Annotated in this window: 57 protein-coding genes (2 of these 57 cut by a window edge); 21 read left to right on the top strand and 36 right to left on the bottom strand. The window is 75.1% G+C overall.

What is annotated here, in order from left to right:
- The 6 genes from AB0J00_RS08720 to AB0J00_RS08695 form a co-directional block, all read left to right on the top strand.
- Positions 1-604, top strand: partial view of a family 1 glycosylhydrolase gene (locus AB0J00_RS08720; RefSeq protein ID WP_357743109.1) — the 3' portion only. It extends 584 nt beyond the left edge of the window; the window shows 604 of its 1,188 coding nt (coding positions 585-1,188); its start codon lies off the left edge, out of view; its stop codon occupies positions 602-604.
- Between the two features lie 45 nt (positions 605-649).
- Complete coding sequence (locus AB0J00_RS08715) at positions 650-1,216, top strand: quercetin 2,3-dioxygenase (protein ID WP_357743106.1); 567 nt, start codon at positions 650-652, stop codon at positions 1,214-1,216.
- Between the two features lie 105 nt (positions 1,217-1,321).
- Entirely contained in the window at positions 1,322-2,248 is a 927-nt protein-coding gene (locus tag AB0J00_RS08710; protein ID WP_357743103.1) for an alpha/beta hydrolase, read from the top strand.
- Positions 2,245-3,093, top strand: coding sequence for a fumarylacetoacetate hydrolase family protein (locus AB0J00_RS08705; protein ID WP_357743100.1), 849 nt, complete (start codon positions 2,245-2,247; stop codon positions 3,091-3,093). Before AB0J00_RS08710 ends, AB0J00_RS08705 begins: the two co-directional genes overlap by 4 nt.
- Positions 3,083-4,330, top strand: coding sequence for a DUF3500 domain-containing protein (locus tag AB0J00_RS08700; RefSeq protein ID WP_357743097.1), 1,248 nt, complete (start codon positions 3,083-3,085; stop codon positions 4,328-4,330). Before AB0J00_RS08705 ends, AB0J00_RS08700 begins: the two co-directional genes overlap by 11 nt.
- On the top strand, positions 4,327-5,964 hold the full coding sequence (locus AB0J00_RS08695; protein ID WP_357743094.1) for an FAD-dependent monooxygenase: 1,638 nt from the start codon (positions 4,327-4,329) through the stop codon (positions 5,962-5,964). Before AB0J00_RS08700 ends, AB0J00_RS08695 begins: the two co-directional genes overlap by 4 nt.
- Here the strand turns inward: AB0J00_RS08695 and AB0J00_RS08690 are convergent.
- Entirely contained in the window at positions 5,957-7,438 is a 1,482-nt protein-coding gene (locus AB0J00_RS08690; RefSeq protein ID WP_357743091.1) for an MFS transporter, read from the bottom strand. The genes AB0J00_RS08695 and AB0J00_RS08690 overlap by 8 nt on opposite strands.
- Before the next feature lie 73 nt (positions 7,439-7,511).
- A complete protein-coding gene (locus AB0J00_RS08685) occupies positions 7,512-8,480 on the bottom strand; it encodes an LppW family protein (protein ID WP_357743088.1) in 969 nt (322 codons plus the stop codon).
- Positions 8,481-8,629: 149 nt separating this feature from the next.
- On the opposite strand from AB0J00_RS08685, the gene AB0J00_RS08680 reads away from it, so the two are divergent.
- Together AB0J00_RS08680 and AB0J00_RS08675 are read left to right on the top strand one after the other, a co-directional pair.
- On the top strand, positions 8,630-9,292 hold the full coding sequence (locus AB0J00_RS08680; protein WP_357743086.1) for a response regulator transcription factor: 663 nt from the start codon (positions 8,630-8,632) through the stop codon (positions 9,290-9,292).
- A gap of 4 nt (positions 9,293-9,296) precedes the next feature.
- Positions 9,297-10,364, top strand: a complete 1,068-nt coding sequence (locus AB0J00_RS08675; protein WP_357743083.1) for a HAMP domain-containing sensor histidine kinase — start codon at positions 9,297-9,299, stop codon at positions 10,362-10,364.
- Between the two features lie 23 nt (positions 10,365-10,387).
- Here AB0J00_RS08675 and AB0J00_RS08670 read toward each other — a convergent pair whose 3' ends face one another.
- The 16 genes from AB0J00_RS08670 to AB0J00_RS08595 all read right to left on the bottom strand — a co-directional run bounded on the left by AB0J00_RS08670 (position 10,388) and on the right by AB0J00_RS08595 (position 23,294).
- The gene (locus AB0J00_RS08670) at positions 10,388-11,146 is read right to left on the bottom strand and encodes a nitrilase-related carbon-nitrogen hydrolase (protein WP_357743081.1); all 759 of its coding nucleotides are present in this window, start codon (positions 11,144-11,146) and stop codon (positions 10,388-10,390) included.
- On the bottom strand, positions 11,143-12,330 hold the full coding sequence (locus AB0J00_RS08665) for a pyridoxal phosphate-dependent aminotransferase (RefSeq protein WP_357743078.1): 1,188 nt from the start codon (positions 12,328-12,330) through the stop codon (positions 11,143-11,145). Before AB0J00_RS08665 ends, AB0J00_RS08670 begins: the two co-directional genes overlap by 4 nt.
- Before the next feature lie 28 nt (positions 12,331-12,358).
- A complete protein-coding gene (locus AB0J00_RS08660; protein WP_357743076.1) occupies positions 12,359-13,216 on the bottom strand; it encodes a class III extradiol dioxygenase family protein in 858 nt (285 codons plus the stop codon).
- Positions 13,216-13,593, bottom strand: coding sequence for a protocatechuate 3,4-dioxygenase (locus AB0J00_RS08655; protein WP_357743073.1), 378 nt, complete (start codon positions 13,591-13,593; stop codon positions 13,216-13,218). Before AB0J00_RS08655 ends, AB0J00_RS08660 begins: the two co-directional genes overlap by 1 nt.
- A 47-nt stretch (positions 13,594-13,640) precedes the next feature.
- A complete protein-coding gene (locus AB0J00_RS08650) occupies positions 13,641-13,919 on the bottom strand; it encodes a muconolactone Delta-isomerase family protein (RefSeq protein ID WP_357743070.1) in 279 nt (92 codons plus the stop codon).
- A 17-nt stretch (positions 13,920-13,936) separates the two neighbouring features.
- Positions 13,937-14,638, bottom strand: coding sequence for an alpha/beta fold hydrolase (locus AB0J00_RS08645; protein ID WP_357743067.1), 702 nt, complete (start codon positions 14,636-14,638; stop codon positions 13,937-13,939).
- The gene (locus tag AB0J00_RS08640; RefSeq protein WP_357743064.1) at positions 14,635-15,333 is read right to left on the bottom strand and encodes a 4-carboxy-4-hydroxy-2-oxoadipate aldolase/oxaloacetate decarboxylase; all 699 of its coding nucleotides are present in this window, start codon (positions 15,331-15,333) and stop codon (positions 14,635-14,637) included. The genes AB0J00_RS08645 and AB0J00_RS08640 overlap by 4 nt, the downstream gene beginning before the upstream one ends.
- 172 nt (positions 15,334-15,505) lie before the next feature.
- Complete coding sequence (locus tag AB0J00_RS08635) at positions 15,506-16,231, bottom strand: response regulator transcription factor (protein ID WP_357743061.1); 726 nt, start codon at positions 16,229-16,231, stop codon at positions 15,506-15,508.
- Positions 16,228-17,775: a histidine kinase gene (locus AB0J00_RS08630; protein WP_357743058.1), complete on the bottom strand. Its 1,548-nt coding sequence runs from the start codon at positions 17,773-17,775 to the stop codon at positions 16,228-16,230. Before AB0J00_RS08630 ends, AB0J00_RS08635 begins: the two co-directional genes overlap by 4 nt.
- A gap of 109 nt (positions 17,776-17,884) precedes the next feature.
- Positions 17,885-18,754, bottom strand: coding sequence for an IclR family transcriptional regulator C-terminal domain-containing protein (locus AB0J00_RS08625; protein WP_357743055.1), 870 nt, complete (start codon positions 18,752-18,754; stop codon positions 17,885-17,887).
- Positions 18,755-18,849: 95 nt separating this feature from the next.
- Positions 18,850-19,071: a hypothetical protein gene (locus AB0J00_RS08620; protein ID WP_357743052.1), complete on the bottom strand. Its 222-nt coding sequence runs from the start codon at positions 19,069-19,071 to the stop codon at positions 18,850-18,852.
- 21 nt (positions 19,072-19,092) lie between these two features.
- A complete protein-coding gene (locus tag AB0J00_RS08615) occupies positions 19,093-19,383 on the bottom strand; it encodes a hypothetical protein (protein WP_357743049.1) in 291 nt (96 codons plus the stop codon).
- Positions 19,384-19,412: 29 nt separating this feature from the next.
- Positions 19,413-20,579, bottom strand: coding sequence for a hypothetical protein (locus AB0J00_RS08610; protein ID WP_357743047.1), 1,167 nt, complete (start codon positions 20,577-20,579; stop codon positions 19,413-19,415).
- Positions 20,552-21,337 (bottom strand): ABC transporter permease, encoded by a 786-nt coding sequence (locus AB0J00_RS08605; protein ID WP_357743044.1) that lies wholly within the window; start codon positions 21,335-21,337, stop codon positions 20,552-20,554. Before AB0J00_RS08605 ends, AB0J00_RS08610 begins: the two co-directional genes overlap by 28 nt.
- A gap of 3 nt (positions 21,338-21,340) precedes the next feature.
- A complete protein-coding gene (locus AB0J00_RS08600; protein WP_357743041.1) occupies positions 21,341-22,195 on the bottom strand; it encodes an ABC transporter ATP-binding protein in 855 nt (284 codons plus the stop codon).
- Between the two features lie 7 nt (positions 22,196-22,202).
- Positions 22,203-23,294: an ABC transporter substrate-binding protein gene (locus AB0J00_RS08595; protein WP_357743038.1), complete on the bottom strand. Its 1,092-nt coding sequence runs from the start codon at positions 23,292-23,294 to the stop codon at positions 22,203-22,205.
- A 363-nt stretch (positions 23,295-23,657) separates the two neighbouring features.
- Here AB0J00_RS08595 and AB0J00_RS08590 point away from each other — a divergent pair, with 363 nt between their 5' ends.
- Positions 23,658-24,776: an NDMA-dependent alcohol dehydrogenase gene (locus tag AB0J00_RS08590; protein WP_357743035.1), complete on the top strand. Its 1,119-nt coding sequence runs from the start codon at positions 23,658-23,660 to the stop codon at positions 24,774-24,776.
- Positions 24,773-26,269: an aldehyde dehydrogenase gene (locus AB0J00_RS08585; protein ID WP_357743032.1), complete on the top strand. Its 1,497-nt coding sequence runs from the start codon at positions 24,773-24,775 to the stop codon at positions 26,267-26,269. Before AB0J00_RS08590 ends, AB0J00_RS08585 begins: the two co-directional genes overlap by 4 nt.
- Positions 26,270-26,329: 60 nt before the next feature.
- Here the strand turns inward: AB0J00_RS08585 and AB0J00_RS08580 are convergent, their stop codons facing one another.
- Positions 26,330-27,658, bottom strand: a complete 1,329-nt coding sequence (locus AB0J00_RS08580) for an MFS transporter (RefSeq protein WP_357743029.1) — start codon at positions 27,656-27,658, stop codon at positions 26,330-26,332.
- 257 nt (positions 27,659-27,915) lie between these two features.
- Here AB0J00_RS08580 and AB0J00_RS08575 point away from each other — a divergent pair, with 257 nt between their 5' ends.
- The gene (locus AB0J00_RS08575) at positions 27,916-29,373 is read left to right on the top strand and encodes an aldehyde dehydrogenase family protein (protein ID WP_357743026.1); all 1,458 of its coding nucleotides are present in this window, start codon (positions 27,916-27,918) and stop codon (positions 29,371-29,373) included.
- Positions 29,374-29,395: 22 nt separating this feature from the next.
- Here AB0J00_RS08575 and AB0J00_RS08570 read toward each other — a convergent pair whose 3' ends face one another.
- The gene (locus AB0J00_RS08570; RefSeq protein WP_357743023.1) at positions 29,396-30,769 is read right to left on the bottom strand and encodes an FAD-dependent oxidoreductase; all 1,374 of its coding nucleotides are present in this window, start codon (positions 30,767-30,769) and stop codon (positions 29,396-29,398) included.
- A gap of 239 nt (positions 30,770-31,008) precedes the next feature.
- Here AB0J00_RS08570 and AB0J00_RS08565 point away from each other — a divergent pair, with 239 nt between their 5' ends.
- The gene (locus tag AB0J00_RS08565) at positions 31,009-33,153 is read left to right on the top strand and encodes an MMPL family transporter (protein ID WP_357743020.1); all 2,145 of its coding nucleotides are present in this window, start codon (positions 31,009-31,011) and stop codon (positions 33,151-33,153) included.
- Positions 33,154-33,190: 37 nt separating this feature from the next.
- Here AB0J00_RS08565 and AB0J00_RS08560 read toward each other — a convergent pair whose 3' ends face one another.
- The 6 genes from AB0J00_RS08560 to AB0J00_RS08535 all read right to left on the bottom strand — a co-directional run bounded on the left by AB0J00_RS08560 (position 33,191) and on the right by AB0J00_RS08535 (position 38,434).
- Complete coding sequence (locus AB0J00_RS08560) at positions 33,191-33,655, bottom strand: DUF126 domain-containing protein (RefSeq protein WP_357743018.1); 465 nt, start codon at positions 33,653-33,655, stop codon at positions 33,191-33,193.
- Positions 33,652-34,932 (bottom strand): aconitase X catalytic domain-containing protein, encoded by a 1,281-nt coding sequence (locus tag AB0J00_RS08555; protein ID WP_357743015.1) that lies wholly within the window; start codon positions 34,930-34,932, stop codon positions 33,652-33,654. Before AB0J00_RS08555 ends, AB0J00_RS08560 begins: the two co-directional genes overlap by 4 nt.
- Before the next feature lie 43 nt (positions 34,933-34,975).
- On the bottom strand, positions 34,976-36,283 hold the full coding sequence (locus AB0J00_RS08550) for an FAD-dependent oxidoreductase (RefSeq protein WP_357743012.1): 1,308 nt from the start codon (positions 36,281-36,283) through the stop codon (positions 34,976-34,978).
- A gap of 79 nt (positions 36,284-36,362) precedes the next feature.
- Positions 36,363-37,316 (bottom strand): LysR substrate-binding domain-containing protein, encoded by a 954-nt coding sequence (locus AB0J00_RS08545; RefSeq protein WP_357743009.1) that lies wholly within the window; start codon positions 37,314-37,316, stop codon positions 36,363-36,365.
- Positions 37,317-37,342: 26 nt separating this feature from the next.
- A complete protein-coding gene (locus AB0J00_RS08540) occupies positions 37,343-37,627 on the bottom strand; it encodes a DUF6295 family protein (RefSeq protein ID WP_357743006.1) in 285 nt (94 codons plus the stop codon).
- A gap of 12 nt (positions 37,628-37,639) precedes the next feature.
- Complete coding sequence (locus AB0J00_RS08535) at positions 37,640-38,434, bottom strand: dienelactone hydrolase family protein (protein WP_357743003.1); 795 nt, start codon at positions 38,432-38,434, stop codon at positions 37,640-37,642.
- A gap of 138 nt (positions 38,435-38,572) precedes the next feature.
- On the opposite strand from AB0J00_RS08535, the gene AB0J00_RS08530 reads away from it, so the two are divergent.
- Positions 38,573-39,880, top strand: a complete 1,308-nt coding sequence (locus AB0J00_RS08530) for an AI-2E family transporter (RefSeq protein ID WP_357743000.1) — start codon at positions 38,573-38,575, stop codon at positions 39,878-39,880.
- Positions 39,881-40,327: 447 nt separating this feature from the next.
- Complete coding sequence (locus AB0J00_RS08525; RefSeq protein ID WP_357742998.1) at positions 40,328-40,654, top strand: STAS domain-containing protein; 327 nt, start codon at positions 40,328-40,330, stop codon at positions 40,652-40,654.
- 39 nt (positions 40,655-40,693) lie between these two features.
- Here AB0J00_RS08525 and AB0J00_RS08520 read toward each other — a convergent pair whose 3' ends face one another.
- Positions 40,694-41,062, bottom strand: coding sequence for an STAS domain-containing protein (locus AB0J00_RS08520; RefSeq protein WP_357742995.1), 369 nt, complete (start codon positions 41,060-41,062; stop codon positions 40,694-40,696).
- A gap of 135 nt (positions 41,063-41,197) precedes the next feature.
- Here AB0J00_RS08520 and AB0J00_RS08515 point away from each other — a divergent pair, with 135 nt between their 5' ends.
- The 4 genes from AB0J00_RS08515 (at position 41,198) to AB0J00_RS08500 (ending at position 44,416) form a co-directional block, all read left to right on the top strand.
- Entirely contained in the window at positions 41,198-41,911 is a 714-nt protein-coding gene (locus tag AB0J00_RS08515) for a response regulator transcription factor (RefSeq protein WP_357743245.1), read from the top strand.
- A gap of 10 nt (positions 41,912-41,921) precedes the next feature.
- Positions 41,922-43,307 carry a HAMP domain-containing sensor histidine kinase gene (locus AB0J00_RS08510; protein WP_357742992.1) on the top strand — a complete coding sequence of 462 codons (1,386 nt, stop codon included), beginning with the start codon at positions 41,922-41,924 and terminating at the stop codon, positions 43,305-43,307.
- Entirely contained in the window at positions 43,304-43,912 is a 609-nt protein-coding gene (locus tag AB0J00_RS08505) for a GerMN domain-containing protein (protein ID WP_357742989.1), read from the top strand. Before AB0J00_RS08510 ends, AB0J00_RS08505 begins: the two co-directional genes overlap by 4 nt.
- A gap of 78 nt (positions 43,913-43,990) precedes the next feature.
- On the top strand, positions 43,991-44,416 hold the full coding sequence (locus AB0J00_RS08500; RefSeq protein WP_357742986.1) for a MarR family transcriptional regulator: 426 nt from the start codon (positions 43,991-43,993) through the stop codon (positions 44,414-44,416).
- Between the two features lie 8 nt (positions 44,417-44,424).
- Here the strand turns inward: AB0J00_RS08500 and AB0J00_RS08495 are convergent, their stop codons facing one another.
- From AB0J00_RS08495 to AB0J00_RS08470, 6 genes are all read right to left on the bottom strand, one after another.
- Complete coding sequence (locus AB0J00_RS08495) at positions 44,425-46,182, bottom strand: glycoside hydrolase family 15 protein (protein ID WP_357742983.1); 1,758 nt, start codon at positions 46,180-46,182, stop codon at positions 44,425-44,427.
- On the bottom strand, positions 46,179-46,535 hold the full coding sequence (locus AB0J00_RS08490) for a hypothetical protein (RefSeq protein WP_357742980.1): 357 nt from the start codon (positions 46,533-46,535) through the stop codon (positions 46,179-46,181). The genes AB0J00_RS08495 and AB0J00_RS08490 overlap by 4 nt, the downstream gene beginning before the upstream one ends.
- A complete protein-coding gene (locus AB0J00_RS08485; RefSeq protein ID WP_357742977.1) occupies positions 46,532-47,536 on the bottom strand; it encodes an SDR family oxidoreductase in 1,005 nt (334 codons plus the stop codon). The genes AB0J00_RS08490 and AB0J00_RS08485 overlap by 4 nt, the downstream gene beginning before the upstream one ends.
- A gap of 94 nt (positions 47,537-47,630) precedes the next feature.
- Positions 47,631-48,323, bottom strand: coding sequence for a DUF4396 domain-containing protein (locus AB0J00_RS08480; protein WP_357742974.1), 693 nt, complete (start codon positions 48,321-48,323; stop codon positions 47,631-47,633).
- Between the two features lie 69 nt (positions 48,324-48,392).
- Positions 48,393-50,189: a chloride channel protein gene (locus AB0J00_RS08475; RefSeq protein ID WP_357742972.1), complete on the bottom strand. Its 1,797-nt coding sequence runs from the start codon at positions 50,187-50,189 to the stop codon at positions 48,393-48,395.
- Between the two features lie 3 nt (positions 50,190-50,192).
- The gene (locus tag AB0J00_RS08470; protein ID WP_357742969.1) at positions 50,193-50,942 is read right to left on the bottom strand and encodes a ZIP family zinc transporter; all 750 of its coding nucleotides are present in this window, start codon (positions 50,940-50,942) and stop codon (positions 50,193-50,195) included.
- A 137-nt stretch (positions 50,943-51,079) separates the two neighbouring features.
- Between AB0J00_RS08470 and pdxY the strand changes: the two genes are divergently transcribed.
- From pdxY to AB0J00_RS08455, 3 genes are read left to right on the top strand one after another with little or no spacing between them, the layout of a single operon-like run.
- Positions 51,080-51,943, top strand: a complete 864-nt coding sequence (gene pdxY / locus AB0J00_RS08465) for a pyridoxal kinase PdxY (RefSeq protein ID WP_357742967.1) — start codon at positions 51,080-51,082, stop codon at positions 51,941-51,943.
- A gap of 24 nt (positions 51,944-51,967) precedes the next feature.
- Positions 51,968-52,465: a heme-degrading domain-containing protein gene (locus tag AB0J00_RS08460; RefSeq protein ID WP_357742964.1), complete on the top strand. Its 498-nt coding sequence runs from the start codon at positions 51,968-51,970 to the stop codon at positions 52,463-52,465.
- Between the two features lie 9 nt (positions 52,466-52,474).
- Positions 52,475-52,804, top strand: coding sequence for a putative quinol monooxygenase (locus AB0J00_RS08455; RefSeq protein WP_357742961.1), 330 nt, complete (start codon positions 52,475-52,477; stop codon positions 52,802-52,804).
- Between the two features lie 18 nt (positions 52,805-52,822).
- Here AB0J00_RS08455 and AB0J00_RS08450 read toward each other — a convergent pair whose 3' ends face one another.
- The 3 genes in view from AB0J00_RS08450 to AB0J00_RS08440 are tightly spaced (at most 19 nt apart) and all read right to left on the bottom strand, a layout consistent with a single transcriptional unit that may run on beyond the window.
- Positions 52,823-54,172 carry an NtaA/DmoA family FMN-dependent monooxygenase gene (locus tag AB0J00_RS08450; protein ID WP_357742958.1) on the bottom strand — a complete coding sequence of 450 codons (1,350 nt, stop codon included), beginning with the start codon at positions 54,170-54,172 and terminating at the stop codon, positions 52,823-52,825.
- 10 nt (positions 54,173-54,182) lie between these two features.
- A complete protein-coding gene (locus tag AB0J00_RS08445; protein WP_357742956.1) occupies positions 54,183-55,349 on the bottom strand; it encodes an LLM class flavin-dependent oxidoreductase in 1,167 nt (388 codons plus the stop codon).
- Between the two features lie 19 nt (positions 55,350-55,368).
- Positions 55,369-55,913, bottom strand: partial view of an FAD/NAD(P)-binding protein gene (locus tag AB0J00_RS08440; protein WP_357742953.1) — the 3' portion only. Its footprint extends 1,363 nt past the window's final position; only the last 545 of its 1,908 coding nucleotides appear in the window; the start codon falls outside the window, past its right edge; its stop codon occupies positions 55,369-55,371.

Raw genomic sequence — 55,913 nt, 5'->3', positions numbered from 1 at the left:
GATCGGGCTGCACGACCGGACCCTCGAGGTGCTCCGCGGCGCCGGAGCGCCCCCCGCCGGGCTGTCCATGGTGGGGCTGGAGTACATCGACGACGGCGGTGGGCAGGAGCCCCTGCAGGCCGCGCGGGCCGCGATGACGGACCAGTTCCTGCAGGCCGGGGCGACCGGCGACTTCATCGGGCTGCAAATCTACACCGCCCAGCGCTTCGGTCCCGACGGCCTGATCGCCCCGCCGGCCGACCAGCAGACGCTGGCGCACGGCATGGAACGCCGTCCGCAGGCCCTCGGCGCGGCGATCTCCTACGCCGCGCAGCAGCTGCCGGGCACCCCGCTCCTGGTGACCGAGAACGGCATCGCCACGGCCGACGACGCCGACCGGATCGCGTTCACCACCGACGCGCTGCGCAGCCTCGCCGAGGCGATCGCCGGCGGCGCGGACGTGCGCGGCTACGTGCACTGGAGCCTGCTGGACAACTTCGAGTGGATGCTCGGCTACCGGCCCACCTTCGGCCTGGTCGCCGTCGACCGGCAGACCTTCGCCCGCACCCCGAAGCCGAGCCTCGGCTGGCTCGGCGGCGTCGCCAAGGCCAACGGCCTGGTCTGAGCCACCCCCTTTCCTCGCACGTCAACGACGACCCGGGAGCACCAGATGAGCTTCGAGTACCTGATCGATCCCGCCACGGGCCCGCAGTGGCAGGGCGTCCTGCCCGGCAAGCCGCAGCCGTTCGTGCTGCGCCGCGGCGAGGGTGAGCACGCCAAGCTCTTCGGCGACGTGTTCACCGTGCTGCTTTCCGGCGACGAGACCGAGGGCCAGTTCGGCATCATCACCAGCGACTGCCCGGCCGGCGACGTCATCCCCACCCACTCGCACAACGCCACCCACGAGACGTTCTACGTGCTCGACGGCAAGGTCCGGCTGTTCTTCGAGGACGCCGAGGGCGCCAAGCAGTCGCAGCTGCTCACCCCCGGGGACTTCGGGTTCGTGCCGGCCGGCTTCGCGCACGCCTACCAGATCGTCGAGGACGCCCGGCTGATGGGCACCCTCACCGGCGGGTTCGAGCGGTTCTTCCAGCACATGGGCACCCCGACCGACGCGGCGACGCCGGACCAGCCGCCGTTCATCCCGGACTTCCCGCGCATGCAGGCCGCCGCGCAGCAGCACAACATGCGGTTCATGCCCGAGTACGGCTGGCCCGAGCCCGGCGCCGGCGCCTGACCGGCACTGCCCGAACCGCCCCTGCCCCAGCCCCCGCTGCCCACTTTCGGCGCCGAAACCGGTACCGCTTTCGGCGCCGAAGGCGTGTCCTGAGGAGCACCTCCCGTGACCAGCCCTGCCCTCCCCCTGCCCCCGCCCGCCCACGCGGCGCCGCTGCCCCGGGCGCAGCCCGGCCCCGGCGGCACCCGGGTGCACCGCGGCGTCCCCTACGCGGCGGTGCCCGGGATCCGCCCCCTCGAGCTGGACCTGTACCTGCCCGCGGACGCCGGTGCCCCGGTGCCGGCGGTCGTGTTCCTGCACGGCGGCGGCTGGCGGCTGGGCAGCCGGCACACCGCGGGCCCCGCCTACCGCGATGTGGCGCCCACGCCGTTCGAGCAGCTCGCGCTGGCCGGGATCGCCGTGGCCAGCGTCGACTACCGGCTCACCGGCGAGGCGGTCTGGCCGGTGCAGCTGCACGACGCGAAGGCCGCCGTCCGCTGGCTGCGCGACCGGGCCGGCGAGCTCGGCGTCGACCCCGACCGGATCGGCGCCTGGGGCGAGTCGGCCGGCGGTCACCTGGCCGAGCTGCTCGGACTCACCACGGACGACGTGGCGCTGGAGGGCGCGGTCGGGGTGACCGGGCCGTCGAGCCGGGTCGCCGCCGTCGCCGCCTGGTACGCGCCCAGCGACGTCGCCGCGGTCGCGACCGACACCGGCGCCGACCCGCACGACGCGACCACCCGGGAGGCGCACCTGCTGGGCGCTGCACCGGTCACCGTCCCGGACGTCGCCGCGCAGGCCAGCCCGCTGACTCACGTCGCCGCCGGCGCCCCGCCGTTCCTGCTGCTGCACGGTGCCGCCGACCGGTTCGTGCCCGCCGTGCAGAGCGTGCGGCTGCGCGACGCGCTGACCGCGGCCGGCGCCGACGTGGAGCTCCACCTGCTCGAGGACGCCGACCACATGTGGCTGGGCGCCCCCGACGCCGCGGACCTCGCGCTGGACCTGACCACCGGCTGGCTGGCCGAGCACCTGACGAAGGAGACCGGGCGATGAGGATCGTCGGCATCCGCTCCGGCGACGACGTGCGGGTCGCGGCGCTGTCGGACGACGGCACGCAGGTGACCGTGCTCGCCGGGCTGCGCGAGTTCTGGGCCGACGCCGCCGGGCACCTGTCCCAGGAGCCCGCCGGCGAGGTCCTCGCCGCCGCCGACGTCGAGCTCGTGCCGCCGGTGCTGCCCGAGGCCCGGGTGGTCTGCATCGGGCTGAACTACCTCAAGCACGTCGCCGAGGGCTCCTACGCCGGCGAGGGCGTGCCGGAGCACCCGACGCTGTTCGCCCGCTGGACGCAGTCGCTGACCGTCGACGGCGCCGAGGTGCCGGTGCCCTCCACCGAGGACGGCCTCGACTGGGAGGGCGAGGTGGTGGCCTGGGTCGGCGCGACGCTGGTCGACGCGTCCCCGGACGAGGCGCTGGCCGCCGTGGTCGGCTACTCCACGTTCAACGACCTCACCTCGCGGCGGGCGCAGAAGCTCACCAGCCAGTGGATCCTCGGCAAGAACGGCGACCGGTCCGGCCCGCTCGGCCCGCTGGTGCCGGCGGCGGAGGTCGGCGACCTGCGCGACGGGCTGCGGGTGCGGACCCGGGTCAACGGCGAGACCGTGCAGGACGCCACCACCGACCAGATGGTCTACACCGTCGGCGACACCCTCTCGCTGGTCTCGCACACCGCGACCCTGCGGCCGGGCGACCTGCTGGCCACCGGCACGCCGTCCGGGGTCGGCTACGCCCGCACGCCCCCGTGGCTGCTGCACCCGGGCGACGTCGTCGAGGTCGAGGTCGACCGGCTCGGCGTCCTGCGCAACCGCATCGTGGGGAACGGGACGCGCCATGGCCGGTGAGTTCCGCCGGTACCTCTTCCCGCACGACCACCCGCGGCTGGCCGAGGTCCGGGGCATGGACCCCTACGAGTACGGCGAGTTCGCCGAGCAGCCGGGCACCTTCACCGGCGGGCTGGTCGAGGGCTGGACGCCCCTGTACCTGGCCGGGTTCCGCGGCGTTACCGAGGACGGCGTCCTGCGCGAGGGCCTGTTCCCGCTGACCCCGGCCGAGCCCGGCGAGGAGGCACCCGTCGCGGCGATGGTCGAGGCGGCGCACGCGCTGCTCGCCGTCCTGGACGACGAGCAGCGGCAGCGGATCTCCTTCCCCGTCGACGCGCCCGAGTGGCAGACCTGGGCCAACCCGGAGTTCCTCCAGTTCGACACCGGCCTGCGGCTGGACCTGCAGCCGCCGGTCGTGCGGGAGCGCGCGCTGGACCTGGTGCGGGCGTCGCTGTCGCCGGAGGGGTTCCGGCTGGCGCACGCGATGATGCTGGTCAACGGCTTCCTCGGCGAGGTCGTCGACCTGGTGAGCGTGCTCAACGAGTGGAGCTACAACATCGCCCTCTACGGCACGCCGGACGAGCGGGCGCCGTGGGGCTGGCAGCTCTACGGCCACCACTGCGCGCTCAACTGCCTGGTCGTCGAGGGCCGGATGGTGCTCTCCCCGGTCTTCCTCGGCGCCGAGCCCGACGAGGTCGACGCCGGCCCGCACGCCGGGCTGCACGACCTGTTCGCCGACCGGGTCGCGCTCGGCCGGCAGCTCATGGCCGCGCTGGACGACGGGCAGCGCGCCCGGGCCACCGTGTTCGGGCACATGGTCGACCCGGCCATGCCCCCGGGCCGGGTGCACCCCGGCGACGAGCGGCACCTGGCCGGCGCGTTCCAGGACAACCGCGTCATCCCGGTCGAGGGCGTGCGGGTCGCCGAGCTCCCCGCGGCCGCGCAGCAGGCGGCGCTGGGCATCGCCGAGCGGTTCGCCGCGCTGCTCCCCGACGGGCCGCGCGCCGCCCGGCTCCGCGAGGTCCGGGAGCACCTGGACGAGACGTGGTTCAGCTGGATCGGCGGGCACGGGCCGGACGACGTCTTCTACTACCGCCTGCAGTCGCCGGTGCTCATCGCCGAGCTCGACCACCACTGCGGCGTCTTCCTCGACTACACCACCCCCCAGCCCTTCCACGTGCACACGGTGCTGCGCACCCCGCACGGCAACGACTACGGCCGGGCGCTCGTCCGGCAGTGGCAGGAGAACCGGTCATGACGCTCCCGTGCACCACCCCCGTGCTCGTCGCCGGCGGCGGCCCCAGCGGCCTGGCCGCGGCGATCGAGCTGGGCCGCCGCGGGATCGAGGTGCTGGTCGTCGAGCCGCGCACCACCCGGGACCCGCTCCGGCCGCGGGCCAAGACCACCAGCGTGCGCACGATGGAGCACCTGCGCCGGTGGGGCCTCGCCGATCGGCTGCGCGCCGCCAGCCCGCTGCCGGTCGGGCACGCCCAGGACGTCGTCTTCTGCACCGGCCTGTTCGGCCACGAGATCACCCGCTTCCCGGAGGCCTTCGGGCTGACCGTGGACCGCCGCGACGAGTACGCGGAGGCCGGTCAGCAGGCGCCGCAGCCGGTGGTCGAGGAGGTGCTCCGGGACGCCGCCGCGGCGCTGCCCGCGGTGCGGCTGATGGAGGGCTGGCAGGTCACCGCCGTCACCGACGGCCCGGCCGAGGTCCGCGCGACGCTGACCGGCCCGGACGGGGCCACGCACGAGGTCACCGCCCAGTGGCTGCTCGGCTGCGACGGCAGCGCCGGGGTCACCCGCCGGGCGATCGGCGCCCGCTACGAGGGCTCGTCGGGCAGCCTGCCGAACCTGTCGGTCACCTTCCGCTCGCGCGCGCTGGAGGAGCGGCCGCTGTGCGCGCTCGGCGTGCACTACTGGGCGATCGGCGCCGAGCGCGGCGGGCTGATGGGCCGGCTGGACCTCGACGGCACCTGGTGGGCGATCGTCCAGGGCCTCGACGTCGCCGCCGAGGACGCCGACCCGGTCGCGCTGGTGCGCACGCTCGTGGGCGCCCGGTCCGACGGCAGCGAGGTCGACGTGGAGGTGCTGGCCACCGACCCGTGGTCGGCGCGGATGCTGCTGGCCGACCGCTACCGCGGGCAGCGGGTGTTCCTGGTCGGCGACGCGGCGCACCTCAACCCGCCGTGGGGCGGGCACGGGTTCAACACCTGCGTCGGCGACGCGGTGAACATCGGCTGGAAGCTCGCCGCCGTGCTGCGGGGCTGGGCACCGGAGCAGCTGCTGGACAGCTACCAGGCGGAGCGGCGCCCGGTCGCGGAGCGGACCATCGCCGCCGCCGGCGGCCAGGAGGCGTTCCTCGCGCCCAGCTTCGCCTCGCCCCAGCTGGACGACGACGGCCCGGCGGGCGCGGCGCTGCGCGCGGCGCTGGTGCCGGCGCTGCAGGTCAAGGACCCGGAGTTCCACGCGCTGGGCCTGGTGCTGGGCTACGACTACCCGGACTCCCCCGTGGTCGTGCCCGACGGCCGCCCGCGGCCGGAGCCGTCGCTGACCACCTACCGGCCCTCCGCGCACCCGGGCGCGCGGCTGCCGCACGCCTGGCTGGCCGACGGCAGCTCGCTGTACGACCACCTCGGCGACGGGTTCACCCTGCTCCGGCTCGGGCCCGGCGAGGTCGACCCGGCCCTGGCGGCGGGCGGCGTCCCGGTGGCGCAGCTGGACCTGACCGGCCGGCCGGGGCTGCGCGCGCTGATGGGCGCGGACCTGGTGCTGGTGCGGCCCGACCAGCACGTCGCCTGGCGCGGCGACGCGCTGCCCGACGCCGGCGCCCTGCTGGCACGGGCGACCGGGGTGCCGGCCGCCGCCCGGATGGCCGGGGCGGTCAGCTGACCGGTGCGGCCGCGCGGCGCTCCCGGCGGTCGCGGCGCCAGTCGAGCACGCCGATGACCAGCGCGACGGCGGAGCCGCCGATCGCGACCGCCAGGGACGCCGCCGCGGCCTCCGGGTAGTCGTCCGTCGCGCCGAGCACGACGTAGAACAGGCCGGGCAGCGCGGCGGTCCCGATCGCGCCGCCGAAGCGCTGGAAGGTCTGCAGCCCGCCGCCGGCCGCGCCGGCCATCCGCACCGGCACCTCGCGCAGGGTCAGCGTGACGTTGGGCGAGATGACGAACCCGCCGCCGATGCCGGCCAGCAGCAGCGTCGGGGCGATCGCCCAGCCGGCGCTCTCCGGCGGCGCCTGCCAGACCACCAGCGCGGTGGCGGTGAGGCCGGTGATCACCGCGCACAGCCCCAGCACGGTGAGCAGCCGGCCGTACCGCTCGACCAGCCGGCCGGCGATGACCGCGGCCGACGCCGAGCCGATCGCGAACGGGGTCACCGACAGCCCCGACCGCAGCGGCGAGTAGCCCAGCCCGGTCTGGAAGAACAGCGCGAAGGTCAGCCAGACGCCGCTGAAGCCGAGGAAGTACACGGTCGCCAGCGCCACCCCGGTCGCGTAACCGGGGGTGCGGGTGACCAGCCGCGGGTCGAACACCGGCTCCCCGCCCGCGGCGACCACCCGGTGCTCCCACCACCCGAACGCGCCGACCAGCGCGACCCCGATCGGGAACAGCCACCAGAACGACCGCAGGCCACCCGACTCGGCCTGCACCAGCGGGAACAGCAGCGCCAGCGCCCCGGCGGCGAGCAGCGCGACGCCGGTCAGGTCGATGCGGTGCCGCCCGGACGCCGTGCTGCGCGGCAGCAGCCGGCGGGCCAGCACGACCGCGACCACCCCGATCGGCACGTTCAGGTAGAAGATCCACCGCCAGCCGTCCGGCCCGTCGGCGAGCGCCAGGATCACGCCGCCGGCCACCGGCCCGATCGCGGTGGAGATGCCCAGCGTCGCGCCGAACAGGCCGAACGCCTTGCCCCGCTCACCGCCGCGGAACAGCTGCTGGATCAGCGCGGAGTTCTGGGGGGTCAGGCAGCCGGCCGCCAGCCCCTGCAGCAGCCGGGCGACGACGAGCAGCTCGGCGTTCGGCGCCGCGCCGCACGCGGCGCTGCACAGCACGAAGCCGGTGAGCCCGATCAGGAACATCCGGCGCCGGCCGTAGGCGTCGCCGAGCCGGCCGGCCGGCACCAGCGCCATGCCGAAGGTGAGCGCGTAGCCGGAGACGACCCACTGCACGGTGGCCGGGGAGGCGCCGAGGTCCTCCCGCAGCGAGGGCAGCGCCACCGAGACGATGCTGACGTCCAGCAGGGTCATGAACCCGACGACCAGGGTCACCCACAGGGCCCGCCAGCGGCGCGGGTCGGGGCCCTCGCCGGCGGCCTCGGGTGCGGCGGTCCGGTTCCCGGCGGACGAGGGGGCGGGGCTGCTCATCACCGCCCATCCTGGCCTGCGGGCGGCCGCCGGGCTCCTCGACTTCCGCTCGCCGAACCGCCGTGCCCCCGGATCAGCGACCGGCCGCCCGGGTCACGCCCCGGGCGGCCCGGTCCAGCGCGGTGCGCGCCGTGGCCCAGGACGTCGACTCCGGGAACCGGCCCAGCAGCACGACGGCGGTGCCGTCGGGCAGCAGCCCCACCGAGTGCAGGTCCCGCCGCCCGTCGACGCAGCACATCCAGCCCTGCTTCACGGCCACGTCCCCGTCGCCGTCCACCGCCGTCGAGCGCAGCCCGAACGCCTGGTCGAAGCCGTCGGCGCCGCGCGCCGACGCGGCCCGCATCCACCCGGTCAGGTCGGCCAGGTCGCCGTCGCGCAGGTGGCGCGGGAGGGTGCCGAGGAACTGCGCGAGGTCGTCGGCCGTGGTGGTGGTCTGCCCCCACTGGCCGGGCACCGCCGGCGGGGCGGTGCCGGTCAGCCCGAACTCCCCCGCCGTGGCGCGGACCAGCGCGGCGCCGTCGAACCGGGTCCAGAGCCGGTTCATGGCCTGGTCGTCGGAGCGGCTGACCGCCCGCTCGAGGTCGGCGCGGTCGGCGGCGCGCAGCTGCACGCGGCCCTGGGCGGCCCGCTCGAGCAGCTGCTGGACGACGAACAGCTTCGCCAGCGACGCGGTGGACCGGGGCTCCCCCGCGTCGCCGGACGCCGTCCGCGCTGCCCCGCCGGGCCGGGCGACGACCACCGCGATCGAGCCGCCGGCCGGCCGGGCGGCGGCCTCGACGGCGGCGAGCACCGCTCCGTCCCCGGTCCCCGCGGACCCCAGGCCGGGCAGCTCCAGCCGCCCGGTGGCCCAGCCCGCCCCGGTCAGCAGCGCCGCCCCGAGGAGGAGGGCGAGCAGCCGGCGCCCGGTCCTCGGACGCCGCACCGTCCGCCGGCGGGCCGGGACGCGCGGCGCGGCCGGTGGCATCCTCGGCGGTGCGGTGCGCTGCGGCGGCACGGGCACCCGGCTGCGGGTGCGGGTCTGCTGGCGGTCCCCGTGGGTCATGCTGCGGACTGTGCCGACGGCTCCGTCGGCCGGACGTCAGCGTTCCGCTTATGCGGGGCTTATCCCCGCCGGGCGACGCTGCGCACTGGTCCCGTCCGGCCGGTGCGGCGCCGAGAACAGGGCGGGGACGTCCGGGAGGGGAACGACGCATGCGGGTGCTGGTCGCCGACGACGAGCGGCTGCTCGCCGACACCGTGGCCGAGGGGCTGCGCCGGCTGGCGATGGCCGTCGACGTCTGCTTCGACGGGGACGCGGCGCTGGAGCGGCTGGCGGTCAACCGGTACGACGTGGCGGTGCTCGACCGGGACATGCCCGGGCGCACCGGCGACGACCTCTGCCGCTACGTGACCACGGAGGGCATCGAGACGCGGGTGCTGCTGCTCACCGCGGCCGCCGGCATCCGCGACCGGGTCGACGGCCTCGCGCTGGGCGCCGACGACTACCTGACCAAGCCGTTCGCGTTCGCCGAGCTCGCCGCCCGGGTGCAGGCGCTGGCCCGGCGCAGCCGCGCCGCGGCGCCGCCGGTGCTCGAGCAGGACGGCATCGTCCTCGACGTCCCCCGGCACACCGCCTCCCGGGACGGCGCCCTGCTGCAGCTCACCCCCAAGGAGTTCGCCGTGCTGGAGGTGCTGCTGCGCGCCGGCGGCGAGGTGGTCAGCGCCGAGCAGCTGCTGGAGCAGGCCTGGGACGAGCACGCCGACCCGTTCACCAACGCGGTGCGGGTGGCGGTCATGACGCTGCGCCGCAAGCTCGGTGACCCGCCGGTGCTGCACACGGTGCCCCGGGTGGGCTACCGGCTCGGGACGGCCTGACCCGGTGCGCTCCGGTCTGCGGGCCCGCGTCGCCCTGACGGTGCTGGTCACCCTGCTCGCCGGCTGGCTCTGGGCCGGCTGGGCGTGGCTGCTGGCCACGAACCTGTACCACCACGTGTTCGAGGACTACACGATGTGCGGTCCCAGCACCTGGGGCTACAACTGCCAGAACAACCAGTTCACCTCCGGGCACGGGCTGACGCTGCTGGCCGGCGTGAGCGTCCCGGTGCTCGCCGGGCTCGTGCTGCTGGCCCGGTGGACGCTGGCCCCGGTCCGGAGGCTGACCGAGACGGTGGGCCGGCTCGGCCCGCAGAACCTCGCCGAGCGGACCGGGGTGCACGGTCGGCACGACGAGCTGCGGCGGCTGGCCGGCGAGGTCGACCGGATGCTCGACCGGGTCGCCGAGGGCTACGACGGGCAGCGCCGGTTCGCCGGCAACGCCTCGCACGAGCTGCGCACCCCGCTGGCCGTGCAGCGCACCCTCATCGAGGTGAGCCTGACCGGCGACCCCACACCGGACCAGCTGGAGCTGCTGTCCCGCCAGCTGCTGCAGACCAACCAGCGCAACGAGGACCTCGTCGAGGGCCTGCTGGTGCTCGCCGAGACCGACCAGGGCCTGCGGTCGAGCACGCCGCAGCGGCTGGACGAGCTCGCCGCGGCGACGGTGTCCCTGCACGCCGACGCCGCCCGCGCGGCCGGGGTCGCGCTGCGCACCGAGCTGGCGCCGGTGACGGTGCCGGGTGAGGCCGCGCTGCTGGAGCGGCTGCTGGCCAACCTGGTGTCCAACGGCATCAAGTACAACGACCCCGGCGGCTGGGTGTGCGTGCGGGTGGGCCCCGGCCCGGCGGTGCTGGAGGTGGAGAACAGCGGCCCGGTGGTGCCGGCCGAGCTGGTGCCGACCCTGTTCGAGCCGTTCCGCCGGGCGCGCGGTGACCGCCTGGTGCACACCGGCGGCGCGGGTCTCGGGCTCACCATCGTCCGGTCGATCGCCACCGCGCACGACGGGACGGTCGACGCGGTCGCGCGCACCGAGGGCGGCCTGTCGGTGCGGGTGGAGCTGCCCGAGGACTGAGCGGGCCCGTGCCGCATCGGTGTTCAGCCCCGGCGGTCGGCCAGGAACGGGAAGCGCTCGCGGGTGGCGGCGACCTCGGCGGCGTCGACGTCGGCCAGCACGATCGTCTCCGCGCCGGCCGCGGTGGCCAGCAGCTCGCCGGTGGGGCTCACCACCCGGCTGTCGCCGGCGTGCCCGAGCCCGGTGCCGTCGTCGCCGACCCGGTTGCAGCCGACCACGTAGGCCTGGTTCTCGATCGCCCGGGCCTGCAGCAGCGTCTGCCAGTGCAGCCGGCGGGGGCTGGGCCAGTTGGCCGGCACCAGGTAGACGTCGGTGCCGGCGGCGGCGCTCCAGAAGACGTTCGCGAACCGCAGGTCGTAGCAGATGAACGGGGTGATCCGCAGGCCCGCGACCTCGACGGTCACCGGTCCGGTGCCGGCACGGAAGCGGTCGCGCTCGCCGGCGAACGGGTGCAGCTTGCGGTAGCGGTGGGTGGTGCCGTCGGGGCCGGCGAGCACGAACGTGTTGTGCGGCAGCTCCTCACCCGGGGACACCTCCGGGCAGGTGCCCGCGACCCACACGCCGTGCGCGGCCGCCTGGGCGGCGAGGAACGCCGACGACGGCCCGTCGACCGGCTCGCCGATGCCCGGGGTCATCGAGAACCCGGTGGAGAAGGTCTCGGTGAGCAGCACCAGCTCCGCGCCGGCGCCCACCGCGCGGGCCACCTGCGGGGCGAGCCGCTCGAAGTTGGCGTCCCGGTCCTCCCACACGATGTCGTGCTGGACGGCGGCGATCCGGGTCACGAGAGCCTCCTCAGGCGGTCGGCGGCCTCGGCGAGGACCTCGGCGCGCTTGCAGAACGCGAACCGCACCAGGTGCCGGCCCAGGTGCGCGTCGGCGGGGTCGTAGAAGACCACGCTCGGCACCGCGACCACCCCGGCGCGCTCGGGCAGCGAGCGGCAGAACGCCCAGCCGTCGCCGTCGGGCTGCACCGGCCGCACGTCGACGGTGGCGAAGTAGGTGGCCTCCGGGCTGACCACCGGCAGCCCGGCGGCGCGCAGCCCGGCGACCAGCAGGTCCCGCTTGGCCTCGAGGTCGGCGGCGACGCCGGCGAAGTACGCGTCGGGCAGCCGCAGCCCCGCGGCGACCGCCGGCTGGAAGGGGCCTGCGTTGACGTAGGTGAGGAACTGCTTGGCCGTGCGCACGGCCGCCACCAGCGGCGCCGGGGCGCACACCCAGCCGACCTTCCAGCCGGTGGTGCTGAAGGTCTTGCCGCCGCTGCTGACCACCAGCGTCCGCTCGCGCATGCCGGGCAGCCCGGCGATCGACACGTGCCGGGCGCCGGTGAACACCAGGTGCTCGTACACCTCGTCGGTGAGCACCAGCAGGCCGGCCGCGGTGGCGACGTCGGCGACCACCGCCAGCTCGTCGCGGGTGAACACCTTGCCCGTGGGGTTGTGCGGGGTGTTGAGCAGCAGCAGCCGGGTGCGCGGGGTGACCGCGGCGCGCAGCTCCGCCTCGTCGAACGTCCACGGCCCCTCGCCACCGGCCGGCGGGCGCAGCGGCACCGCCCGGACGACGCCACCGGCCATCGCGACCGCGGCGCCGTAGCTGTCGTACATCGGCTCGAAGGTGACCACCTCGTCGCCGGCCTCGACCAGCGCCAGCAGCGCGGCGGTCAGCGCCTCGGTGGCGCCGGCGGTGACCAGCACCTCGGTCTCCGGGTCGTAGGTCAGCCCGCGGAACCGCTGCTGGTGCTCGGCGACGGCCGCCCGCAGCTCCGGCGTCCCCGGACCGGGCGGGTACTGGTCGGCCGCGGTGCCGATCGCCGCACGGGCGACGTCGAGCACCGCGGCCGGCCCCGGCTCGTCCGGGAAGCCCTGGCCCAGGTTGATCGCGCCGGTGGCGGCGGCCAGCGCGCTCATCTCCGCGAAGACCGTCGTCCCGAAGGCCTGCAACCGGTCGACGAGGTACGGGGCGCGGGTCACCGGCTCATCCTGCCAAGCGGCGGGGCCCTCAGACGGAGGCGGACACCCGGTTGTCGAACAGCGCCAGCGCCGCCGCGGTGTTCGACGCCGCCACGAAGTAGGTGTCGTGCACCCGCGAGATCTCGTCGTTGAGCGCGCCCCGCATGATCAGCCACATGATCATCTCGATGCCCTCGGACCCGGCCAGCCGGACGTAGTCCTCGCGCGAGAGCTGCGCCAGCTTCTCCGGGTCGGTCTCGATCTCGCGCAGGAACTGCTGGTCGAACTCGGGGTTCACGAACCCGGCCCGGGCACCGGCCAGCTGGTGGGACATGCCCCCCGTGCCCAGCACCGCGACCTTGAGGTCCTGCGGGAAGCTGCGGATCGCCCGGCCCAGCGCCTTGCCCAGCGCGTAGCAGCGGGCGGCGGTCGGCTGCGGGTACTGGATGACGTTGACCAGCAGCGGCACGACCGGGCACGGCCACGCCTGACCGGGCTCCGGCGTCCACACCGACAGCGGCACGGTGAGGCCGTGGTCGACCTCCAGCTCCTGGAAGACGGTCAGGTCGAAGCCGTCGTCGACCAGGCTCTCCAGCAGGTGGAACGACAGCTCCGGCGCACCGACGACGTCGGGCACCGGGCGCTGGCCGAACCCCTCGTCGGCCACCGGGTAGTGGTCGGCGGTGCCGATGCCGAAGGTCGGCACGATGTCCAGGTCGATGCCGTTGGCGTGGTCGTTGTAGATCACGATCGCCACGTCGGGCTGGTGCTCGGCCAGCCACGCCTGCGCCGGCTTGTAGCCGTCGAACAGCGGCTTCCAGTTGTCGTCCTGGGTCTTCTGCCGGTCGACGGCCGCGCCGATCGACGGCACGTGGGACGTCGCCAGACCCCAGATCACCTCGGCCATCAGAACTTCCCCCGCTCGGCCAGCGCCGCCTTGAACTCGTCCTCGGTCATCCCGGTGAACACGCCACCCAGGTACTGCATGGACAGCCCGTCCATCATCGCCAGCTTGTAGACGTAGAAGATGCTGCCGCCCAGGTCGATCATGGCCTGCCAGTCGCGCCCGGTCACGGCGGTGGTCTGCTCGGGGGTCAGCCCGAACTCGGCGCAGTAGGCGCGCTCGTCGGCCAGGAAGCGGTCCCGGGCTTCCTTGGTGCGCAGGCTCATGAACAGCTTGTTCATCCTCAGCCCGCGGCGGCTGGTCGCGCCGTCGAAGATCGGCGTGCCGGGCACGTCGATCGGCTGGCGCGCCGGGACGGCGGTCTGCTCGTTGCTGCTCATCGGGGTCTCCTCGCGCGTCGGCCGCAGCGGGCCAGGTGCCGTGATCGTCACTTCTGCTCCTGCGGGTGCGTGGCCAGCGCCTCCACGTGCACGTCGAGCCACGGCGACATCGGCAGCGACATCAGCGCGTCGTGCAGCGCCGCCGGGTCGGCCGCCTCGTACAGGCCCACGGTGGCATTGCGGCCGGGCACCCGCCACAGCCGCTTGAGCACCCCCGCCTCGCGCAGCTCCATCGCGCGCGCCCGCTCACCGGCGCGCAGCTCCGCGCGCCGCTCCGCGGGGAAGTCGGCGGGCAACCGGTTCTCCGACCGGACCAGGAACTCCATGACCGCTCTCCTCCTGCTCAGGCCAGCTCGTGCAGCACGTCGGCCAGCGCCTTGGGGGCGGTGACCATCGCCTCGTGCCCGGTCTCCAGCTCGTGCACCGGCCAGCCGCGCTCCCGCGCCCGCTCGGCCTGGCTCTGGAACACCCGCATCCAGCTCACGCACTCGATGAACGCCGCGGGCACCGCGTCGCCGGCACCGGTCAGGCGCAGCGGGTCGGTGTAGGTCTTCCACGGGTGGGGGGTGAGCTTGGGCGTCAGCCAGTCGACGTCGGCCTGCTCGGTCACCCCGAGCACCGAGAGCTTGCGCACGGGCACCAGCCAGCCGAAGCCCTGCTCGGCCGCGGACTCCGCCCAGTGGTGGGCGACGGTCTCCGGCTGCAGCGACACCGCGGTCTCGCCGTCGACGCCGACGAACGCGTCGAGGTACACCCGCTTCGCGACCCGCTCGGGCCGCGCGTCGGCGACCGTGGTCACCAGCTGCCCGGCGTAGCTGTGGCCGACCAGCACGACGTCGCGCAGGTCGAGCACGTCCAGCAGCCGGACGACGTCCTCGGTGTGGGTGTCCAGGCCGACCTGCGGCGACAGCAGGTGCGCGCGCTCGGACAGGCCGGTCAGCGTGGGCGCGTGCACCTCGTGGCCGGCGGCGCGCAGCAGAGGCGCGACCCGGTCCCAGGCCCAGCCGCCGTGCCAGGCGCCGTGCACCAGGACGAAGGTGCTCACTGCTGCTCCCCCGCGTCGACGTAGGTGACGCCGAGGTCGGCGAGCTTCTCGCGCATGCCGTAGACGTCGATGCCCAGCACGCCGGCCTGGAACTGCTCGCGCTTGCCCTGCTCGTTGGCCTCGCGCTTCGTGGCGGCCTCGGCCACCTCCGCGGCGTCGGCGCGCGGCACGACGAGCACGCCGTCGTCGTCGGCGACGACCACGTCACCCGGGTGCACCAGCGCCCCGGCGACGACCACGGGCACGTTCACCGAGCCCGGCGTGGCCTTGACGGTGCCCTGCGCGGACACCGCGCGCGACCAGACCGGGAAGCCCATCGCGGTGAGCTCGGCGACGTCGCGGACGCCGGCGTCGATCACCAGGCCGAGCACGCCGCGCGCGGCCAGCTGGGTGGCGAACAGCTCGCCGAACATGCCGTCGGTCGAGGGCGAGGTGGTGGTGACGACCAGGACGTCACCCGGCCCGCACTGCTCGATGCTGGCGTGGATCATCAGGTTGTCACCGGGCTGGCTGAGCACGGTCACCGCACGGCCGGCGATCCGGGCGCCGGCGTAGATCGGGCGCAGCACCGGGTGCGTCAGGCCGCGGCGGCCCATCGCCTCGTGCGCGGTGGCGACGCCGGCCTTGGCCAGCACGGCGACGGCGTCGGCGTCCGGGCGCGGGGTGTTGGTGACGATCACGTGCCGGGCGGGCATCGGGCCTCCAGGTCGGGGCGCGGCGTCGGGGCCGCCGCCGGTGGTGCGAGGCGGTGACCCCGCTCACGGCCCCACGCTAGAGCCCGGCCCGGCCCGCCGGAACGGCCTGCTGTCAGCTCGTCGCCGCGCAACGTGGCACGGGGTGCCTACGTCATCCGTCCCAGCCCGCGGCTCAGCTCGGCGGCGGGATGAGCCCCTCGCGGATGGCCAGCAGCGCCGCCTGGGTGCGCGAGGGCAGCTGCAGCTTGGCCAGCACGTTGCTCACGTGGGTGCGGGCGGTGCGCTCGCTGATCACCAGCCGGTCGGCGATGTCGCGGTTGCTGTGCCCGTGGGCGACGAGCACGAGGATCTCCCGCTCGCGCGCGGTCAGCGCGGCCAGCCCCACCTGGGGGCCGGCCATCCGCCGGGTGAGCTGCCGGGCCACGGCGGCGTCCAGGTGCACCTCGCCGGCGGCGGCCGCCTCGATCGCGGCGACCACCTCGCTGGGCTCGGCGTCCTTGAGCAGGTAGCCGGCCGCGCCGGCGGCCAGCGCGGTGTGCACCCGCTCGACCTCGCCGAAGCTGGTCAGCACGACCACCTTGACCGTCGGGTGCTCGCGGCTGATCGCCTCGGTGGCCTCGATGCCGCCCATCCGGGGCATCTGCAGGTCCATCAGCACGACGTCCGGCAGCGCGGCGCCCTCGGCCCGCCACTGGGCCAGCCGGGCCAGCGCGTCCTGCCCGTCGACCGCCTCGCCGACCACCTGGACCCGCGGGACCGCGTCGACGTAGGCCAGGATGCCGCGCCGCACGATGGCGTGGTCGTCGACGACCATCAACCGGATCGTGCCCGCGGCCGCCTCGGCGCCCACCGCCCCCGGTCCCGAAGCGCCGGCCGTGTCCTCCGACAGGGTGCTCACCGTCCTCCTCCGTTCAGCCCGGTCGGGGTGGCGGGCAGCACCAGCCGCACCGCCCAGCCGCCGTCCGGTCCCGGGCCGGCGTGCAGCCGGCCACCCCAGCGCTCGGCACGCTCGCGCATCGACACGATGCCCAGCGTGGGCCCCATGCCGTCGCCCGGTTCGTCGCCACCGCAGCCGTCGTCGACGACCTCGACCACCACCGTGCCGCCGGGCTCCCCGCTGAACCGCACCCAGGCGTCGGCGGCGCGGGCGTGCTTCACCGTGTTGTGCAGCGCCTCCTGCACGATCCGGTAGACGTCCTCCTGCACGTCGAGGCCCCACTCGAGCTCCAGGTCCTCGGGCGCGATCACCTCGACGCACAGGCCGCTGCGCACCTCGAGCCCGTCGGCGTGCACCCGGACCGACTCGACCAGCCCGCGCTCGGCGAGGTCCAGCGGGCGCAGCTCGAACACCAGCCCGCGCAGGTCGGCCAGCGCGCTCTGCGACAGCTCGGCGAGCTCGGTGGCGGCGGCGCGCACCCGGCCGGGGTCGGCGCCGTCGTCGAGCTGGGCCTGCAGCGCCCCGGCCTGCAGCCGCATCGAGAACAGCTGCTGCACCACCGAGTCGTGCAGGTCGCGGGCCAGCCGGCGGCGCTCGTCGGACTCCGCCTGCGAGCGGGCCTGCGCGAGCAGCGCGGCGGTGTCGATGGCGACCGCGGCGTGGTCGGCCATCGCCTCCAGGAAGACCAGCGAGCCCGGGCCGGGGTCCTCGTCGGGCAGGTAGTAGGCGTTGATGACGCCGACCGTGCGGCCGCGGACGATCAGCGGCACCGCCACGAAGCTGTCCCAGTCGGGGACGTCCATGACCTCGTGCAGCGGCGCCCAGGTCGGGTCGGCCAGTATCGCGGCCTTGCGGTGCGGCTGCACGACCGGCCGACCGGACTCGAACGCCTCCATGAACAGCACCCGGGCGCCCAACCGGCGGCACTCGCTCAGCCGCTCGGTGAAGTCGGTGGCGGCGCCGAACCCGGCCATGCCGAGGATCTGCAGCTCCTCGTGCGGGTCGTCCAGCGCCAGGATCTGGACCGCGCCGATGTTGCCGGTCATCACGACCTCGCGGGCGACCGCGTCCAGCGTGGCGCGCAGCGAACCGGAGCCGGCGACGCTGGAGGCGGCCCGGACGATCGCGGTCAGCCGCTCCTGCTGCCGGACGACGTCGGTCACGTCGCTGAACCACACCGCGGCGCCGCCGCCGGGGCGGGGCACGGTGCGGTACTCGAGGGTGCGCCGGCGGCCGTCGGCGGAGGTCCACGCGGCCAGCCGCCCACCGGCGTCGCCGGGGTCGAGCGGACCGGTCACGAAGGGCGCGGGTCGGCCGACCAGCTCGGCGGCGGGCCGGCGCAGCACCGCGGCGCCCGCGGCGTTGACGAACGTGAACCGCCCCGCGGCGTCGAGCTCGCCGAGCCCGTCCGGCGACGCCTCCACCAGCGTCCGCAGCGCGTCGTCCGGCGCACCCGCCGGGACCGCGCCGGGGCCCGCGTCGACCGCGCCCCGCACCAGTGCCATCCCACCCCACTCCTGCCGGTGGCCGCACCGTCGCGGCCGCCTCGTCCGCCAGTGTCGCAGGTCACCGCGGGGCCGGGGCGCCCCCGGCCCCGGCCGGCCCCCGGAGGGGTCAGAGCCGCTGCCGGGTGCGGGCGCCGCCGCCGGCGAGCGCCAGGTCGCGCTCGATCGCGGCCACCGCCGCCTGCATCGCCTGCAGCACCTCGCCGCGCAGCGCGGCCGGCGACCGCCGGTGCGCGTGGCTGGCCATGTTGACCGACGCGACCACCCGGCCGTCGGGGCCGTGCAGCGGGACGGCGAGGGAGTTGACGCCCTCCTCCAGCTCCTGCTCGACCAGCGCCCAGCCCTGCGCCCGCGCCTCGTCGATGCGCCGGCGCAGCGCCGCCTTGTCCGGCACCGTCCAGGCGGTGCGCCGCTCCAGGTGCAGCCGCTCCAGGTAGGCGTCCAGCTGCGCCGGCGGCAGCCCGGCCAGCAGCACCCGCCCGTGCGAGCTCAGGTAGGCCGCGCCGCGGGTGCCCACGGCGATGGAGTTGGTGAACACCCGGTGCGAGCCGACCACGGAGACGTAGGTGATCTCGTCGCCGTCGAGCACGGCCAGGCTGGTGCGCTCGGCGATCTGCTCGGTGAGCGCGGCCAGGTGCGGGTGCGCCAGCTGCGGCAGGCTCAGCACCGACAGGTACGTGAACCCCAGCTCCAGCACCGCCGGCCGGAGGAAGAACCGCCGGTCGGCGGTGCCGACGTAGCCCAGCTCCACGAGGGTGAGCAGGAACCGGCGGGCCGCCGCCCGGGTCATCCCCGTCTTGCGGGCGATGTCGGACAGCGTCGGCTGGGGCTCGTCCGGCGAGAACGCCTTGATCACCTCGAGCCCGCGCGCGAAGCTCTTGGCGAACCAGTCGCCCCGCTCGGGCGACCCGTCGGCTGCGTCGTCCGCGATGTCGTCCAGCGGCCTGCCGTCGTCCGCGTGCCTGTGCTCGTCGCTCACTGCCAGCCCCGTGCTCGAGGGTCCCGGGGCCAGGAGTCTAGACACCGGCCCCACCCCTCCCGGACGTCCCGGGAGGGGTGGGCACCCGGCGGACCTCAGCCGCCGGCGACGATCCCGACCAGCTCGCTGAGCTTCGCCACCACGCGCTCGGCGATCTGCCGCTCGTCGAGGCTCGCGACCGGGTGCGGCACCAGGAGGAACCGGTACCCGGGGAAGCCGTACGCCTTCGCCATCGCCTCACCGGGGATGCGGAAGGCCTCGGTGCAGATGCTGACCGCCGGCACGCCGGCACGCTCGAGCAGGATCCCGTCGGCCACACTGGCCGCGCTGCAGGAGCCCTAGTCACCGATGCCCGCCACGACGAAGTCGCAGTTCTTGAGCATCTGCTGGATGAGGCTCTCCTCGACCGGGGTGCCGAAGTAGCTCTTCACGTACGTGGTGACCTCGCCGACGTCGTGGTCCCGGCGCAGCTGCCGGGCCACCTCGGCCAGCAGCACCGACGCGTTCGGCTTGGTGTTGTCCAGCAGCCCGATGCGCGCGCCGCGCAGGGTGCGCAGCCGCGGGGCCAGCCGGTCGTCGCCGGCCGCGCCGCCGTCGCCGGTCGGGTCGAGCAGCAGTTCGCGTGCCATGCCTCTCCTCCTCTCCTGGTGGACGGCGCTCAGGCGCCGCTCGTCGCGGGCTCGGGCACCCGGGCGGTGGACGGCGGGCCGCCGCGCGGGCCGAACGTCTCGATCACCGCGGAGACACCCGCGTTGTTGGCCCCGGCGACCACGACGAGCAGCGCCTCGGGCGAGTTGAGGACGGCGACCTGGTCGCTGCCGGCCTCCGCGGCCCGGTCGGGCACCGCGTCCGGGTGGTCGGCCGGCACCCGCCAGCGGGTGCTGCGGGACACCGCCTCCTTGCCGACGGCGGCCAGCGCCGCCCGGCTGTTCCAGGCCCGCTCGTACACCGCCTGGCGGACGTCGGTCTTGCTCCAGCCGGCCCGGTCGAAGACCTCGGCGTGCTCGGGCCCCAGCACCAGGCAGCCGCTGATCGTCTCGTGGATCAGCGCACCGGTGCGGGCGAGCGTGCCGGCCAGGTCCAGCGCCAGCTGCTCGGGGACGACGGTGTGCCGCGCCTCGAGGTGCACCACCGAGCGGACCACCATGGCGGTGACCGCGCTGTCGGCCGGGTCGTGGCCGAGGTCGACGTGGAACGGCGCCCAGGGGCTCTGCTCCTCGTTCTCCGCGATGCAGGCGGTGTACTTCGCCGGCGTCGCCTGGGTGGCCTGGTCCAGCTCGTGCGGCCGCAGCCCGAACACGTTGATCGCCGTCAGCCGGATCGCCCGGCCGATGGTGGCGTTGGCCCGGAAGCCGGAGCCGAACACGTTGCCCCGGCTGTTCAGGCCGATCCGCTCGCGCACCGGGCCGTTGACGATCAGCAGCGGGGCGGTGCCGGTGGTGCTCTGCCAGATGCCCTTGCCCGGGTACTCGTCGAGGGTGAGCGCCTCCCAGGCGGCGAGCACCACCGGGAAGTACTCCGGCAGGCAGCCGGCGAGCGCCGCGTTGATCGCGGCCGCCCGCACCGTGCAGCTGCGGCCCAGGTGCGGCATCCGGAACACCACGTCCGCGGGGTCGCGGTCGGTGGTGGCGAGGAACTCGGTCAGGTAGCTCTCGGTCACCGGCATCACCGGCAGCCCGTCGGTCCACCCGCGGCGGGCGTAGTGCTCCATCGCCCGCCGGACGTCGTCGATGTCGACGTCGACCTCGATCGCCTCGTCGGTCACCTGCTCCCCCACCGGTCCCTGCACCGCGGCGCTCACCGGCGGCCCACCGACTCGTGCCACGGGATGACCAGCCGCTTGGCGGTGGTCACCACCAGGTAGAGCAGTGAGCCCATGACGGCCAGCAGCACGATGACCGCGAACAGCTGCGGGGCGTCCAGCGCGTTGAGGCTGGCGACCACCAGGTGCCCGAGGCCCTCGCTGCCGCCCAGGTACTCACCGACGATCGCGCCGATGACGGCGAAGACGATCGCCACCTCGGCACCGGCGAAGACGTAGGGCAGCGTGCTGGGCAGGTCCAGCGACTTGAAGGTGGCCCAGCGGCTGGCGCCGAGGCTGCGCATCACGTCGCGGTGCCCGCGGTCGACCGATCGGACGCCGAGCATCACGTTCAGCATGATCGGGAAGAACGCCAGGATCGCGGCCATGATGATCTTGGACGTCGTCCCGAAGCCGAACCAGATGACGAAGATCGGGATGAACGCGACCTTGGGGATCACCTGGAAGGCCACGATCGCCGGCTGCACCGCGCGCTCGAGCCAGACCATCCGGCCCAGGATGGCGCCGAAGACCATGCCGACCACCAGGGCGATGACGAACCCGATGATCACCTCGTAGAGGGTCACCCAGACGTCGGCCCAGACGGCCGAGCCGCTGACCAGGTCGACCAGCGACCGCCACACCTCCAGCGGCGGCGGCAGGATGAACTCGCTGACGCCGAAGGCGCTCACCGCCAGCTGCCAGACGGCGAGCAGCAGCACGACGAGGATCGGGGAGCTGATCCAGGGCAGGGCCTTCATCAGGCCGTCGCGGTCCTTCACGGGTCAGTCCTCCTCGTCCAGCTCGCGGCGGAGCTCGCGCACGATGCGCTGGAAGTCGGCGCTGGTCTCGGTCTCCAGCGAGCGGGGGCGCTCCAGCGGCACCGGGGTGATCGAGCGGATGCGCCCGGGCCGCGGGGTCAGGAGCACCACCCGGTCGGCCAGGAACACCGCCTCGGAGATGGAGTGGGTGACGAAGACGACCGTGGCGCCGGCCTGCGCGTGGATGCTCTGCAGCTCCAGGTTCATCTTGTCGCGGGTCAGCGCGTCCAGGGCACCGAACGGCTCGTCCATCAGCAGGATCGTCGGGTCGTAGCTCAGCGCCCGGGCGATCGCCGCGCGCTGCCGCATGCCGCCGGACAGCTCACCGGGGTAGGCCTTCTCGAACCCGGGGAGGCCGACCAGCTGGCACAGCTCCGACGCCCGGGCCAGCCGGGCCTTCTTGCCGACGCCGCGCAGCTTGAGCGGCAGCGAGATGTTCTCGGCGACGGTGTACCAGGGGAACAGGTTCGCCTCCTGGAACACGACGCCGAACTGCTGGAACGCCTCGTCGTTGCGCTTGCCGTTGCGCCAGATGTTCTGCCCGTCGGCCTCCACGACCCCCGAGGTGGGGGTGAGCAGGCCGGACAGGATGCGCAGCAGCGTCGTCTTGCCGCAGCCGGAGCGGCCGACCAGGGAGATGAACTCGCCCCGGGCGATCGACAGGTTGACGTCGCTGAGCGCCACGGTCTCGCCGCGGCGGCCCTCGTAGACCTTGTTGACGCCCGTCAGGTTGAGCTGCGGCCGGACCGTGCCGGCGGCGCGGTCCGCGGTGGCCGCGCCGGCGGCGGTGGTCGTGCCGGCGGAGTGGGAACCGGTCATCGCCGCGTCACTTCCCCGGCGCGAAGTCGTCGGTGGTCCACTTCGCGGGGTCCAGGCCGTCCTTGATCATCCCGGCGGCGACCATCTCGTCGTAGACCGACTTCCAGCGCTTCGGGTCGGTCTGCAGGAGCTCGTCGGCACCGTCGGCCTGCCACGCCTTCGAGTAGAACGACAGCGTCCCCTTGGCCACGTCCGGCTGCTTCGCGGTCGGGACGTCGTACTTCTTGGCGATGCAGTCCAGCGTCTTCTGGAAGCCGTTCGCCTCGTCGTCGATGATCGACTGGGTGCTCTCCTTGACCGCGGCCATGTAGCGCTTGAGCTGGTCGGCCTTGTCCTTGTCGGCCATCTGCCGCTTGCCCGTCAGGTACAGCTGGCCGCCGGCGCTGATCGCGTCGGAGGGGTCCCAGACCCGCGCGTCGGGCTGCTGGGCCTGCAGCGCCAGCGCGGTGTCGGTGGAGACGATGTAGCCGCCGACCCGCCCGCTCTGCACGAGGTCGAAGACGCCGGGGGCCACCCCGACGACCTGCGTGGGCACGTCGTCGGGGTTGATCCCGACCGAGTTCTCCACCAGGTTCAGCGTGATCTCGCTGGACCCGCCCTCCGAGGGGATGCCCATCGTGCGGCCCTTGAGGTCATCGGCGGACTCGATCGGGTCCTTCGCCGAGGACACGAACCGGACGGTGTTGAGCTTGGTGGCCGAGCCGATGTTCACGATCGGCGCGTCCTTGCCGCCGGCGGCCAGGATCGTCTCGATGTCGCCGACCCGGGTCACCAGCGCGGAGTCGGCGATGATCGTCTGGATCGCCTGCGCCGAGCCCTGGGTCGTCTCGAACTTCACCTTGAGGCCGTGGTCGGCGAAGTAGCCGCAGGTGTCGGCGACCAGCTCCGGGGCGAACGACAGCGTCTCCAGCGGCAGGATGTTGAGGAACGTGACCTCGTCCAGCTCCTTGGACCCGCCCGAGGCCGATGCGTCCGCGTCGTCGCCGGAGCCGCAGGCGGACACCAGCGCGGCGGCGAGGCCGAGCGCGACCAGGCCGCGGCTGCGGCGCAGGGCCCGCCGTGGCCGTCCGGCGGCGCGGCGGTCGGTCGGAGTGCTCATGGACGGGCTCCCTTGCTCGTTCACTGCGGCGTGCTCTCTTCGGGTCGTCGGCGGGGCGGGTGGACGTCTTCGCCAGCGTTGTTCGCTATACGAACACGCGTTTCTATGCCGCACAGCAGCATGACCCCCATCACACGGGCAGGTCAAGGAACAGCGGGGCACCACCGGTCGCCGCGCGGCGGTTCTCGCCACCGGACGAGCACGTCCGATACGAATTGCCTGGTCAGCGGCCTGTTCCGGGTCGTCCGGGACAGATGACGCGTTCTGCAGCCGCCATTCGTCCGATCGACGGACCCGGTCGGGCGTCCTTACGGTTCGGCCCGCACCGTGGGCATGACCGCGGTCACAGCGAAGGGAGTGGGCATGAGGACTCGGGCCGCGGTCATCCGGCAGGCAGGTCAGCCGTGGGAGGTCACCACGCTGGAGCTCGACGAGCCCGGGCCCGGCGAGGTGCGCATCAAGTTCGCCTACTCCGGCATGTGCCACTCCGACGAGCACCTGCGCACCGGCGACAGCGCCGCCCGGCTGCCCATGGTCGGCGGCCACGAGGGCGCCGGCATCGTCGAGGCGGTCGGCCCCGGCGTCACCCGGGTCGTCCCCGGCGACCACGTCGTCTGCTCGTTCATCCCCGCCTGCGGCACCTGCCGCTACTGCTCCACCGGCCGGCAGAACCTCTGCGACCAGGGCGCGCAGATGCAGACCGGCATGCTCGGCGACGGCACCTTCCGCTTCCACGACGACGACGGCAACGACCTGGGCGGCTTCTGCATGCTCGGCACGTTCGCCGAGCGCGCCGTGGTGTCCCAGGCCTCCTGCGTCAAGATCCTCGAGGACGTCCCGCTGGACGTCGCGGCGCTCGTCGGCTGCGGCGTGCCCACCGGCTGGGGCTCGTCGGTCTACGCCGCGAAGGTCGCCGCCGGTGACACCGTGGTCGTCTTCGGCGCCGGCGGCGTGGGCTCGAACGCGATCCAGGGCGCGGCCTACTCCGGCGCGGCGCACGTCGTCGTCGTCGACCCGGCGCCGTTCAAGCGCGAGATGGCGATGGAGTTCGGCGCGACGCACACGTTCGCCGACGCCGCGTCCGCGCAGGAGGCCGTGCAGCAGCTCACCTGGGGCCAGCTGGCCGACCACGCCATCATCACCGTCGGGGTGCTCACCTCCGAGGTCGTGTCGCAGGCCGCCGGCATCGTCGGCAAGGGCGGCCAGGTCACCGTGACCTCGGTCGGCAAGAGCACCGACACCCAGATCCAGCTCGCCGCCAACGGCCAGGTCGTCGGCTACCAGCGCCGCATCCAGGGCCACGTGTTCGGCATGTCGAACCCGCTCTACGACATCCCGCGGCTGCTCAAGCTCTACCGGGAGGGCCAGCTCAAGCTCGACGAGCTGATCACCCGCCGGTACACCCTCGACGAGATCAACGCCGGCTACGAGGACCTGGACGCCGGCAAGATCATCCGCGGCCTCATCGTCCACGAGGCGTGACCGGCCCGGCCCGCCCTGCCCGCCCCGAGGAGATCACCGTGCACGTCTCCCACCACGTCGACGGCGCCGCGCTCGACTCCGCCGACGGGCGCACCTTCGAGTGCGTCTCCCCCATCGACAACTCCGTGGTCGCGACCGTGGCGCTCGGCGGCCAGGCGGAGGTCGACGCCGCGGTCGCCTCCGCCCGGGCCGCCTTCCGCGGGTGGTCGCGGACCCCGGTGGCGCAGCGCGCCGCCGTGCTGCACCGGGTCGCCGACCTCATCGACGCCCGGCGCGACGAGCTGGCCGACTGGGAGACCCGCGACATGGGCATCCCGGTCTCCGACGCCCGCGCGGTCGACGTCCCGCGCTCGGCGGCGGTCTTCCGGTTCTTCGCCGACTGGGCCACCCAGGTGGGCAGCGAGTCCTACTCCGACCCCGCGGCCGGCACCCTCACCTACACGCTGCGCGAGCCGCTGGGCGTGGTGGCGGCGATCGCACCGTGGAACCTGCCGCTGCTGACCATGGCGTGGAAGGTGGCCCCGGCGCTGGCGTTCGGGAACACCGTGGTCGCCAAGCCCGCCGAGCAGAGCCCGCTGACCGCCACCTTCCTCGCCCGGATCTGCACCGAGGCCGGCCTCCCGGACGGCGCGTACAACGTCGTCCACGGCTTCGGGCCCGGCTCGGCCGGCGAGGCGCTCACCCGGCACCCCGACGTCGACGGGGTCGCGTTCACCGGTGCCTCCTCGACCGGCCGCGTGCTCATGCGCGACGGCAGCGCCAGCCTGAAGCGGCTGTCGCTGGAGCTGGGCGGCAAGTCGGCCACCATCGTGGCCGAGGACGCCGACCTGGACGTCGCCGTGCCGGGCGCCGTCCGCTCCATCGTGAGCAACGCCGGGCAGCTGTGCGTGGCCGGCTCGCGGGCGCTGGTGCACCGCAGCATCTACGACGAGTTCCTGTCCCGGGTGGTCGACGAGCTGGCGGGCTGGACGCAGGGCGACCCGCGCGACCCGGCCACCCGGCTCGGCCCGCTGGTGACGGCCGAGCACCTGGACCGCGTGCTCGGCTACGTCGACCTGGCCCGGGAGGAGGGCGCCAAGGTGCTCACCGGCGGCGGCCGGCCCACCGACCCGGCGCTGGCCGACGGCAACTTCCTGCAGCCGACCGTGCTGGTCGACGTGCACAACGGCATGCGCTGCGTGCGCGAGGAGATCTTCGGGCCGGTGCTCGCGGTCATGCCGTTCGACACGATCGAGGAGGCGATCGACATCGCCAACGACAGCCCCTACGGGCTGGCCGGCTCGGTCTGGACCCGGAGCCTGGAGACCGCGCAGACCGTGGCGCGCGAGGTGCGCACCGGCAACATGTGGGTCAACTGCTTCTCGGTGCGCGACCTGCGCGCACCGTTCGGCGGCTTCAAGGACTCCGGGATCGGCCGCGAGGGCGGTGACCACTCGCTGGAGTTCTACACCGAGCTCAAGTCGGTCGTCCTCAAGACCTCTCCCGCGCAGTAGCCCCGCGCGGGAGCGCGGGCGGCCGGCCACCCCGGGGCAGGGGGTGGCCGGCCGCCCGCGTCAGCGCGCCCGGGCGGCGGTGCCCGCGGCGACCGCCGCGGTGTCCGGCGTGCGCCGGGCCCGGACCCCGAAGGTGGCCAGCAGCGCCACCAGGCACAGCGCGCTCACGTACAGCGCGATGGGCGTGGACGACCCGTACGCGTCGTAGAGCGCGGTCGCGACCAGCGGCGTGATCGCGCCGCCGATCATCCCGCCCACCTGGTAGGCGATCGAGATGCCGCTGTAGCGGTAGCGGACGTCGAAGATCTCGGTGAACAGCCCGCCCTGCGAGCCGGCCATGATGCCCTGCACGACGGCGGCCACCACGAACGCGAGCAGCGCCGGGCCGGTCTCGCCGGTGTTGACCAGCGCGAACATCGGCAGCGGCCAGACCACGCAGGTGAGCGCCCCGAGGGCGAACACCTTCCGGGAGCCGTATCGGTCCGAGACCAGTGCCGACACGACGATGGTGGCGATCCACACCGACGTCGAGATCAGGATGAGCGTCAACAGCCGGGTGCGGTCGAAGCCGACGACGGTGGTGCCGTAGGTGAGCATGTAGACGATCACCGTGTAGCCGATCGCCGGGGGCGCGATCGAGGCGAGGCTGGCGCACACCAGGGTGCCGGGCTGCTCCTTGACCAGCTGGGCCACCGGGACCTTGGTGACCTCGCTCTTCTCCTTGAGCTCCTGGAACTCCGGGGCGTCCTGCAGCCGGCTGCGGACGACGAAGCCGACGGCCACCAGCAGGATGCTGAGCAGGAACGGGACCCGCCAGCCCCAGTCGAGGAAGGCGTCGTCGTCGAGCTCGGAGACGGCGAGGAACGCGAGGTTCGACGTCAGCACCCCGACCGGCACCCCGAACTGGGCGAAGCTGCCGTACACCGCGCGCCGCCGCGGGGAGGCGTGCTCGGTGGCGATGAGCACCGCGCCGCCCCACTCGCCGCCCACGCCGAAGCCCTGGATGATCCGCAGGCTGATCAGCAGCAGCGGGGCGCCGATGCCGATCGCGGCGTAGGTGGGCAGCACGCCGATGAGGAACGTCGACCCGCCGGTCATCAGCAGGGTGAGCACCAGCATCGCCTTGCGGCCGATCCGGTCGCCGTAGTGCCCGATCACCGCCGCGCCGATCGGGCGGGCCGCGAAGCCGACCGCGAAGGTGGCGAACGAGGCGAGCGTGCCGGTCAGCGGGTCGAACTCGGGGTAGAACAGCGGCCCGAAGGCGAGCGCGGCCGCCGTGCCGAAGATGTAGTAGTCGTACCACTCGATGGACGTGCCGATGAAGCTGGCCGCGAACAGGCCCTTCTTCGACGGGCCGGTCCGTGGGGTCGGGCTGGTGGTGGAGGCCACGGTGCGTGCTCCTCTGGACGCCGGGGCGGACTCGGGGCTGGGTCGGCGGGACGGGCACCGGCTGCACCTGTTCCCACCGCCCCCTCGATGCAACCGGCCGGCGGGAGGGCTGTCCCGCGTCGCGGTGCCCGTCCTGTGTGCCACCTGGGGACCGCGGGCGCTACGTCACTTGTCCCGGGCGGGCTCCCGGGTCCCGACCTACCGTGGGCCCGGGGACCGTCGGGTCCCCGATCCGCCGACGCACCGGGAGTGCACGAGTGCCCCACGAGCTGCCCGAGATCCGCACGGACCTCTTCATCGACGGCGAGACGCGGACGGCCGACGACGCGCTCCAGGTCGTCGACCCCGCCGACGGCTCGATCGTCGGCTACGCCGCGGCCGCCACCGCCAAGCAGGCGGAGGAGGCCGTCGCCGCCGCGCACCGCGCGTTCCCCGGCTGGGCCGCCCGCAGCCCGCAGGACCGCGCCGCGCTGCTCACCGCCGCGCTCGCGCCGCTGGAGGCCGACCGCCCGGCGACCGCCGAGGTGCTGACCCGCGAGAACGGCAAGGTGCGGATGGAGTCGTTCATCGACTCGATCGTCTTCGCGCACCGCTTCGGGCTGGCCACCGCGCTGGCCGACGAGGTCGACCGGGTGGTCGAGCTGCCCGCCCCGCCGCTGGACACCCGGGTGTCCTACCTGCCGCTCGGCGTCGTCACGATCATCGTGCCGTTCAACTGGCCGCTGGCGATCCTGGCCGCCTCGCTCCCCCAGGCGCTGCTGGCCGGCAACACCGTGGTGGTCAAGCCGCCGCCGACCTGCCCGCTGGCCACCGTGCGCACCGTCGAGCAGGTCGCCCGGCTGCTGCCGCCCGGCGTGCTCAACGTGGTCACCGGGGCCGACGCGGAGATCGGCGCGGCGCTGATCAGCGACGACCGGGTCAAGAAGGTCGCCTTCACCGGCAGCGTCGGCGGCGGCAAGCGGATCATGGCGATGGCCAGCGAGTCGCTGACCCGGGTCACCCTGGAGCTGGGCGGCAACGACCCGGCGCTGGTCCTGCGCGACGCCGTCCTGGACGACGACGCGGTGATGAAGCTGTTCACCGGCACGTTCGACTCCACGGGCCAGATCTGCATGGCGGCCAAGCGGATCTACGTGCACCGGTCGCGCTACGACGAGGTCGTCGACGGCCTGTCGAACGTGCTGTCGACGATGAAGCTGGGCCACGGCCTGGTCGAGGGCGTCACGATGGGCCCGCTGCACAGCCCGCGGCAGAAGGAGTACGTCGCCGAGCTCGTCGCCCAGGCCCGGGAGTCCGGTGCCGAGGTGCGCGAGTTCGGTGAGGCGTTCGAGGGCCAGGACCTGTCGCAGGGCAACTTCCTGCGGCCCTCGCTCGTGCTCGACCCGCGGGACGACGCCCGGGTGGTCGTCGAGGAGCAGTTCGGGCCGACCATCCCGATCCTGCCGTTCGACGACCTGGACGACGCCGTCGCGCGGGCCAACGACACCTGGTCGGGCCTGTGCTCGTCGGTGTGGACCGCCGATCGCGAGCAGGCCGCCGCGGTCGGCGCCCGGCTGCGCACCGGCTACACGTTCGTCAACTCGCACGGCGCCGCGGTGCTCGACGAGCGCGCGCCGTTCGGCGGGTTCAACGGCAGCGGCATGGGCCGCGAGCTGGGCATCGAGGGGATCCGCGACTTCATGGACACCCACTCGGTCGGCCTCCCCGCCTCCTGATCCCGCGGGGTGCCGCCGCCGGTCAGCCGGCGGCGGCGCCCCGTGCCGCGCGCAGCATCTCCGCGCGGTCGACGACCTTCACCCGCTCGCGGCCGCCCTGCGCGCCCAGCGACCGCTCCAGCTCGTCGAGCAGCTCCCAGCCGGACCACTCGACCACGTGCACGCCCCGGGCGGCCAGCAGCGCGGGCAGCGCCGCCGGGTCGCGCACCGCGGCCGGTGGCAGCCCGGGCAGGTCCGCGGCGAGGTGCCCGACGGTCTCGGCGGCGTCGGACTTCGTGTGCCCGATCAGCCCGACCGCCCCGCGCTTGACCCAGCCGCTGGCGTACAGCCCCGGCAGCACGTCGCCCTCCGGGCCGAGCACCCGGCCGGCGGCGTTGGGCACCACCCCGGCGGCCTCGTCGAACGGCACGCCCGGCAGCGGCGAGCTGCGGTAGCCGACGGCCCGGTAGACCGCCTGGACGTCGAGCACCGTGGTCTCCCCCGTGCCGCGGACCGTGCCGTCGCCGGTGAGCTCGGTGCGCTCGACCTCCACGCCGGTGACCCGGTCGGTGCCGAGCACCCGCACCGGGCGGGTGAGGAAGTGCAGGTGCAGCCGCCGGGGCGCGGTGCGCGACGCCGGGTCGACGGCGGCCCAGCCGGTGAGCGCCTCGACCACCTGCGCCACCTGGTGCGAGCCGGCGACCGCCGCCCGGGAGGCGTCGTCGAACTGCAGGTCGGCCGGGTCGACGACCACGTCGACGCCGGGCACCTCGCCCAGCTCGCGCAGCTCCAGCGGGGTGAACCGGGCCTGCGCCGGCCCGCGGCGGGCCAGCAGGTGCACGTCGGTGACCGCCCCCGCGGCGAGCTGGGCGAGCACCTCGTCGGGGACGTCGGTGCCGGCCAGCGCGGCGTCGTCGCGGACCAGCATCCGGGCGACGTCCAGCGCGACGTTGCCCGCGCCGACGACCGCGACGGCGGGGGTGTCCAGCGGCCAGGTGCGCGGCGCCTCGGGGTGGCCGGCGTACCAGGAGACGAACTCGGCGGCGCCGTGCGAGCCGGGCAGCTGGGCGCCGGGCACCCGCAGCTCGGCGTCCCGGGACGCACCGGTGGTGAGCACCACCGCGTCGTAGTGCGCGCGCAGGTCGGCCAGCGTCACGTCGGTGCCGAGCTCGACGTTGCCGAGGAAGCGGATCCGGCCGCGGGCCATCACCCGGTGCAGCGACCGGCTGATCATCGCGCTGACCTTCGGGTGGTCGGGCGCGACGCCGTAGCGGATCAGCCCGAACGGCGCCGGCAGCCGCTCCAGCAGGTCGACCTCCACCGCCACCTCCCGGTGCCGGCTGAGCGCGTCGGCGGTGAAGAACCCCGCCGGCCCCGCGCCGACCACCGCCACCCGGTAGGGCCCGTCCGTCGTCACTGCCGCTCCTCCCCCGGCGCCGTCGGCACCGGTCGGGACCACGGTACGGCGGGCCGGCCGGGCGGTCAGGCGGGCCGGGCGGTCGGGCGGTCAGGCGGTCAGGCGACGGCGGGTGCCCGCCGCGGGCGGCCGGTGCGGCGTGTCGACGACGTCGCCCGGAACCTGCTTGTCCCCGCCGGTGGCGGTCCCTAGCGTCGCGGGGCGACACCCGTCGCCGCACCGGAAGGGCACCACCCGCGATGTTCGCTCGACTCGGACGCTTCGTCGTCCGGCACCCGTGGCAGGTGATCGCCGCGTGGATCGTGCTCGCCGTGGCGGTCGTCGCCCTCGCACCGAAGCTCACCTCGACCAGCGACGAGGCGGAGTTCCTGCCGAGCCACTACGAGTCGATCCAGGCGCTGGACCTGCAGGAGCAGGCGTTCCCGTCCGCGCGGACGCCGGACGCGCTCATCGTCGTCGAGCGGCGGGACGGCGCCCCGCTCACCGACGCCGACGCCGACACAGTGACCCGGGTGGCCGCCGCGCTCACCGCGGAGGACGTCGAGCACGTCGAGGGCATCACCGCCGTCCCGCCGACGGGCAACCGGCTCGTGCAGCTGGTGGCGGTGCAGCTGCCGGACGTGAGCAGCGGCAGCGACACCCGCGCCACCGACGCGGTCGCGGACCTGCGCCCCGCGCTGCAGGACCAGCTGCGCGACACCGACCTGCGCGGCGGCATCACCGGCAACGCCGCCCAGCAGCTCGACGCCCAGGACTCCGGCAGCCGGGCCGAGGCGATCGTCGGCATCGCCACGATCGGGCTGATCGTGGTGCTGCTGCTGGTGATCTTCCGCAGCCCGATCATCGCGCTGCTGCCGATCGTCACCATCGGCCTGGTCTCCCAGGTGGCCACCGGGCTGATCGGCTGGGCCAACGAGGCGTTCGACCTCGAGGCCGACAGCTCGGTCACCTCGATCCTCATCGTGGTGCTGTTCGGCGTCGGCACCGACTACATCCTGTTCCTGATGTTCCGGTACCGGGAACGGCTGCGCGCGGGCGACGACCCGAAGACCGCGATGGTCAACGCGGTGGCCCGGGTCGGCGAGGCGATCGCCTCGGCCGCCGGCGCGGTGATCATCGCGTTCCTCGCGCTGCTGCTGTCGACGCTGGGCCTGTTCCGGGCGCTGGGTCCGGCGCTGGCCATCTCGGTGGCGGTCACCCTGGTCGCCGGGCTGACCCTCATCCCGGCGGTGGTGTCGCTGCTGGGCACCAGGGTGTTCTGGCCGTCCAAGGCGTGGCGGAGCGAGCCGAAGGGCGACCGGGCGGCGGCGATCGGCACCTCCCTGGGCCGGCACCCGGTGCGCTACGTGGTCGCCTCCGGCGGCGTCCTGGTGCTGCTGGCGGTCTTCGCCCTCGGCTTCAGCGCGAACTTCGACCTGTCGGCGGGTTCGTCGGACAGCACCGCGGAGTCCGCGGTCTGGCAGGAGGAGCTGCTCAAGACCGTGCCGGCCGGCGCCACCCAGCCCACCGACGTCTACCTGCGCTCGGACGACGGCAGCCGGCTCGACGACGGCGCGGTCGCCGACTTCGGCGCCCGGCTGGCCGGCGTCCGCGGCGTGGGCGAGGTGGCCCCGCCGCAGCTGTCCGAGGACGGCGCCGTCGCGGACTTCTCGGTGACCCTCGCCGACAGCCCGGAGTCGAAGGCGGCGCTGGAGACCGTCCGCGGTCCGCTGCGCGACGACGCGCACGCGGCCGCACCCGCCGGCACCACCGCCCTGGTCGGCGGCATCACCTCGGTGTTCGTCGACATCCAGTCGGCGATGAACCGCGACTACGCGGTGGTGTTCCCGGTCGCCGCAGTGCTGATCATGCTGATCCTGGGCGCGCTGCTGCGCAGCGTCGTGGCGCCCTGGTACCTGATGGCGGCGGTGGGGCTGGGCTTCGCGGCCACCCTGGGGGCCAGCGTGCTGGTGTTCCAGACGATCGGCTCCGAACCGGGGCTCATCTTCACCCTGCCGCTGATCATGTACCTGTTCGTGGTGGCGCTGGGCACCGACTACAACATCCTGATGGTGGCCCGCCTGCGCGAGGAGGCGCAGGAGGGCAACGCCCCGCGGCAGGCGGCGGCGATCGCCTTCCGGCACGCGGCGCCCACGGTGGCCGCGGCCGGGGTCATCCTGGCCGGCACCTTCGCCTCGCTCATGCTGGCCGGCAACAGCCAGCTGACCCAGATGGGCTTCGCCATCTCGGTGGGCATCGCGATCGCCGCGTTCGTGATGGCGATGTTCTTCGTGCCCGCGCTCACCGCCCTGATCGGCCACCGCGCGTGGTGGCCGGGGCACGCGGACGCGAGGCGACCCGCGGACGAGCGGCCGGCCCCCGAGGCCGAGCCCGCCCGCCTGTAGCCGTCCGGGGTGCCCGCCGGGCTCGGCGGGCACCCCCTCAGGGCCGCGCGAGCAGCTCCACGGTGCCGGCGGTGGCGTCCAGCCGCAGCCGGTCGCCGGTGCGGAAGGCCGCGACCGGGTCGGCGTCCAGGTCCGACAGCGCCGGGACCCGGGTGACCACCGCGCCGAGGGCCACCTTGGTGGTCATGGTGCTGAACACCATCCCGATCGGCGCGGTGCCCAGCAGCCGGGTCGACTGGAAGAACCCGGACCAGCCCGAGGAGCCCTTGGCGCCGGGGAAGACCAGGATCTTGCCGGTGAAGCAGACGCCGCACAGCTCGTGCCGGCGCTCGATGATCGTGCCGGTGGCCGGGTCGATGCCGCCCCAGCCGGAGATCGTCTCGTGCGACACCAGCGCCTCGCCCTCGACGACGCCGGGCACGATCGTGCGGCCACGCAGCAGGGTGCGCGGGGCGGCCTGGTCGATGCCCGCGTGGTCGATGCCCGTGCCGTCGATGCTCATCGCAGCTCCCCCCGCCAGCGGCCGGTGACGGCCGCGTCGACGCAGTCCTCCAAGGTGCCGAACCAGGCCTCGATGCCGAGGATCGCCGGCAGGTAGTGCGCCTGCTTGGCCGAGTCGGTGGCGAACACCCGGGTGCCCGCCGGCGCCGTCCGGGACATCGCCGGGCAGGAGTCGGTGAGCACCTTGCCGCCCGCGGCCTCGATCACCGCGGTGTAACCGCTGCGCCGGGCCACCGCGGCCAGCGCGGCCGGTGCCATCAGCCACAGCTCGGTGCCCGGGTGCAGCTTGCGGCCCTCCAGCGCCCGGGCGGCGTCGCGGATCTGCTCCAGCGACGCGTGCGGGCAGCCCAGCAGCACGAAGTCGACGTCGGTGCTGCGCCCCTGGTCGTTGAGCGTCTCGTACACCGCCCGCCGCTCGGCCGGCCCGTAGACGACCGGCTCGGGCACCCGCCCGCCGCCGAACGCCGCCTCCACCGTCGGCGCCTCGGGCGTGATGCCGGGCAGGTGGTACATCTCCACGCCGCCCGAGGAGGCCGCGGCCGCGCCGAAGTGCTTGAGGTCGGTGAGGTCGGGGTGCGCGTACGGGCCGACGACGACCGGCCGCTGCTCCTGCACCAGGTCGCCGACGAAGTACCCGAGCATCCCCCAGTCCAGCAGGTCCTCGACCCGCGCGCCGACCTGCACGAGGTGGGTGCCGTACCGGTTCTCCGCCAGGTGGTTGCCCCAGTACGGGATCCGGCCGGTGAGGCTCGCCGCCCCGGTGGAGGCGCCGCCCTCGCAGTTGGTGCGGGCGCCGAGCACCGAGTTGCAGTAGACGACCGCGGAGGACTCCATCCACGCGCAGTGCTCGCCGCGCACCGGCAGGTTGCCCACCTGGTACGGCGTGCAGGTGGCCAGGATGCTCACCCCGCGGCCGCCGATGTAGGCCTCCGCCTCGCCCTGCAGCTCCGCCCAGTGCCGCGGGTAGGGCACGGTGTCCAGGGCGTCGACGCCGAACCCGGCCTGCAGCTGGCAGGTGGGCACCTTCACCCCGGGGACGGCGAAGTCGCCGTCGCTGTCGAGGTTGATGACGGCGAACGCCTTGTCCCAGCCGCCCTCGGCGACCAGCTTGGCCTTGGCCGGCGACGGCTGGGTGGTGGTGCCGGCGACGTTGCGGGTCTCCACCAGCCGCTCGGCGCCCAGCGCCTCGCCGTACCGGACGAGCAGGTCCATCGCGGCGGCGACCGCGGGGCCCTCGTCCCCGTCGGCCATCGCCCGTTCCTCGTCGGTGAGCAGCACGCGGTCCTCCTCCTCGGTGCGATCGGATCAGCGGTCCAGCGGGTCAGCCGCCGACGTTCTCCGCGATGCGGCCGGCCAGCGCGGCCAGGTCGACGTCGTGCGTGCTGTCCTTGCCGACCAGGTCGAGCACGTGCGCGGCGGCGTGGCCCATCGCCCCGCACGGGCCCATCACCCGGACGCTGGACAGCGCGGCGGCGTCGCCGTCGACGCACCGGCCGGCGACCAGCAGGTTGTGCACGTCCGGCGGGGTCATCGCGCCCAGCGGCACGTAGTGCAGGTGGTCGGGGCCGAAGGTCTCCCAGACGTAGCCCTCGGGGCTGTCGTGCAGCTCGACCGGCCAGGAGGTGCGGGCCACCGCGTCCGGGAACCGGGTGCCGGCGCGCACGTCGTCCAGGGTGAGCTGCTGCCGGGCGGCGACCCAGCGGGTCTGCCGGCGGCCGGGGAAGCCGTAGGCGCGCACCCGGGCCCGGCCGAACGTCGCCGGGAACTCGGTGCGCAGGAACTCCACGACCCGGTCGGCCTGGGCGCGGCCGGCGAGCTGCGCGCGGGTGGCCGCGATGGGGTCCAGCGGCGCCTCGATGTGGGTCATGTTGAGCACCGCGGTGCCGCGGCCGGGGAAGTAGAAGGCCAGCCCGTCGCGGCGCAGCAGCCCGTACTCGTCGGCCTTGGCCCGCACCCGGGCGGACAGCTCGTCGGGCTCGGGCAGCACCGCCTCGTCGACGTCCTCGACGACCAGCTGCTGCGAGCCGTAGATCTCCCGCTCGGGCAGCCGGCAGGGCAGCCCGGCCTCCCAGGCCAGCGCCGCGTCGCCGCTGGCGTCGACGAAGCCGGTGGCCTCGACCTGCACGCTGCCGTAGCGGGTGGCGAACCGGACGCCGGCCACCCGGTCGGCGTCCCGGTCGACGCCGGTGATGACCGCGCCGGTGACCACCTGGATGCCGGCGGCGGCGACGGTGTCCTCGACCCAGCGGCCCAGCCGGACCTCGTCGTAGCCGATGGTCAGGGTGTGGCCGCGGCGCTCGAACAGGTCGCCGGTGGCGCCGAGGTCGCGGAAGATGCCGTCGAACAGGCCGTGGGTGAGCTGCTGGTACTCCGGGCCGTTGCCGTAGACGCCGCAGAACAGGCCGATCAGCGAGTTGACCATCTGCCCGCCGAGCACCGGCAGGGCGTCGACGAGCACGACGTCGTGGCCCAGCCGGGCGGACTCGACGGCCGCGGACAGGCCGGCGATGCCGGCGCCGACGACGCAGACGTCGGCGGTCACCAGGTGGTCCGGCGGGGCGGACGGGCCGGCGGGCCCGCCGTCGCGCAGCACGGTGCGCACGGGCAGGTCGGTCAGCGCATGAGGCATGGCTCACACGCTAGGCAGCCGGGGCGCTCTGTGGAAACAACCATTCCGGCTGGCGACCATCAACCGCGTTGATGGTCGGTCAGAGCACAGCGGCGACCTCGGCGACCAGCTCGCGGAACCAGCGGTGGGCGGGGTCGCCGTCGAGGTCCGCGTGCCACCACAGCCGCTCCTCGATCGGCAGCGGGTCGCCGGGGCAGTCGAGCACCCGCAGGCCGAGCGGCCCGGCGACCGCGGTGGCCAGCCGCTCCTGCACCAGCGCGACCCGGTCGGTGCCGGCGACCAGCCGGGGCACCGCCTCGTAGCCCTCCACCCGCACCCGCACCTCCGGCTGGATGCCCAGCTGCCGGAGCGGGCCGTGCAGCGGGGCGGCGGTGTCCAGCCCGCGGTCGGGCTGGAAGGCCACCACCCACGGCAGCTCCCCCAGCGCGGCCGCCGTCAGCAGTCCGCCGCCCGCGGTCGGGTGGTCGCGGTCGACGACGACCACCCACCGGTCGGTGAACAGCGGCAGCGACCGCATCCCCGGCCGGTCCAGCCGCGCGGCCGGGGGTGCCACCACGCCGTCCAGCAGCCGGATGGTGTCGGCGACGTCGGCGGTGAACGCCTCGCGCACCAGCTGCAGGTGCAGCCGGACGCCGGGCGCCCGGGCGGCCAGCGCCGCGGACAGCCGCGCACCGAGCACACCGATCGTGTAGTCGGCGGTCACCAGGGTGAACTCGCGCCGCGACCGGGCGGGGTCGAACGCCCGCCCGGTCGCGAACAGCCGCTCGGCGGCCGCGCAGACCGCCTCCACCTGGTCGGCGAGCTGGGCGGCCAGCGGGCTCAGCGCGTAGCTGCCCGCCCGGCGCACCAGCAGCTCGTCGTCGAAGTGCCGGCGCAGCCGGGACAGCGCGGCGCTGGCGGCCGGCTGGGTGACCCCGATCCGGGCCGCGGCCCGGGTGACGTTGCGCTCCCGCAGCAGCTCGCGCAGCGCCACCAGCAGGTTGAGGTCCAGGTTGGCCAGGTGGGCGGCCGGTCGCGCCGCGGGGTCCTCCACGACGGCGGACCGTACCGCCTGCCCGGTCAGGACCGGCCGGTCATCGACTCCTCGACCAGCCCGGGCGGGGCGGCGTCGAGCATGGCCAGGATCGACTCGGCGAGCTGCCGGGCGCCGGCCGGGTCGAGCTCGACGGCGACCCGCGCCGCGGCACCGCGGTCGGGGTTGCGGAAGTCGATGTTGAGCGTGTGCGCCTGCGGGGCGGACACCGGGTGGTCGAAGTAGACGGTCGCCGCGGTCAGCGGGAACCACCCCGAGGCCCCCTTGCCGGCGCCGGTCAGCGGCAGGGTGGCGGTCTGGTACGTGCACACGGGGAGGCCTCCTCAGACGCTCAGGTGACGGCCGAAGAACGACCAGATCCGCTGCCAGCCGTCGACCGCGGCCGCGACCCGGTAGGCGGGCCGGTCGGTGGAGAAGAAGGCGTGCCCGGCGTCGTCGTAGCGGTGGAACTCGTGCTCCTTGCCGGCCTCGGTGAGCAGCCGCTCCAGCTCGTCGACGTCCGCCGGCGAGGGGTAGGAGTCCTCGTTGCCGAACAGCCCCAGCAGCGGCGCGCGCAGGTCCGGCACCCGGTGGGCCAGCGGGCCGACCTGCAGCGGGAAGCCCTCCGGGGGCTCGCCGACGACGAACGCGCCGTAGCAGTCGACCGCGGCGTCGAGGTCCAGCGCGGTGGCGGCGAGGAAGGACTGCCGGCCGCCGGAGCAGTAGCCGATGGTGCCCACCCGGCCGTTGGAGCCGGGCAGTGCGCGCAGGTGCGCGGCCGCGCCGGCGACGTCGCCGACCAGCCGGTCGTCGGGCACCCCTCCGGCGGCGCGGGCCGCGGCGGCGGCGTCGTCAGGGTCGGCGCCGGGCGCCTCGCGGGTGTACAGGTTCGGGCAGATGGCGAGGTAGCCGTGCGCGGCGAACCGCCGGGTGACCTCCAGCGACCAGGCGTCGTAGCCGGGCATGTGGTGGATGACGACGACGCCGCCGCGCGGCTCGCCGCCCGACGCGTCCAGCGGCTGCGCCAGGTAGGCCTCGATCCGGTCGCCCCCGGCGCCCTCGATGTGCACGGTCTCGGCCCGCAGGTCCCCGATCAACCCGGTCGTCCCCTCGTCCTCGCGCCCACCCGTCGCGGGCACCCCGGCACACCCAACCACTGCCCGCGCCGGGCCGCGCGGGAGGTGGTCCGTCGCTCCGGCGCCGCGTGGCCGGGCGCTCCCGGGGGTAGGGAGCGCCCGGCGAGACCAGCCGCCCGCTGCGACAGCAGAGGCTCCGAGATGGCCCAGCCGACGACGAACCGGGCCCGATCCGCAGCGCACCGCTCCGCCGCGGCGCGCACGGTGCCGGGCCCGAGCCGGCGCCCGCCGCCCCCGCGGCGGCCCGACCGCGGCACCCCGCCACCCCCGGCCACGGCGCCGGCCCCGGCGGCGACCGGCACCCCGGTGCCCGGCTGGCTGGCGGCCGGCGCGGCGTGGGGGTGGCGGCTGCTCGTCGTCGGCGCGGTCGGCTGGTTCGTCGTCCGGTTCCTGTCCGGGCTGACCGTGGTCACGGTGCCCGTCGCGCTCAGCATCCTCCTGACGGCGCTGCTGCTCCGGCCGACGGCCGTCCTGCGCCGCCACGTGCCCCGCGCGGTCGCCGGCCCGGTCGTCCTGGTGACGCTGGTCGTGCTGGTCGGCGGCGTGGGGGCGCTGATGGGCTGGCAGGTGGCCGGCCAGCGGGAGCGGCTGGTCGCCGAGGCCGGGGACGTCCTCGACGACGTGGGCGGGCGGCTGGCCGGGCTGCCCGGGGTGGGCGAACGGTCGACCGACCTGGTGGACCGCGCGGGCGAGTGGCTGCAGACCCACGACGACGCGGTGCTCAGCGGGGCGCTGACCGCCGGCTCGCTCGCCGCGAAGGTCTTCGGCGGGTTCGTGCTCACCCTGTTCCTGACCATGTTCCTGCTGATCGACGGCGACCGGGTGTGGAGCTGGTTCGTGCGGCTGCTGCCCCGGCACACCCAGCCGGCGGCCAACGGCGCCGGGCACCGGGCGTTCCAGGTGCTGGCCGGCTGGATCGTCGGGACGGCGCTCATCGGCGTGGTGCACGCGGTCACCCTGGGCGTCACCCTCTGGCTGGTGGGCACGCCGCTGGTGCTGCCGCTGGCGGTCCTGGCCCTGCTCGGCGGGTTCGTCCCGGTGGTGGGCGAGGTGGTGTTCGGCGCGCTGGCCGCGGCGGTGACGCTGGCCAGCGCCGGGGTCGGGCCGCTGCTGGTGCTCATCGGCGTGCTGGTGGCCAGCAACATCTGGGAGCCCTACCTGCTGCAGCCGCTGATCATGCGGCGCACGGTCCGGCTGCACCCGGTGGCGGTGCTGCTCGGCATCGCCGTCGGAGGCACGCTGGCCGGCGTCCCAGGCGCGCTCATCGCCATCCCGCTGTCGGCGGCGGTGCACGCCGCGGTCAAGTACCTGACCGGCATCGAGGACATCGGCGGCAACCCGCTGCGCGACGAGGACCGGATGGCCGCGGAGGCGCCGCCGCTGACCGCGGTGCCACCCGGTCCCCCGGCCCGGTCGCGGCTGCGCATCCGTCCCCGGCGGGCCGGCTGACCGCTCAGCCGGGGACGGCGGGCACCAGCGGGGACGTGCGGTCACCTCGTCGACCGGCGCCTCGGGCGCGTGCCCCGCGTCGTCCCGGAAGCGGTAGAGCGCTTCCCGGTCGGGCAGCCCGTGGCCGGCCCGGCAGCGCAGGCTGCCCACCTCCCCGACGTACACCGGCCGCGGCCGGCGGGCGACGGCGTACCGGCCGGCCCGCTCGACCAGCCGGGCGCCGCAGGTCGGGCAGTGCAGGTTGTGCACGGACTGGATCCACACAGACTCCATGCGCACAGCGTCCGCACACGGTCACCGGCTGCCAAGGTCGGGCACAGCACTGGGACGACTCGTCACCGGATCGCAAAGAACGGCGGCCGGCACATGACGAGTGCGTGACGCTCGCGCGCCTGGCTGTCCTCCGGCCCCCCGGGCGGGGACGCTGGAGCCATGCACGCTGAAGCCATGGACGCGGGAGCGAGGGCAGCCCACCCGGAGCAGCACGGCACGAGCCGGCCCGCCGGCGCACCCGCGCCCGGCCGCACCGAGGTCGTCACCTCGCGCAGCGGGCGGGTGGCGGTGCACGGCGACCTCACCCGGCAGGGCGCCGACCTGCTGCGCGGCACGGTCGAGACGCTGCAGCGGCGGGGCCACGACCCGGTGGTCGTCGACCTGCGCGCGGTCGCGTCGGTCGACGCCGGCGGCCGCGCGGTGCTCGAGTCGCTCCGCACGCACGTGGCCGCTGCCGGCGGTCGGCTGATGCTGCGCAACGAGCCCCCCGCTCTGGTCTGAGCCGCTGGGTCGCTGAGCTGCGGGCCCCACCTCCCGGGGTCAGCGCCCCCGCCGGCCGCCCCGGCCGGGCTCCACCTGGAGCACCCGCCGCAACCCGGTGCGCCGCAGCATGTCCTCGGTGCGCCGGTTGGCCCCGCGCAGCACCACCGCACCGCCCCGCGCCCGGCAGGTCCGGTGCGCCCACAGCAGGCTCGCCACCACCGGGCTGGCCAGCTGCGCCACCCCGGTCACGTCGACGACCAGGCGTCGGGCGCCGGCCAGCAGCGCGTCGTGCAGCAGCCACCGGACGTCGGCCAGCCCGTCGGCGAGCAGGTCGTCGTCCAACCGGACCACCACCTCGCCGTCCGCCGCCGACGCGGCGTGCCGGTCCCAGCGCAGCAGCCGGCCCGCGTCCGCGGTCGCGGTCATCGCACGCTCCTCGATCGGCTCCGGCGTCCCGGCGACGACGGTGCCCGGCCGGCTTTGCGACCACCCCTGCGGTTCCTTTGCGATCGCGTGACGATCGCGCCGGCGCGGCCGGGCGCCCTCCCGGCCGGTGGCACGATGGCGGCCGTGCCACCGCGTCTCCTGCTCGTCGAGGACGACGACTCCATCCGCACCTCGCTGCGGTGGGCCCTGGAGGACGAGGGCTACCAGGTGGACGAGGCGGTCAGCGGTGAGGACGCCGTCCGGCAGGTCGCCGGGTCGCCCCCGGACCTGATGATCGTGGACCTGATGCTCGGCGCGATGAGCGGCTTCGAGGTGATCCGCCAGGTCCGGCGCACCCGCGACCTGCCGATCATCGTGGTCAGCGCCCGCGCCGACACCCACGACGTCGTCGCGGCGCTCGAGGCCGGCGCTGACGACTACGTGACCAAGCCGTTCGAGGTCAAGGAGGTCACCGCCCGGCTGCGCGCGCTGCGCCGCCGGGCCGGGAGCGGCGCCGGCGCCGAGCGGCCCGCCGAGGTCGTGCTGGACGCCGACCCGGCCGCGCCGCTGGTGCTGCGGCCCGACCGCGGCACCGTGCACCGCGGCGAGGAGCAGGTGCACCTGACGCTGACGGAGTTCCGGATGCTGTGCGAGCTGGCCGCCGCACCCGGCCGGGTGTTCAGCCGGCAGGCGCTGCTGGAGCGCGTGTGGGAGCACGGCTTCTTCGGCGACGAGCGGCTGGTCGACGTGCACGTGCGCCGGCTGCGCACGAAGGTCGAGCGCGACCCGGGCGCACCGCAGCTGGTGGTGACCGTCCGCGGGCTGGGCTACCGGCTGGACCCGCGGTGAGGACCCGGCGGTGAGGGTGCCGCTCGCGCCCCGCCGGCTGCGGGCCCGGATCGTCGTCGCGTTCGGCGTCGGCGCGCTGCTGGTCTCGGCCGTGCTGGTGGTCACCACGTTCGTGCTCGCCCGCAACTACCTGCTCGACCAGCGGCAGGGCACCGCCACCCGCCAGGCGTTCGCCGACGCCAACCTGCTGGCCAGCCGGCTGTCGACGGCGGGCAGCCAGGTCGGTGAGGAGCTGCCCGACGTCGTGCCGTCCGGCCGCGCCGGGGTCGTGGTGCGCCGCGACGGCAACTGGTACGCCTCCACGCTGGACGTCGGCGCCCGGGACGTGCCGGCCCCGCTGCAACGGCTGGTCCGGGACGGGACGGCGGGCACCGTGCGGGTGCAGGCGGCCAGCGGGCCGCGGCTGGTCGTGGGGGTGCCGGTGGTCGGGGCCGGCCTGGAGTTCTACGAGGTGGCGCCGCTGACCGAGCTGCAGACGTCGCTGCACACCCTGTCGGCGGTGCTCGGCGCCGGTGCGGCGGCGGCGACCGCGGCCGGGGCGGCGTTCGGCGTCTGGGCCAGCCGGCGGGTGGTGCAGCCGCTGGAGCAGGTGGCCGGCGCCGCCACCCGGATCGCCGGGGGCGAGCTGGCGATCCGGCTGCCGCCGACCGAGGACCCGGACCTGGTCGGCATCGTGGCCAGCTTCAACAGCATGGTCGACGCGCTGGCCGCCCGGATCGACCGGGACGCGCGCTTCGTCGGCGACGTCAGCCACGAGCTGCGCAGCCCGCTGACCAGCCTGGTGACCAGCGTCGAGGTGCTCGCCGGGCGCCGGGAGGAGCTGTCCCCCCGCGGTCGGCAGGCCCTGGGGCTGGTCGAGCAGGAGCTCGGCCGGTTCCGGCACATGCTCGACGACCTGCTGGCACTGGCCCGCCTGGACGGCGCCCCCGAGGAGGGCGCGGGGCCCGTGCCGGTGGCCGCGCTGGTCCGCGAGGTGCTGCGCCGGCGCGGCGGCGACGTGCCGCTGACCGGGACCGACCCGGACGGGAGGACCACGGTGCTGGGCTCGAAGACGCGGCTGGAGCGGGCGGTGACCAACCTGCTGGACAACGCCCAACTGCACGGCGGCGGAGCGACCGCGGTCCGGGTCGAGCGGCGGGACGGCACGGTGGCGGTCGTGGTGGACGACGCCGGGCCGGGGGTCGCGCCGGAGGACCGGGACCGGGTGTTCGAGCGGTTCGTCCGGGGCCCGCGGTCGGCCCGCCGGTCGCTGCCGGGCGCGGGCCTCGGGCTGGCCATCGTCGGGGAGACCGCGGCCCGGCACGGCGGCGCCGCGTGGTGCTCGGCCAGCCCGTCGGGCGGTGCGCGGTTCACGCTGTCGCTGCCGGCGGCGCCCGACCCGGCGGGCCGGCCGTGAGGGCGCGGCGGGCCCTGGTGGCCGCTGCCGCGGTCGGCCTCCTGGCCGGCTGCGGGGTGCCCACCGGCGGCGCGCCGGAGACGATCCCGCCGTCCGAGGTGCCGTTCGGGCTGGCGTCCTCCAGCCCGGCCGCCCGGAGCACGGCACCGGCCCCGGACGCCGCCGGCCGGCCGCAGGTCTACCTGGTCGGCGCCGACGAGGCGCTGGTGCCGCGCACCCGGGAGCTGTCCGCCGGCAGCCCGCGGGAGCAGCTGGCCGAGCTGCTGGACGACCTGTCCGCGGGGCCGCAGCGCGACGAGCTCGCCGACCGGCTGTCGACCGCGTTGCCCCCGGAGCTCACCCTGGACGTCGCGGAGACCGCGGACGGCACCGTCTCGGTCGCGCTCGGCGGGTCGGCGGAGGCGCCCTCGGGCCGGGCGAGCAAGCGGGCGGTGGCGCAGATCGTGCTGACCGCCACCAGCCTGCCGTGGGTGGCGGCGGTCGTGCTCACCCATGACGGCCGGCGGCTGGACGCGCCGCTGCCCAGCGGCGAGCTCACCGCCGAGCCGCTCACCGCCGCCGACTACCGGCCGCTGCTGACGCCCTCCCCGACTCCGACGGGCTGATCCGACGCGCCCCTCCCAGGGCCGGCGCTAGGCTCCCACCAACTGTTGCGCGGCGACATCGACCACCCCAGGAGCTCCGTGGACACCAGGACCGCCGACCAGGTGCTGCTGGCCACCGCCCGGCTGGTCACCGGGATCTCGGTGCGGGCGGCCGACCAGGTGGGCGACCTGACCCCGGTGCAGCTGCGCGCGCTGACCGTCGTCCGCCAGCTCGGACCGCTCAACCTCGTGCAGCTCACCGAGGCCCTGGGCGTCACCGTCTCGACCACCAGTCGGCTCGTCGACCGGCTGGTGGCCGCCGACCTCGTCGACCGCCGCCCGTCCGAGGTGACCCGGCGGGAGATCAGCCTGACCCTCACCGCGCACGGCGCGGACGTGCTGCGCAGCTACGACCGGCTGCGGGTGCAGGCCCTGCGGGAGCGGCTGCACCGGCTGCCGCCCGAGGACCAGCAGACCGTGCTGGACGCGCTCGCCCTGCTCACCGACGAGCGCGCGGCCGGCTGATCCGCCGGTCACCGGCCGAGGCGGGCGGCGCACTCCAGCAGCAGGGCGTGGACGAAGGCCTGGGGCAGGTTGCCGCGCAGCTGCCGCTGCCCGACGTCGAACTCCTCGGCCAGCAGCCCGGGCGTGCCGCAGGCGGCACGGGTGCGCTCGAACCAGCGGAAGGCACCCACCTCGTCGCCCGCGGCGTCCGCGGCCAGGGCCATGACGAAGCCGCAGAGCAGGAACGCCCCCTCCTGCTCCCCCAGCGGCGCCGCGCTGGGCCGGAACCGGTAGACGTAGCCGTCCTCGGTGAGCCGGTCGGCCACCGCGGCGAAGGTCGCCACGCTGCGCGGGTCGGTCACCGGCAGCGCGCCGCGCACCGGCGGCAGCACCAGCGAGGCGTCGACGCCGTCCACCGTGGGGCTGCGCCGCCACCAGCCCTGCGGCGTCAGGCAGCGCCGGCTGGTCTCGGCCAGCACCCCGTCGGCGAAGGTGACCGCACGGGCGGCGTCCCCGGGCCCGGGCGCCACCGCGGCGACCTGCCGCAGGCCGGCGACCAGCGCCAGCCGCGACTGCGTCCACCAGTCGTCGTCCAGCTCCCAGATGCCGGCGTCGGGGGTGTCCCACCGCTGCTCGGCCACGTCGACGAGCACCTGCACGGCCCGCCAGCCGTCGGCGTCCAGGCAGTCCAGCCGGGCGGCGGCGGCGAACAGCTGCAGCACCTCGCCCACGGCGTCCAGCTGGAACTGCTGGTTCACCCAGTTGCCCGCCCGGGCCTCCCCGCCGGGGTACCCGGGCAGGTCGAGCAGGTGCTCGTCGGGCACCGGCCCGCCGTCGACCCGGTAGGCGGGCTTCAACCGGTCGCCGTCGGCGAGCACCCGCTCGGTGGCGAACCGGACGGCGTCGAGCAGCGCCGGCAGCGCGCCGCAGGTCGCCGCGGCCACGCCGCTGTAGGCCTGGTCGCGCAGCCACACGTACCGGTAGTCGTAGCTGCGGTGCCGGCGGGCCCGCTCCGGCAGGCCCATCGTCGCGGCGGCGACCATCCCGCCGGTGCCGGCGGTCAGGCCGCGGAGCACCGCGTGGGCGTGCACGGCGTCGCGCGGGGCCACCGTGCCGGACAGGTCGGGCTGCTCCTCCGACCACGCCGTCGCGGTGGCCGACCAGAGCCGGTCCGCGTCCGGTGCGGCACCGGGCTCGTCGAGGCCGACCTCGAGCACCAGGTCGACGACGTCCCCCGCGGCCACCTCGAGCTCGCAGCGCAGCACGCCGTCGGCGTCCGGCCGGGCGTCCGGGGCGCCGGTCCAGCGGATCCGCAGCGGACCCGACCGCGCGGTCCAGACGCCGCCGTGCCGGTGCAGATCGGTCATCGGGTGCGCGCCGGCCCCGGCCCGGACGTCGAGGCCGACCGCGACCCGGGCGTCGCCGTCGAGCGCCTCCACCCGCCGGAGCACCACCGCGGTGCGCGGGTCGGCCGGGCGGGCGAGCGCCTCCCGGCACTCGACGACGGAGGCGTCGCCGGTCACCCAGCGGCTCCGCCAGATCAGGCTGCCGCGCTCGTAGTGCCCGCCCCAGGTGTACCGGCCGGTGGGGGTGACCACGTAGGAGCCCGGGCCGCCGAGCAGGTCGCTGAACGCCGGGTCGTCGTGCCACCGCGGCAGGCAGAGCCAGCTGATGTCGCCCCGCGGGCCGAGCAGCGCACCCCGCTCGCCATCGGCGATGAGCGCGTACTCCCGGAGCGCGTGCGGCAGCCGCCCGCCCTCGACCGCCCGGGGCAGCCGCCCGCTCACCGCTGCGCGACCGGGGCGGCCAGCGCACCGACCGCGGCCGAGACCAGCGAGGTCCCCCCGCTGACCTCCGCCGCCCGTCGGTAGCGCGGCAGTGCTGCGGCCAGCGCGACCATGCTGGCGGCGTGCACGGTGTCGACCCCGACGCCGAGCAGCACCACGGCGCGCGACGGGCGCAGCAGCACCAGCCCGTGCTGGGCGACCAGCCGGCCGCCCAGCAGCCGCACCACCCAGGCCCGGGGCTCCGGCCCACCCCCGGCGACGGCACGGGTGACCCGCTCCGGCGCGACGAGCAGCACCGCGCCCCACACCGCCGCGACCGCCGACGCCGCCCGGACGACGGCCCGCCGGTTCACCGCCGCCGCCGCCGGAGCGCGGCCGCGCCGGTGAGCAGGCCGGCGCCGAGCGTGGCGGCCACCGCACCGTGGTGCCGGCTGGCCCAGATCTGCGGGTCCCGGGTCCACGCCCCGTCGCTGAACACGCCGCGGGCACCGAAGTCGCGGCCGCCCGGCCCGTCGGCCGGTTCCCAGAGGTCCTCCTCCGGGTCGGCCGACGCGGGGACGTCGGTCTGCTGCCCCTGGACCCCCGTGCGGGCGAGGTACCAGTCCAGGAACTGCGGCCAGACCATGTTCCCGGCGATGGTGTAGACGGTCGGGATGCCCACCCACCACGCCCGCCGGCGCGGGTTCTCGGCGGCGTGCACCATCGCCTCGCCGATCACCTCGGGCTGGTAGATCGGCGCGACCGGCTGCGGCCGCTTGGGCAGCTTGTTCACCACCCACTGGAACTGCGGGGTGTTCACGCCGGGGATGTAGACCATCGTCACGTGCACGTTGCTCCCGTCGATGCGCAGCTCGGTGCGCAGCGACTCGGTGAAGCCCTTGATCGCGTGCTTGGCGCCGCAGTACACGCTCTGCAGCGGGATGCCCCGCCGGCCCAGCGCCGACTCCGCCTGCACGACGACCCCGCGGTCCCGCGGCTTCATCCGCCGCAGCGCCGCCATGGTGCCGTGCACGAAGCCCAGGTAGCTGACCTGCGTGACCCGGGCGTACTCCTCGGCGGTGAGGTCCTCGAACTTCCCGAACACCGTGCTGAACGCGACATTGCACCAGACGTCGATCGGGCCGAGCTCCGCCTCGACCCGGTCGGCGGCCGCCTCGACCGCGGCCGCGTCGGCGACGTCGACGGGCACCACCAGCGGCGTCCCGCCGGCGGCCCGGACGTCGTCCGCCGCAGCCGCGAGCCCCGTCTCCCCCCGGGCCAGCAGCGCCACCTTGTCCCCGCGTCGCGCGAAGGCGATCGCGGTGGCCCGGCCGATCCCGGCGCTGGCCCCGGTGACGACGACGACCTCGCTCATGTGTGTCTCCCCTGCTCGGATGCGGTCGGGTGCTCAGTGCCCGGGGGCCGGGACGGCGACACGCCGGCCCCGGGCCGACGGCGCGCGGAGGGCACTACATCGCCTCCTTGATGCCCTTGCGGATCAGCCAGGCGTTGGCCGGGTACGCGGTGACGAACCCGACGCACATGCCGATCGCCATGAGGAACCAGTAGACCGGCGAGTCGGGGTGCAGGTGCGGATCGGGGAAGAACACGAAGCTCATCAGGGCCATCCAGCCGAAGAGCCCGACCTCGAAGGCGGTCAGCGAGAGGATGTCGGCCTTCGCCGCCGCGACGATGCCCTTGCCGAAGCTCAGCCCGCGCATCGGCGCGATGGCGAAGTACTGGAACAGCAGGCCGAGCAGGACGGCCAGCACGTAGTCGCCGATGAACTCGGCCCAGAGCGCGCGGCCGGCGATGGTGATCCCGAGCGCGAAGACCGCGAACTCGGCGATGATGTCGCCCAGCGTGCAGCCGGCTCCGCAGTGGCTGACCCCGACCGAGGTGGTCGCCCAGCCCGGCTTCCCCGGCGCTTCGTGGACCCCCCGCTCCCGGCGCCACCGGGGGCTCATCGGGCGGCCGAACCGCCAGTAGCCCCACAGCCCGACCGGTCCGGCGTACAGGCAGGTGACCGGCCAGACCGCCTCCATGACCGCCATCTGCTGCCGGTGCCGGAACAGGTACGTGTCGGCGAGGACGGCGAGCGCGCAGGCGAAGCCGATCGACAGCGCCGCCCAGGACAGGACGACGAGCCAGTGGGCCGGCATCAGGCTCCCCTCCCCGGGCACCCCGTAGCGATCATTGCCATGTGCCAAGTGTTCCCACGGTCCGCCTGGTCAAACGGCGGTGGGCGGGGTCGCCGTCGTGCGGTCGGTGAGCGCGGCGAGCACCGCCTGCCCGGAGAACCAGCCCACCGGACGCCCGGTCCCGTCGACCACGGGCACCCCGTCCAGGTCGTGCCGGTCGAGCAGGTCGAGGGCCTCGGCGACGGGGACCGACGGACCCACCGTGGGCACGGTGACGGTCAGGTCGCGCACAGTTCCCCGGCCGGCGTCCCCCTCGGCAGCGAGATCGGCCACCGTGCGGGCCGGCACCAGCCCGATCAACCCGCCACCGGCGTCGACCACCGCGACGGAGCCTCGTTCGGCCGCGACCGCTCGCAGGTCGGCGGGACGGGTCCCCTCAGTGACCAGCGGCGGCGCGGCACGCATGACCCGCCCGACCGTCGTCGTCCGGGCCCAGTCCCCGCGCGACGCGTCGGGGTGGGCGGTGAGGTCGATCCCGCGGCGGCTCAGCTTGGCGGTGTAGACGCTGTCCCTGCTGAGGAGGTGGCTGACCCCGGTGGAGAGCACGACCGCGGTCATCAGCGGGAGGATCAGCCCGTACTCGCCGGTGAGCTCGAAGACGATGAGCACGGCCGTGATCGGTGCGCGGGCCGACCCGGCGAACACCGCGCCCATGCCGACGAGGGCCACCGCTCCCGGCGCGCCGATCACGTCCGGGAAGAGGTCGGCCGACGCCTGCCCGAGCGCGGCACCGAGCACCGCGCCGAGGAACAGGCTGGGGGCGAAGACGCCGCCCGAGCCGCCGATCCCCAGCGTGAGGCTGGTGGCCAGCACCTTGGCCAGCAGCAGGACCACGAGGAAGCCGATCGCGTAGCGGCCGGCGACCGCGTTGCCGAGCACGGGGTAACCGACCCCGTACATCTGCGGGACGGCGAGCAGGACCAGCCCGAGGAGCAACCCGCCGGCTCCGGGCCGCAGCCACTCCGGTCCGCGCCACACCCGGTCGCAGAGGTCCTCGACGGCGTAGAGGACCCGGGTGAACAGCACCCCGGCCCCACCTCCCAGGACGCCGAGCACCGCGAACACGGCGTAGGCCGCCAGGTGGTGCACCGTCAGCTGCGGCAGGTCGAGGAACGGCGCGTTCCCGAGGGCGGCCCGGCCGACGACGCTCGCCGCGACCGAGGAGACGACGACCATGCCGAACGAGCGGGCGGCGAAGTCCCGCAGGATGATCTCCAGCGCGAAGACCACTCCGGCGAGGGGGGCGTTGAACGTCGCGGCGATGCCACCGGCGGCGCCGCACGCGACGAGCACCCGCAGCCGGTCCTCGGGCACCCGCACCCACTGGCCCAGCGTCGAGCCGAGCGCCGAGCCGATCTGCACGATCGGGCCCTCGCGGCCGACCGATCCACCGCCCCCGATCGTGAGGGCGGAGGCGAGCGCCTTGACCACCGCCACCCGGGGCTTGATCCGCCCGCCCCGCTGGGCCACCGCGAGCATCACCTCGGGCACGCCGTGACCGCGCGCCTCCCGGGCACCCCACTGCACCAGCGGGCCGTAGAGCAGCCCGGCGACCACCGGCGTGAGGAGGACGAACCACGGACCGAGGGCCGGCCACCAGCCGTGACCCACCCGCCCCTCCGCGGAGTAGTCGCGGTAGCCGGTGAGCAGGCGGGTGATCCCGACGATCAGCCACCGGAACCCGATGGCAGCGAGGCCGGTGGACGCGCCGATGACGAGGGCGAGACCGAGCAGCCCGCCGTCCGACGTGCGCAGTGCCGCCGCCAGCCGCCGCCACGCGGGCCCTGGCGACCACGCGCGGGACGGGGAGGGAATCGGCGGGGCCACGGGTCAGGCCCGGTCGATCGCGAACGCGACCAGGAAGCCGAGGGTGGCGATGACCCCGGTCCAGGTGCGGGTCTTCTCGAACGCCTCCGGGATCATCGTGTCCGCGATCATCGTCAGGATCGCGCCGGCCGCGACGGCGGTGATCACCGCGATGACCTCCGGCGCCGCGCCACCCAGCGCGGCCGCTCCGACCAGCGAGGCCAGGCCGCTGAGGACGGCGATGCCGACCCACACGCCGAAGACATAGCCGGCCGACCGCCCGTGCGCCTTCATGCCGGCGGCGCTGGACAGCCCCTCCGGCACGTTGGAGATGAAGACCGCGGCCAGCACCGACACGCTCACCGCACCCCCGCCGAGCAGGCTCAGGCCGAGGACGACGGACTCGGGGATCCCGTCGAGCAGGGCGCCGATCGCGATGGCCAGCCCGCTGCCCGCCTGCTCCTGCTCCGAGGGCTGCTGCGCGCCCGACCGCTTGCGGTGCCGGGCGCCCCGCCGGGCGAGCGCGGCGTTCGCGCCGAGGTAGGCCAGTGCACCGCCCACGAACCCGATCGCCGTCGCCGTGAGCCCGCCGGTGTCGGCAGCCTCGGCCATGAGGTCGAAGGCGACCGCGGAGATGAGCACGCCGGACCCGAAGGCCATGACCGAGGCGATGACGCCCTGCGGGACGCGCAGCGACCAGGCGACCAGCGCGCCGAGCACCAGCGCGCCGCCGCCGAGCAGGCCCCAGAGTCCTGCCTCGAGCCAGGTGGGCACAGCTCCTCCGTCGGCGGGCGCGGGTGGGACCCCCACGTCCTGCCCATCGTTGGTGTAGGCCAAACGTTGCAACGTGCGACCGGCTGCGCGTGCCCCACCCGGCGCCACCGACGGCCGGCTGTGCGAACCTCGCGGGCGTGTCCGCGCGCCAGGTGAACGTCCTGTCCGTCCAGTCGCACGTCGCCTACGGCCACGCCGGCAACGCCTCCGCGGTCTTCCCGCTGCAGCGGCTGGGCATCGAGGTCTGGCCGGTGCACACGGTGCAGTTCTCCAACCACACCGGCTACGGCGCCTGGCGCGGCCGGGTGTTCGACGGCGAGGCGGTCGAGGAGGTCGTCACCGGCATCGCCGAGCGCGGCGTGCTGGGCGAGTGCGACGCCGTCCTGTCCGGGTACCTCGGCAGCGCGGACGTCGGGCACGCGGTGGTCGGCACGGTGGCCAAGGTGCGCGCCGCCAACCCCGACGCCGTCTGGTGCTGCGACCCGGTGATCGGCGACGTCGGCCGCGGGGTGTTCGTCCGGCCGGGCATCGCCGAGCTGCTGCGCGACGTCGCCGTCCCCCAGGCCGACCTGGTCACCCCCAACCACTTCGAGCTGGACCTGCTGACCGGGACGACGACCCGCACGCTGCCCGAGGTCAAGGACGCCGTCGCCGCGCTCCAGGCCTCCGGCCCGCGGGTCGTGCTCACCACCTCGCTGGTCACCGAGGACACCCCGGACGACGCGGTGGACCTGCTGGCCTCGGCCGGTGGCCGGCACTTCCGGGTGCGCACCCCGCGGCTGGACCTGGACGTCAACGGCGCCGGCGACGCGATCGCCGCGCTGTTCCTCGCCCAGTGGCTGGCCACCCGGTCGGCGGAGGACGCGCTGGCCCGCGCCGCCGCCTCGGTGTTCGGGCTGCTGCAGCGCACCGCGGACGCGGGCTCCCGGGAGGTCCTGCTGGTCGCCGCGCAGGACGAGTACGTGCACCCCACCCGCACCTTCCCGGTCGAGGAGGTCTGACGCCGCTCCGGTAGGAAGGTCGGCATGGCCACCGTCCAACCAGCACAGCCCGACTTCCCCACCCTCGCCGAGCTCGCCGCCGAGGAGGAGGAGCTGCAGTTCACCCGCTTCACCAACGACGACGCCTGGTCCCTCGGCGTGGCGCTGGTGACCACCGCGCGCGAGCGGGGCCTGCCGGTCGCCGTCGACGTCAGCCGGAACGGCCACCAGCTGTTCCACGCGTCGCTGCCGGGCACCGTGCCGGACAACGACACGTGGATCGCCCGCAAGGCCGCCGTCGTGCAGCGGTTCGGGCACTCCAGCCTGTACGTGCGGCAGAAGGCGATCGAGAACGGCACCACCTTCGAGGAGGTGCACCAGCTCGACCCGCAGCAGTTCCGCGCGCACGGCGGCGCGTTCCCGGTGCTGGTGCGCGGCGTCGGCCACGTCGGCACCGCCGTCGTCTCCGGGCTGCCGATGCTGGAGGACCACCGGCTGCTGGTCGAGGTGCTCCGCGCGCAGATCGCCGGTCAGTCCTCGTAGGTTGGTCCCGTGATCCTCATCGTGGTGAAGTGGCCCGTCCGCCCGGAGTACGCCGACCAGTGGCCGCAGCTGGTGCGGGAGTTCACCGACGCGGTGCGCGCGGAGCCGGGGAACCTGTTCTTCGACTGGTCGCGCAGCGTCGACGACCCGACCCTGTGGACCCTCGTGGAGGGGTTCGCCGACGACGCGGCCGGGAAGACGCACGTCGCCAGCGACCACTTCCAGAAGGCGATCTCCGAGATGCCCGACTGGGTGGCCGCGACGCCGCAGATCATCTACGTCGACGCCCCCGAGGTGCCAGGGTTCGGCCCGATGGGCGAGGTCCAGCCCCGCAGCTGACCGTCCGGCCCCGTGCCCTCAGCGCACCGGCGGCAGGCCCAGGTTCTCGCGCAGCGTCGTCCCCGGGTACTCGGTGCGGTAGACGCCGCGCTCCTGCAGCAGCGGGACCACCTGGTCGACGAACGGGTCGAGCCCGCCGGGGGTGATGTGCGGGACGAGGATGTAGCCGTCGCTGGCGTCGGCCTGCACCAGGTCGTTGATCTGCGCCGCGACGGTGGCCGGGGAGCCGACGAAGTCCTGCCGGCTGCTCATCTCGATCATCAGCTCGCGGATCGACAGGCCCTTGGCCTCGGCCCGCTCCCGCCACTCCTGCGCCACCGCGACCGGGTCGCGGTGCATCCGCACGCTGGCCCGGCCGCGGGCCACGGTGTGCTCACCGACCAGCGGGTCGACCTCGGGCAGCGGGCCGTCGGGGTCGTAGCCGGAGAGGTCGCGGTTCCAGACCTCCTCGAGCTTGCGCAGCGCCGTCTGCCCGGACACCTGCTGGCGGCGGACCTCGGCGGCGAGCTCGGCGGCCTCGGCGTCCGTCTCGCCGATGACGAAGGTGGCGGCCGGGAGGATCAGCAGGTCCTCCCGGCGGCGGCCGTACTTCTCCAGCCGCCCCTTGACGTCGGCGTAGAAGGCCTGGCCCGCCTCCTTGGTGCCGTACCGGCTGAAGATGGCGTCCGCGGCCGACGCCGCGAACTCGCGGCCCTCGTCGGAGTCGCCGGCCTGGAACACCACCGGCCGGCCCTGCGGGCTGCGCGGCACGTCGAACCGGCCGCTGATGTCGAAGTGCGCGTCGGCGTGCCGGAAGCTGCCGGCCGCGGCGTCGCGGAGGAACGTGCCGGACTCCTTGTCGGCCACGACCTCGTCGCCGCCCCAGGAGTCCAGCAGCTCGGTGACGGTCTGCAGGAACGTCCTCGCCCGCTCGTACCGCTGGTCCTGCGGCAGGAAGCCGCCGCGGCGGAAGTTCTCGCCGGTGAAGGCGTCCCAGGAGGTGACCACGTTCCAGGCCGCCCGGCCGCCGGAGAGGTGGTCGAGGGAGGCGAACTGGCGGGCCACCTCGTAGGGCTCGTTGAAGGTGGAGTTGATCGTGCCCGCGAGCCCCAGGTGCTCGGTGACCGCGGCGAGCGCGGCGAGCACCGTGAAGGTGTCGGGGCGGCCGACGACGTCGAGGTCGTAGATCGCGCCGTTCTGCTCGCGCAGCCGCAGCCCCTCGGCGAGGAACAGGAAGTCGAACCTGCCGCGCTCGGCGGACTGGGCGAACCGGCGGAACGAGTCGAACTCGATGTGGCTGCCGGCCGCCGGGTCGCTCCAGACGGTGGTGTTGTTGACGCCCGGGAAGTGGGCCGCCAGGTGGACCTGCTTGTGCACCTGCTTGGTCATCGGAGGTCTCTCAGACGGTCGCGTAGCGGTTGGTGGGGCGCGGGAGACCGAGCAGGCCGCGCAGGGTGGACGCCTCGTAGGCGGTGCGGAACAGGCCGCGGCGTTGCAGCTCCGGCACCAGGCCGGTGGTGACCTGGCGCAGGTCGTGCGGCAGCGTCGCCGGGCGCAGCCGGAAGCCGGTGAGCCCCGCCTGCGACCAGTCGGCGAGCAGGTCGGCGAGCTCGGCGGGGGTGCCGGCGAACACCTGCGCGTCGCTGGTGTACTCGGCGCCGGCGGTCTCGTCGAGGCGGGCGCGTCGGGCGCGGGCGGTGGCGGCGTCGTCGTCCAGGAACACCACCAGGTCGCCCCAGACGTGCACGGTGCCCGTGCGCCCCGCGGCCTGCTGGGCGGCGCGCACGGTGCCGACGATCCGGGCGGCGTCGGCCGCGTCGGCCGGGGTGACGAAGCCGAGGTCGGCGCTCGACGCGACGAGCTCGAAGGGCACCTGCTGGTGGGCGAGCGCGGTGACCAGCGGCTGGCCCTGCGGCGGCCGCGGGGTGATCAAGGGGCCCTTCACGGAGAAGTGCCGGCCGGCGAAGTCGACGTAGTGCAGCTTCTGCCGGTCGACGAACCGGCCGGTGGCGACGTCGCGGACCTCCGCGTCGTCCTCCCAGCTGTCCCAGAGCCGGCGGAGCACCTCGACCCAGTCGGCGGCCTCGGCAAAGGCGTCCTCGAGGTCCGGCGCCGGACGCCGCCCGACGTGCGCCGCCTCCGCGGGGCTCAGGCTCACCTTGACCCGGATCCCGGCGCGGCCGGTGCTGACGTAGTCCAGCGTGGCGATCGCCTTGGACAGGTGGAACGGCTCGGTGTGCGTGACCACGGCGGTCGGCACCAGCCCGATGCCGCTGGTCACCGGGGCGACGCGGGCGGCGACCTGGACGGCGTCCAGCCGGCCGCGCACCTGGTCGGTGCGGTCGTCGTCGGCGGACCGGTCGGTGGACTGCAGCGACAGCGCGTCCTCGAAGGTCACCAGGTCCAGCAGGCCGCGCTCGGCCTCCTGCACCAGGTCGACCCAGTAGCGGGGGGTGAGCAGCTCGGCGGGCCGGGCGTCGGGTTCGCGCCAGGCGGCGGGGTGCCAGCCGGCGCCGTCGAGGGCGACAGCGAGGTGCAGGGGCTCGGGGCGGGCGGGCGTGGACACGGCGGGGACTCCAGGGAGGTCAGGCGGCAGCGGGCACGGCAGCGGGGACGACGGTGCGCCACAGCGACCGGGCGAGGGCGTCGTTCTGCCGGAAGAAGGGGGCGTTGGTGCGGGGGCGGGCGAAGGCGGCGACCTGCGCGCCCGACGTCCAGAAGCCGACCGCGAACAGCCGCTTCTGGGGCCGGCCGACGGCGTCGACGACGTGCTGGGCGGCGTCGACGTGCAGCCGGCCGGTGCCGTGGTCGCCGAGCACCTTCTCGGCCGCGACGCCGCGGGTGACCAGCGAGCTGACCAGCGGGTCGGGCGTGGCGGCGACCGCGGGGGCGGGCAGCCGCGACTCGACCATCGCCCGGGCCTCGACGGCGCCGGGCACCGACGGCGAGGTGGCCCGGAAGACGCCGGCGGAGTCGTCGAGCTCGAACCGGGTGTCGGCGCCGAGGAAGCGGACGACGCCCGCCTCCGACAGCGCCAGCAGCTCCTGCAGGCGGGGCGCCGGCGGGCCGCTGGCCAGGTAGCTGAACAGGTTCATCCACCAGCCGTTGACGTCCTCGGCCTCCGCGCGCG

This window comes from Modestobacter sp. NPDC049651 (assembly GCF_040659695.1).
GTDB lineage: Bacteria > Actinomycetota > Actinomycetes > Mycobacteriales > Geodermatophilaceae > Modestobacter.
Note: the sequence above shows the minus strand (reverse complement) of the source record. Positions and strands in the feature narration are given on the sequence as shown.

Coding starts and splice junctions, on each gene's coding strand:
- AB0J00_RS08715 (WP_357743106.1), top strand. CDS start 650: ATGAGCTTCGAGTACCTGATCGATCCCGCCACGGGCCCGCAGTGGCAG.
- AB0J00_RS08705 (WP_357743100.1), top strand. CDS start 2,245: ATGAGGATCGTCGGCATCCGCTCCGGCGACGACGTGCGGGTCGCGGCG.
- AB0J00_RS08700 (WP_357743097.1), top strand. CDS start 3,083: ATGGCCGGTGAGTTCCGCCGGTACCTCTTCCCGCACGACCACCCGCGG.
- AB0J00_RS08695 (WP_357743094.1), top strand. CDS start 4,327: ATGACGCTCCCGTGCACCACCCCCGTGCTCGTCGCCGGCGGCGGCCCC.
- AB0J00_RS08690 (WP_357743091.1), bottom strand. CDS start 7,438: ATGAGCAGCCCCGCCCCCTCGTCCGCCGGGAACCGGACCGCCGCACCC.
- AB0J00_RS08685 (WP_357743088.1), bottom strand. CDS start 8,480: ATGACCCACGGGGACCGCCAGCAGACCCGCACCCGCAGCCGGGTGCCC.
- AB0J00_RS08680 (WP_357743086.1), top strand. CDS start 8,630: ATGCGGGTGCTGGTCGCCGACGACGAGCGGCTGCTCGCCGACACCGTG.
- AB0J00_RS08660 (WP_357743076.1), bottom strand. CDS start 13,216: ATGGCCGAGGTGATCTGGGGTCTGGCGACGTCCCACGTGCCGTCGATC.
- AB0J00_RS08655 (WP_357743073.1), bottom strand. CDS start 13,593: ATGAGCAGCAACGAGCAGACCGCCGTCCCGGCGCGCCAGCCGATCGAC.
- AB0J00_RS08650 (WP_357743070.1), bottom strand. CDS start 13,919: ATGGAGTTCCTGGTCCGGTCGGAGAACCGGTTGCCCGCCGACTTCCCC.
- AB0J00_RS08640 (WP_357743064.1), bottom strand. CDS start 15,333: ATGCCCGCCCGGCACGTGATCGTCACCAACACCCCGCGCCCGGACGCC.
- AB0J00_RS08630 (WP_357743058.1), bottom strand. CDS start 17,775: ATGGCACTGGTGCGGGGCGCGGTCGACGCGGGCCCCGGCGCGGTCCCG.
- AB0J00_RS08615 (WP_357743049.1), bottom strand. CDS start 19,383: ATGGCACGCGAACTGCTGCTCGACCCGACCGGCGACGGCGGCGCGGCC.
- AB0J00_RS08600 (WP_357743041.1), bottom strand. CDS start 22,195: ATGACCGGTTCCCACTCCGCCGGCACGACCACCGCCGCCGGCGCGGCC.
- AB0J00_RS08595 (WP_357743038.1), bottom strand. CDS start 23,294: ATGAGCACTCCGACCGACCGCCGCGCCGCCGGACGGCCACGGCGGGCC.
- AB0J00_RS08590 (WP_357743035.1), top strand. CDS start 23,658: ATGAGGACTCGGGCCGCGGTCATCCGGCAGGCAGGTCAGCCGTGGGAG.
- AB0J00_RS08565 (WP_357743020.1), top strand. CDS start 31,009: ATGTTCGCTCGACTCGGACGCTTCGTCGTCCGGCACCCGTGGCAGGTG.
- AB0J00_RS08560 (WP_357743018.1), bottom strand. CDS start 33,655: ATGAGCATCGACGGCACGGGCATCGACCACGCGGGCATCGACCAGGCC.
- AB0J00_RS08550 (WP_357743012.1), bottom strand. CDS start 36,283: ATGCCTCATGCGCTGACCGACCTGCCCGTGCGCACCGTGCTGCGCGAC.
- AB0J00_RS08530 (WP_357743000.1), top strand. CDS start 38,573: ATGGCCCAGCCGACGACGAACCGGGCCCGATCCGCAGCGCACCGCTCC.
- AB0J00_RS08525 (WP_357742998.1), top strand. CDS start 40,328: ATGGACGCGGGAGCGAGGGCAGCCCACCCGGAGCAGCACGGCACGAGC.
- AB0J00_RS08520 (WP_357742995.1), bottom strand. CDS start 41,062: ATGACCGCGACCGCGGACGCGGGCCGGCTGCTGCGCTGGGACCGGCAC.
- AB0J00_RS08515 (WP_357743245.1), top strand. CDS start 41,198: ATGGCGGCCGTGCCACCGCGTCTCCTGCTCGTCGAGGACGACGACTCC.
- AB0J00_RS08485 (WP_357742977.1), bottom strand. CDS start 47,536: ATGAGCGAGGTCGTCGTCGTCACCGGGGCCAGCGCCGGGATCGGCCGG.
- AB0J00_RS08480 (WP_357742974.1), bottom strand. CDS start 48,323: ATGCCGGCCCACTGGCTCGTCGTCCTGTCCTGGGCGGCGCTGTCGATC.
- AB0J00_RS08460 (WP_357742964.1), top strand. CDS start 51,968: ATGGCCACCGTCCAACCAGCACAGCCCGACTTCCCCACCCTCGCCGAG.
- AB0J00_RS08450 (WP_357742958.1), bottom strand. CDS start 54,172: ATGACCAAGCAGGTGCACAAGCAGGTCCACCTGGCGGCCCACTTCCCG.